General features: G+C 61.1%; 56 protein-coding genes and 3 pseudogenes (2 of these 59 only partly in view). 15 read left to right on the forward strand and 44 right to left on the reverse strand.

Going from position 1 to position 55,384, the window contains the following annotated elements; translation table 11 throughout:
- Together GGI60_RS20700 and GGI60_RS20705 are read left to right on the forward strand one after the other, a co-directional pair.
- A protein-coding gene (locus GGI60_RS20700; protein ID WP_183918513.1) for a carbohydrate ABC transporter permease crosses the window boundary here: on the forward strand, positions 1–677 show its 3' portion. 151 nt of this gene lie to the left of the window's left edge; 677 of the gene's 828 nt are visible here — the last part of the coding sequence; its start codon lies off the left edge, out of view; its stop codon occupies positions 675–677.
- Between the two features lie 4 nt (positions 678–681).
- Positions 682–1,659 (forward strand): ABC transporter ATP-binding protein, encoded by a 978-nt coding sequence (locus GGI60_RS20705; protein WP_183918512.1) that lies wholly within the window; start codon positions 682–684, stop codon positions 1,657–1,659.
- A gap of 386 nt (positions 1,660–2,045) precedes the next feature.
- Here GGI60_RS20705 and GGI60_RS20710 read toward each other — a convergent pair whose 3' ends face one another.
- From GGI60_RS20710 to GGI60_RS20780, 15 genes are all read right to left on the reverse strand, one after another.
- Positions 2,046–2,297 (reverse strand): type II toxin-antitoxin system ParD family antitoxin, encoded by a 252-nt coding sequence (locus tag GGI60_RS20710; protein WP_183918569.1) that lies wholly within the window; start codon positions 2,295–2,297, stop codon positions 2,046–2,048.
- Between the two features lie 101 nt (positions 2,298–2,398).
- On the reverse strand, positions 2,399–3,199 hold the full coding sequence (locus GGI60_RS20715) for a phosphate/phosphite/phosphonate ABC transporter substrate-binding protein (protein ID WP_183918511.1): 801 nt from the start codon (positions 3,197–3,199) through the stop codon (positions 2,399–2,401).
- A 45-nt stretch (positions 3,200–3,244) separates the two neighbouring features.
- The gene (locus GGI60_RS20720; protein ID WP_183918510.1) at positions 3,245–4,699 is read right to left on the reverse strand and encodes an NAD-dependent succinate-semialdehyde dehydrogenase; all 1,455 of its coding nucleotides are present in this window, start codon (positions 4,697–4,699) and stop codon (positions 3,245–3,247) included.
- Positions 4,700–4,709: 10 nt separating this feature from the next.
- On the reverse strand, positions 4,710–5,789 hold the full coding sequence (locus GGI60_RS20725) for an ABC transporter ATP-binding protein (RefSeq protein ID WP_183918509.1): 1,080 nt from the start codon (positions 5,787–5,789) through the stop codon (positions 4,710–4,712).
- On the reverse strand, positions 5,786–6,586 hold the full coding sequence (locus GGI60_RS20730) for an ABC transporter permease (protein ID WP_183918508.1): 801 nt from the start codon (positions 6,584–6,586) through the stop codon (positions 5,786–5,788). The genes GGI60_RS20725 and GGI60_RS20730 overlap by 4 nt, the downstream gene beginning before the upstream one ends.
- 1 nt (position 6,587) lies before the next feature.
- Positions 6,588–7,460 (reverse strand): ABC transporter permease, encoded by an 873-nt coding sequence (locus GGI60_RS20735; protein WP_183918507.1) that lies wholly within the window; start codon positions 7,458–7,460, stop codon positions 6,588–6,590.
- 112 nt (positions 7,461–7,572) lie between these two features.
- Entirely contained in the window at positions 7,573–8,583 is a 1,011-nt protein-coding gene (locus GGI60_RS20740) for an ABC transporter substrate-binding protein (protein WP_183918506.1), read from the reverse strand.
- 48 nt (positions 8,584–8,631) lie between these two features.
- Positions 8,632–8,955, reverse strand: coding sequence for an NIPSNAP family protein (locus GGI60_RS20745; protein WP_183918505.1), 324 nt, complete (start codon positions 8,953–8,955; stop codon positions 8,632–8,634).
- Positions 8,956–8,959: 4 nt separating this feature from the next.
- Positions 8,960–10,423 (reverse strand): aldehyde dehydrogenase, encoded by a 1,464-nt coding sequence (locus GGI60_RS20750; protein ID WP_183918504.1) that lies wholly within the window; start codon positions 10,421–10,423, stop codon positions 8,960–8,962.
- Positions 10,424–10,427: 4 nt separating this feature from the next.
- A complete protein-coding gene (locus GGI60_RS20755; protein ID WP_183918503.1) occupies positions 10,428–11,468 on the reverse strand; it encodes an LLM class flavin-dependent oxidoreductase in 1,041 nt (346 codons plus the stop codon).
- Positions 11,465–12,400 carry a flavin reductase family protein gene (locus tag GGI60_RS20760; protein ID WP_183918502.1) on the reverse strand — a complete coding sequence of 312 codons (936 nt, stop codon included), beginning with the start codon at positions 12,398–12,400 and terminating at the stop codon, positions 11,465–11,467. The genes GGI60_RS20755 and GGI60_RS20760 overlap by 4 nt, the downstream gene beginning before the upstream one ends.
- Positions 12,397–13,242 carry an alpha/beta fold hydrolase gene (locus tag GGI60_RS20765; protein ID WP_183918501.1) on the reverse strand — a complete coding sequence of 282 codons (846 nt, stop codon included), beginning with the start codon at positions 13,240–13,242 and terminating at the stop codon, positions 12,397–12,399. Before GGI60_RS20765 ends, GGI60_RS20760 begins: the two co-directional genes overlap by 4 nt.
- Positions 13,243–13,258: 16 nt before the next feature.
- A complete protein-coding gene (locus tag GGI60_RS20770) occupies positions 13,259–13,861 on the reverse strand; it encodes an amino acid synthesis family protein (protein WP_183918500.1) in 603 nt (200 codons plus the stop codon).
- A gap of 421 nt (positions 13,862–14,282) precedes the next feature.
- Positions 14,283–14,978, reverse strand: a complete 696-nt coding sequence (locus tag GGI60_RS20775; RefSeq protein ID WP_183918499.1) for a GntR family transcriptional regulator — start codon at positions 14,976–14,978, stop codon at positions 14,283–14,285.
- Positions 14,979–15,120: 142 nt separating this feature from the next.
- Positions 15,121–16,491, reverse strand: coding sequence for an FAD/NAD(P)-binding protein (locus tag GGI60_RS20780; protein ID WP_183918498.1), 1,371 nt, complete (start codon positions 16,489–16,491; stop codon positions 15,121–15,123).
- A 202-nt stretch (positions 16,492–16,693) separates the two neighbouring features.
- Between GGI60_RS20780 and tauA the strand changes: the two genes are divergently transcribed.
- From tauA to GGI60_RS20795, 3 genes are read left to right on the forward strand one after another with little or no spacing between them, the layout of a single operon-like run.
- Complete coding sequence (tauA, locus tag GGI60_RS20785; RefSeq protein WP_183918497.1) at positions 16,694–17,707, forward strand: taurine ABC transporter substrate-binding protein; 1,014 nt, start codon at positions 16,694–16,696, stop codon at positions 17,705–17,707.
- Between the two features lie 57 nt (positions 17,708–17,764).
- A complete protein-coding gene (locus tag GGI60_RS20790) occupies positions 17,765–18,553 on the forward strand; it encodes a taurine ABC transporter ATP-binding protein (protein WP_183918496.1) in 789 nt (262 codons plus the stop codon).
- Complete coding sequence (locus GGI60_RS20795) at positions 18,550–19,404, forward strand: ABC transporter permease subunit (RefSeq protein WP_183918495.1); 855 nt, start codon at positions 18,550–18,552, stop codon at positions 19,402–19,404. Before GGI60_RS20790 ends, GGI60_RS20795 begins: the two co-directional genes overlap by 4 nt.
- A gap of 54 nt (positions 19,405–19,458) precedes the next feature.
- On the opposite strand, the gene GGI60_RS20800 is transcribed toward GGI60_RS20795, so the two are convergent.
- From GGI60_RS20800 to GGI60_RS20875, 16 genes and pseudogenes are all read right to left on the reverse strand, one after another.
- Positions 19,459–20,175 carry a gamma-glutamylcyclotransferase gene (locus tag GGI60_RS20800; RefSeq protein ID WP_183918494.1) on the reverse strand — a complete coding sequence of 239 codons (717 nt, stop codon included), beginning with the start codon at positions 20,173–20,175 and terminating at the stop codon, positions 19,459–19,461.
- A gap of 57 nt (positions 20,176–20,232) precedes the next feature.
- Positions 20,233–20,540: pseudogene (locus GGI60_RS20805) on the reverse strand (hypothetical protein).
- 11 nt (positions 20,541–20,551) lie between these two features.
- Positions 20,552–21,133 (reverse strand): alpha/beta hydrolase, encoded by a 582-nt coding sequence (locus GGI60_RS20810; RefSeq protein WP_183918493.1) that lies wholly within the window; start codon positions 21,131–21,133, stop codon positions 20,552–20,554.
- Entirely contained in the window at positions 21,130–21,282 is a 153-nt protein-coding gene (locus GGI60_RS20815; RefSeq protein WP_183744554.1) for a hypothetical protein, read from the reverse strand. Before GGI60_RS20815 ends, GGI60_RS20810 begins: the two co-directional genes overlap by 4 nt.
- Before the next feature lie 12 nt (positions 21,283–21,294).
- Positions 21,295–21,462 (reverse strand): hypothetical protein, encoded by a 168-nt coding sequence (locus tag GGI60_RS20820; RefSeq protein ID WP_183918492.1) that lies wholly within the window; start codon positions 21,460–21,462, stop codon positions 21,295–21,297.
- 35 nt (positions 21,463–21,497) lie between these two features.
- Complete coding sequence (locus GGI60_RS20825; RefSeq protein WP_183918491.1) at positions 21,498–21,695, reverse strand: hypothetical protein; 198 nt, start codon at positions 21,693–21,695, stop codon at positions 21,498–21,500.
- A gap of 11 nt (positions 21,696–21,706) precedes the next feature.
- Positions 21,707–22,267 (reverse strand): FMN reductase, encoded by a 561-nt coding sequence (gene msuE, locus GGI60_RS20830; RefSeq protein WP_183918490.1) that lies wholly within the window; start codon positions 22,265–22,267, stop codon positions 21,707–21,709.
- Positions 22,268–22,375: 108 nt separating this feature from the next.
- Positions 22,376–22,972, reverse strand: a complete 597-nt coding sequence (locus GGI60_RS20835) for a 2-hydroxychromene-2-carboxylate isomerase (protein WP_183918489.1) — start codon at positions 22,970–22,972, stop codon at positions 22,376–22,378.
- Positions 22,973–23,031: 59 nt separating this feature from the next.
- Complete coding sequence (locus GGI60_RS20840) at positions 23,032–24,066, reverse strand: LLM class flavin-dependent oxidoreductase (RefSeq protein ID WP_183918488.1); 1,035 nt, start codon at positions 24,064–24,066, stop codon at positions 23,032–23,034.
- Between the two features lie 17 nt (positions 24,067–24,083).
- Entirely contained in the window at positions 24,084–25,022 is a 939-nt protein-coding gene (locus tag GGI60_RS20845) for an ABC transporter substrate-binding protein (RefSeq protein WP_183918487.1), read from the reverse strand.
- A 71-nt stretch (positions 25,023–25,093) separates the two neighbouring features.
- Positions 25,094–26,038, reverse strand: coding sequence for an ABC transporter substrate-binding protein (locus tag GGI60_RS20850; RefSeq protein ID WP_183918486.1), 945 nt, complete (start codon positions 26,036–26,038; stop codon positions 25,094–25,096).
- 92 nt (positions 26,039–26,130) lie between these two features.
- Positions 26,131–27,906: an amino acid ABC transporter permease/ATP-binding protein gene (locus GGI60_RS32505; protein ID WP_183918485.1), complete on the reverse strand. Its 1,776-nt coding sequence runs from the start codon at positions 27,904–27,906 to the stop codon at positions 26,131–26,133.
- A gap of 36 nt (positions 27,907–27,942) precedes the next feature.
- The gene (locus GGI60_RS20860; protein ID WP_183918484.1) at positions 27,943–28,494 is read right to left on the reverse strand and encodes a GNAT family N-acetyltransferase; all 552 of its coding nucleotides are present in this window, start codon (positions 28,492–28,494) and stop codon (positions 27,943–27,945) included.
- A gap of 4 nt (positions 28,495–28,498) precedes the next feature.
- Positions 28,499–29,698: a M20 aminoacylase family protein gene (locus GGI60_RS20865; RefSeq protein WP_183918483.1), complete on the reverse strand. Its 1,200-nt coding sequence runs from the start codon at positions 29,696–29,698 to the stop codon at positions 28,499–28,501.
- 16 nt (positions 29,699–29,714) lie between these two features.
- Positions 29,715–31,064, reverse strand: coding sequence for an LLM class flavin-dependent oxidoreductase (locus GGI60_RS20870; protein ID WP_183918482.1), 1,350 nt, complete (start codon positions 31,062–31,064; stop codon positions 29,715–29,717).
- Between the two features lie 23 nt (positions 31,065–31,087).
- Complete coding sequence (locus tag GGI60_RS20875) at positions 31,088–32,080, reverse strand: LLM class flavin-dependent oxidoreductase (RefSeq protein WP_183918481.1); 993 nt, start codon at positions 32,078–32,080, stop codon at positions 31,088–31,090.
- A 124-nt stretch (positions 32,081–32,204) separates the two neighbouring features.
- On the opposite strand from GGI60_RS20875, the pseudogene GGI60_RS20880 reads away from it, so the two are divergent.
- Positions 32,205–32,357 (forward strand): annotated as a pseudogene (locus GGI60_RS20880) (prevent-host-death protein); the annotation flags it as partial.
- Positions 32,357–32,678: pseudogene (locus GGI60_RS32115) on the forward strand (type II toxin-antitoxin system RelE/ParE family toxin). The pseudogenes GGI60_RS20880 and GGI60_RS32115, both read left to right, overlap by 1 nt.
- 80 nt (positions 32,679–32,758) lie before the next feature.
- Here the strand turns inward: GGI60_RS32115 and repC are convergent.
- The 5 genes from repC to GGI60_RS20905 form a co-directional block, all read right to left on the reverse strand.
- The gene (gene repC, locus GGI60_RS20885; protein ID WP_183918480.1) at positions 32,759–34,063 is read right to left on the reverse strand and encodes a plasmid replication protein RepC; all 1,305 of its coding nucleotides are present in this window, start codon (positions 34,061–34,063) and stop codon (positions 32,759–32,761) included.
- Positions 34,064–34,262: 199 nt separating this feature from the next.
- Entirely contained in the window at positions 34,263–35,252 is a 990-nt protein-coding gene (gene repB, locus GGI60_RS20890) for a plasmid partitioning protein RepB (RefSeq protein ID WP_183918479.1), read from the reverse strand.
- On the reverse strand, positions 35,249–36,466 hold the full coding sequence (repA, locus tag GGI60_RS20895; protein WP_183918478.1) for a plasmid partitioning protein RepA: 1,218 nt from the start codon (positions 36,464–36,466) through the stop codon (positions 35,249–35,251). The genes repB and repA overlap by 4 nt, the downstream gene beginning before the upstream one ends.
- A 280-nt stretch (positions 36,467–36,746) precedes the next feature.
- Positions 36,747–36,923, reverse strand: coding sequence for a hypothetical protein (locus GGI60_RS20900; RefSeq protein WP_183918477.1), 177 nt, complete (start codon positions 36,921–36,923; stop codon positions 36,747–36,749).
- A 405-nt stretch (positions 36,924–37,328) separates the two neighbouring features.
- Positions 37,329–38,414 carry an ROK family protein gene (locus GGI60_RS20905; RefSeq protein WP_183918568.1) on the reverse strand — a complete coding sequence of 362 codons (1,086 nt, stop codon included), beginning with the start codon at positions 38,412–38,414 and terminating at the stop codon, positions 37,329–37,331.
- A 173-nt stretch (positions 38,415–38,587) separates the two neighbouring features.
- Between GGI60_RS20905 and otsB the strand changes: the two genes are divergently transcribed.
- The 7 genes from otsB (at position 38,588) to GGI60_RS20940 (ending at position 45,372) form a co-directional block, all read left to right on the forward strand.
- Entirely contained in the window at positions 38,588–39,319 is a 732-nt protein-coding gene (otsB, locus tag GGI60_RS20910; protein ID WP_183918567.1) for a trehalose-phosphatase, read from the forward strand.
- A 184-nt stretch (positions 39,320–39,503) separates the two neighbouring features.
- Positions 39,504–40,388, forward strand: coding sequence for an AraC family transcriptional regulator (locus GGI60_RS20915; protein ID WP_183918476.1), 885 nt, complete (start codon positions 39,504–39,506; stop codon positions 40,386–40,388).
- Between the two features lie 210 nt (positions 40,389–40,598).
- A complete protein-coding gene (locus tag GGI60_RS20920; protein WP_183918475.1) occupies positions 40,599–41,669 on the forward strand; it encodes a sugar ABC transporter substrate-binding protein in 1,071 nt (356 codons plus the stop codon).
- Positions 41,670–41,736: 67 nt separating this feature from the next.
- Positions 41,737–42,555: an ATP-binding cassette domain-containing protein gene (locus tag GGI60_RS20925; RefSeq protein WP_183918474.1), complete on the forward strand. Its 819-nt coding sequence runs from the start codon at positions 41,737–41,739 to the stop codon at positions 42,553–42,555.
- Positions 42,555–43,811 carry a sugar ABC transporter permease gene (locus GGI60_RS20930; RefSeq protein ID WP_183918566.1) on the forward strand — a complete coding sequence of 419 codons (1,257 nt, stop codon included), beginning with the start codon at positions 42,555–42,557 and terminating at the stop codon, positions 43,809–43,811. The genes GGI60_RS20925 and GGI60_RS20930 overlap by 1 nt, the downstream gene beginning before the upstream one ends.
- Before the next feature lie 25 nt (positions 43,812–43,836).
- A complete protein-coding gene (locus tag GGI60_RS20935) occupies positions 43,837–44,565 on the forward strand; it encodes an SDR family oxidoreductase (protein WP_183918565.1) in 729 nt (242 codons plus the stop codon).
- A 42-nt stretch (positions 44,566–44,607) separates the two neighbouring features.
- A complete protein-coding gene (locus GGI60_RS20940) occupies positions 44,608–45,372 on the forward strand; it encodes an SDR family NAD(P)-dependent oxidoreductase (RefSeq protein WP_183918473.1) in 765 nt (254 codons plus the stop codon).
- A gap of 109 nt (positions 45,373–45,481) precedes the next feature.
- Here the strand turns inward: GGI60_RS20940 and GGI60_RS20945 are convergent, their stop codons facing one another.
- The 5 genes from GGI60_RS20945 to GGI60_RS20965 all read right to left on the reverse strand — a co-directional run bounded on the left by GGI60_RS20945 (position 45,482) and on the right by GGI60_RS20965 (position 51,261).
- On the reverse strand, positions 45,482–47,371 hold the full coding sequence (locus tag GGI60_RS20945) for a bifunctional sugar phosphate isomerase/epimerase/4-hydroxyphenylpyruvate dioxygenase family protein (protein ID WP_183918472.1): 1,890 nt from the start codon (positions 47,369–47,371) through the stop codon (positions 45,482–45,484).
- 22 nt (positions 47,372–47,393) lie between these two features.
- On the reverse strand, positions 47,394–48,254 hold the full coding sequence (locus GGI60_RS20950; protein ID WP_183918471.1) for a shikimate dehydrogenase: 861 nt from the start codon (positions 48,252–48,254) through the stop codon (positions 47,394–47,396).
- 64 nt (positions 48,255–48,318) lie between these two features.
- Positions 48,319–49,335, reverse strand: coding sequence for a TRAP transporter substrate-binding protein (locus GGI60_RS20955; RefSeq protein WP_183918470.1), 1,017 nt, complete (start codon positions 49,333–49,335; stop codon positions 48,319–48,321).
- Between the two features lie 71 nt (positions 49,336–49,406).
- Positions 49,407–50,687: a TRAP transporter large permease subunit gene (locus GGI60_RS20960; RefSeq protein WP_183918469.1), complete on the reverse strand. Its 1,281-nt coding sequence runs from the start codon at positions 50,685–50,687 to the stop codon at positions 49,407–49,409.
- Positions 50,688–50,697: 10 nt separating this feature from the next.
- A complete protein-coding gene (locus GGI60_RS20965; protein WP_183918468.1) occupies positions 50,698–51,261 on the reverse strand; it encodes a TRAP transporter small permease in 564 nt (187 codons plus the stop codon).
- Positions 51,262–51,540: 279 nt separating this feature from the next.
- Here GGI60_RS20965 and GGI60_RS20970 point away from each other — a divergent pair, with 279 nt between their 5' ends.
- Positions 51,541–52,179 (forward strand): TetR family transcriptional regulator, encoded by a 639-nt coding sequence (locus tag GGI60_RS20970; RefSeq protein WP_183918467.1) that lies wholly within the window; start codon positions 51,541–51,543, stop codon positions 52,177–52,179.
- A 16-nt stretch (positions 52,180–52,195) separates the two neighbouring features.
- Here the strand turns inward: GGI60_RS20970 and GGI60_RS20975 are convergent, their stop codons facing one another.
- The 3 genes in view from GGI60_RS20975 to GGI60_RS20985 are tightly spaced (at most 47 nt apart) and all read right to left on the reverse strand, a layout consistent with a single transcriptional unit that may run on beyond the window.
- Positions 52,196–53,218 (reverse strand): sensor histidine kinase KdpD, encoded by a 1,023-nt coding sequence (locus GGI60_RS20975; protein WP_183918466.1) that lies wholly within the window; start codon positions 53,216–53,218, stop codon positions 52,196–52,198.
- On the reverse strand, positions 53,218–53,922 hold the full coding sequence (locus tag GGI60_RS20980) for a response regulator (protein ID WP_183918465.1): 705 nt from the start codon (positions 53,920–53,922) through the stop codon (positions 53,218–53,220). Before GGI60_RS20980 ends, GGI60_RS20975 begins: the two co-directional genes overlap by 1 nt.
- A gap of 47 nt (positions 53,923–53,969) precedes the next feature.
- Positions 53,970–55,384, reverse strand: the 3' portion of a protein-coding gene (locus GGI60_RS20985; protein WP_183918464.1) for a DUF4173 domain-containing protein. The gene runs 82 nt beyond the window's last position; the window shows 1,415 of its 1,497 coding nt (coding positions 83–1,497); its start codon lies beyond the right edge, outside the window; it ends in the stop codon at positions 53,970–53,972.

A 55,384-nucleotide genomic window follows, 5' to 3' on the forward strand; every position in this document is an offset into this window, starting at 1 on the left:
TGTTCTGGGACAATCTCGTCGCCGTCTTCAAGGCGCGCGACTATCAACTCGTGCTTGCCTATTTCAATTCGACGCTGATCACGGTCGTTTCCGTCACGATCCTGATCCTGCTGTCGGCGATGGTCGGATATGTAATGCAGCGCCGCAAGACGGCGTGGAACCGCGTGGCTTTCGCTGCGCTGTTCATGGGCCTGATGATGCCGCCGGCCGTTGTTCCCACCATCGGCCTTTTGCAGGACATCGGCCTCTTCAAGACCATGACGGGAATGATCCTGATCCAGGTTGCCTATAATCTCTCCTTTTCGGTCCTGCTTTATCGGTCGTTCATTTCGACCATCCCGCGCGATCTCGACGAGGCGGCGCTGATCGACGGCGCCAAGCCCCGGCAGATCTTCTTCCGGGTGGTCCTGCCGCTGCTGAAGCCGGTGACCGTGACCAATATCGTCGTCCAGTCGATCGCGATCTTCAACGATTTCACCAATCCGCTCTATTACTTGCCGGGCAAGGAGAACGTGACGGTGCAGCTGACGCTCTATAATTTCCAGAGCATGTATTCGAGCCAGTACAATCTGCTTTTCATGAACATCCTCCTCGTAACGATTCCGCCGCTGATCGTCTTCATCTTCTTCAACCGCCAGATCGTCGCAGGCATGACATCAGGCGCAGTCAAAGGGTAGCAGAATGGCTGAGCTCACTCTCAAACAGGTTCGCAAGAGCTTCGGCGCACTCGAAGTCATCAAAGGTATCGATCTTGAGGTTGCCTCCGGCGAATTCGTCGTCTTCGTCGGCCCGTCGGGATGCGGGAAGTCGACGCTGCTGCGCATCATCGCCGGTCTGGAAGAGACGACTTCAGGTAGGCTGACCATCGGCGGCAAGGACGTGACCTATGCCGAACCTTCGGAGCGGGGCATCGCCATGGTGTTCCAGAGCTACGCGCTCTACCCGCATATGACGGTTGCCGAGAATATCGGCTTCGGCCTTTCACTCGCCCGCCGTCCAAAGGCGGAAATTGCCGCTAAGGTCGCGGCGACTGCGGAAACGCTGCAACTCACCCAGTTGCTGGAGCGAAAGCCGAAAGCGCTCTCCGGCGGCCAGAGACAGCGTGTCGCCATAGGCCGGGCGATCGTCCGCGATCCCAAGGTTTTCCTGTTCGACGAGCCGCTTTCCAATCTCGACGCGTCGCTCAGAGCCCAGATGCGGCTTGAGATCGCCGATCTCCACACTCGGCTGAATTCGACGATGATCTATGTCACCCACGACCAGGTCGAAGCCATGACGATGGCCGACAAGATCGTCGTGCTGAACGGTGGCGCCGTCGAGCAGATCGGCAGCCCGATGGAGCTCTACCGCAATCCCGCCACACCCTTCGTCGCCGGCTTCATCGGTAGCCCGAAGATGAACCTCTATGGCGGCGAGACGGCACGGCGAATGAACTGCACGACCTACGGCATCCGTCCGGAACATATCAGGCTTTCGGAAGGCCCTGGCCAGTGGCAGGGCAGAATCCGCCACGTGGAACGGCTCGGCGCCGATGCGATCCTCTATCTCGATGTCACCGACCTCGGCGAAATGGTCGTGCGCGCCGAAGGCGAAACGGCTTTTGCGCCTGGCATGAAGGTCTGGGCAGATCCGGTGGAGGGAGCGGAACACCGGTTCTGAGTTTCGGTTAACCCCCTCCTCGAGAGCAATCCTACCGACTGAAGATCCCGCCCCTCACGGTTGTTTTGTTTGAGAGTGCCGCCAAATCCTTTTTGGGCCGGAGCGGCAGATTCATCCGTTCGTGAACAATGCCCGTGATACCAAGATCGCCGTTATTAAGCTCGCGAAATAACACTGATAGTAACGACCGAAATAGGCTAACCGCTTGATGTCTGCCGGAACTGCCAGACGTTGCAGAACCGATCCCCACACAAACGCTGCAAATAGGCGTGCAGCCCGAGAATGTAGATGTGCGCCTTTGTTTCTCCCCAAGCTTCGCAGGTATCACGCCAAATCCTGTCCTTGCGAGGCGGTAGCACGCAGATAAAATCGATAAGAGCGCATCGCTATCGGCGCTTGTTGCGGCCTATGACGTCTTCAGCCGAAAGGGCGACAAACTCGCTGTCGTCGGCCCGCATCGCAGGCGCAAGCTCCTTCTGCAGCATATCCCAGGTCTCATCACGGGTCTGCAAGTCGCGGCGAATAAGGGCGCGAATATATTCGCTGGCATTTTCATAGAGGCCGTGGTCACCGATCTGCTGCTGGATATGATCCTGCAACTGCCCACTGACCTTCACATGAATGCTATCCGACGCCACTGGCATACCCCATCGTTCCTTTTATCATCGGTAGCGTCGCATATAGTGTCAACATTCATCACATCGCTTCTGGCGACCTGACGAGGTGCTTAAAGAAAAACTCAGGCTCTCAACTGCGGCAAAGCATTGCCGGCCATTGACAGGAGCGGCTCGTAATCCGCTTCGGAGAGCAGCGCGATATCGACCAGTCCGAGCGTCGCGCGCATGGCCGCCAAGGACGGCTCTCTAATGGCGGCATGCAACGCACCTCGAAGGAGGAGGATTGTTTGGCTCGATGTGTCGCCTGATGTGATGAACGGGAGACCGGGAGCCTTGGGTGTTTCGGCGATGATCCGGATGTCCTCGACCAGGGCGGTATCGAAACGGCGGATATTCTCAAGAGCGATACAATCGATGGCCGCGCTTTCCGCCCTGCCCTCGACAACGGCGGCAATGCTGCCGCCGTGGCTGCCTGTTTCGATGATCCGGCCAAAGAAACGGCCGCTGCGCGCAAGCGGAGCGACGGCGGCGCGAAAGAGATTGCTGCCGGAGTTGCTGTCAGGGCTGTTGATCGCAGCTGTCGTGCCGCGCAGATCCTCCAGCACGCGAAGGAAAGAATTCTTCCGGACGATGATGAAGCTGCGCATCAACGGCCCATCGCAGCCTGGATGGCTATATACGGGCGTGGCCACCAGCCGCACCCGGCCGCGCAGGCTCGTGGCAAAAGGATAGCCGCATGCCTGCGACAGAAGCAGGTCCGGCCTCAGCCAGGCTTCGTCATAGGCAACCGTCTGGTCGAGCGTTTCAGGCACCCCCGTGAGCCCGGAGTGCAGGAGGTCATGCCGGAGAAACGACCAGAGTTCGGCCGTCGCCTCCGCGAGCGGCCGGGACGTCAGGTACATGGCAATGCTGACGAGATGCATGCCGATCTTTCATTACAGGCGGCGCTGGAACGCAAAGGTCGAGGATCAGGCAATGCCGCCCAGGCATACATATTTGAGCTCGGTATATTCGTCCAATCCGTGCCTGGAGCCTTCGCGGCCGAGGCCCGACATCTTGACGCCGCCGAACGGCGCCTCGGCGGTGGAGACGAGACCGGTATTGACCCCGACCATTCCATATTCGAGCGCTTCGGCCACGCGGAAGACCCGCGACAGATCGCGCGCATAAAAATAGGAGGCAAGTCCGAACTCGGTGTCATTTGCCTGCTCGATGACGTCCTGCTCGTCGCGGAACCGGAAAAGCGGGGCAAGAGGCCCAAAGGTTTCCTCACGCGCCACCTGCATGCCGGCAGCAACGTCACGCAGAATGGTCGGCTCGAAGAAATGGCCGCCAAGCGCGTGGCGCTTGCCACCCGTTACGATCCCGGCGCCTTTTGCAACGGCATCCCGGATATGGCTTTCGACTTTGGCAACGGCATTGTCGTCGATGAGTGGGCCAAGCACGACGTCACGCTCCAGACCGTTGCCGACCTTCAACTTCGAAACTGCCTCGGCGAGCTTGGCTGCAAATGCCTCGTAGACGCCATCCTGGACGTAAAGCCGGTTGGCGCAGACACAGGTCTGGCCGTTGTTGCGGAATTTGGCGATGATGGCGCCTTCGACCGCCGCATCGAGATCGGCGTCGTCGAATACGATGAAGGGTGCATTGCCGCCGAGCTCGAGACCGAGCTTCTTGATCGTCGGCGCGCATTGCCGGTAAAGCAGCTCGCCCGTCCGGGTGGAGCCGGTGAAGGTCAGGACCCGGACGTCGCGGCTGGCGGTCAGCGCTCCGCCGATTGCGGCGGCGTCACCGGTGACAACGTTGAGGAGGCCCGGCGGCAGGCCGGCTCGCTCTGCGAGGACGGCGATCGCGATCGCGGAGAACGGCGTCTGCAGCGCCGGCTTGAGAACGACGGCGCAGCCGGCGGCAAGCGCGGGGCCGATCTTGCGCGTGATCATCGCGTTCGGAAAGTTCCAGGGCGTGATCGCCGCCACGACGCCGGCCGGCTGGCGCAGCACAAGGATGCGCTTGTCCGGCTGATGCCCCGGTACGATCTCGCCGTTGATGCGTCGTGCCTCCTCGGCGAACCATTCGATGAAGCTCGCACCATAGGTGATTTCCCCCTTGGCTTCAGCCAAGGGTTTTCCCTGCTCCAGCGTCAGGATCATCGCCAGATCGTCACTGTTTTCGATCATCAGGCGATGCCAAGTCTTGAGAACGGCGGCGCGCTCCCCGGCGGTCTTCTTCGCCCAAAGCTTCTGGGCGATGACGGCGGCCCGAATGGCATCTTCGGTTTCCGTTGCACCGAAATCGGGGACCGCACCCAGCAGCTCACCTGTCGCCGGATTGCGGACCATGGCCGACGCGCGACCTTCCGCTTCGACCCAGCGATCGGCGATGGGGCATGCCTGGCGGAACAGCGAGGGATCATTGAGTTTCATGGGACAACTTTCAACAGAATACGTGAGCGGCGCCGGGATCGAAATCGAGATGGACTATATCTCCACGATTGAGCCCCGCAATAGCCTCATGCCCGAACGGCAAGCGAACCGAAAGCGCCTCGCCTGTCGCCGTCTCCGTGGAGACGTGGATATTGTTGCCGAGAAAGGTAATGTCGCTGACCGTCGCGGCAAGACCTGCGCCGGCGGCTCTCGCGCGCGACAGCCGAATGCGCTCCGGCCTCAGCATCAGCGCCGCCCTTGCGCCGGAGGTCCCTTTTCCATGCACGGGAATCTGGTTGAAGATGGTTCCCCCTCCGAGCGCTATGGTGGCCTGTCCGCCGGAAGACGACACCAGGTCACAGGAAATGAAGTCGCTGTCGCCGATGAATTCGGCGACGAAACGGGTCTTGGGATTGGCGTAGAGCTCCGGGCCGGTCCCGATCTGGTCGATGACGCCCTTGGAGAATACGGCGATGCGGTCAGAGAGCCGCAGCGCCTCTTCCTGATCGTGCGTGACGTAGAGGATTGTCACTTCGGTCTGCTGGTGGATGCGGCGGATCTCATGCTGGATTTCCTCGCGCAGCTTCTTGTCGAGCGCCGACAGTGGCTCGTCCATCAGAAGCACCGGCGGATCATAGGCAAGGGCCCTGGCAAGGGCGACACGCTGCTGCTGACCGCCGGACATCTGCGCCGGCTTGCGATCCTCGAAGCCTTCGAGCCGGACGAGGCGCAGCATCTCCTTCACCTTGCTGTCAATCTCGGCCTTCGACTTGCGCCGGACCTTCAGCGGAAAGGCGATGTTTTCGCCGACTGTCAGATGCGGAAACAAGGTGTAGCGCTGGAACACCATGCCGATATTGCGCTTGTGCGATGGCGTGGCGAGCAGGGTCTTGCCCTCGAGCGTAATGTCGCCTTTGGTCGGGTTTTCAAAGCCGGCCAGAATGTAGAGCGTCGTGCTCTTGCCGGATCCGGACGGTCCAAGGAAAGTCAGGAATTCACCGCGCCGGACATCGAGATTGACGTCGTGCACGGCGACGACCGGGCCGTATTCCTTGCGTATTCCGCGGATCTGAAGGAATGGTTCGTTCATTGTTTCAGTACCTTACGCATGACGGCAACCAGCGCCATCAAGATGATCGTCAAAAGGATGAGAAGGGTCGAGGCGGCAGCGACGACAGGTGTCAGGTCTTGCCTGAGCGTCGCCCATACCTTCACCGGCAGCGTCTGCAGGGTCGGGCTCGACATGAAGATCGCCACCACCACCTCGTCCCAGGATGTCAGGAACGAGAAGACGGCGGCCGAAAACAGCCCGTGGCTGATCGCAGGAAGCGTGACCCTGATCTTCGCTTCCAGGGGCGAGGCGCCGCAAAGCACTGCCGCGTCCTCGATCGACTTGTCGAAGCCTTCCAGCGCACTTGATATGGATAGGATCGAGAACGGGAGCGCAAGCACGAGGTGCGAAATGACAAAGCCGATCAAGGTGCCGCCAAGGCCGATCCTGAGAAAGAAAGCGTAGAGGGCAACTGCGAGAACCACGACCGGCAGGATCATCGGCGTCAGAAAGAGCGCCTTCAGCGCATCGCGGAACATGAACGAACCGCGCACCAGGCCGAAAGACGTGACGAGCCCGAGCAGCACCGACAGAACCGTGACGATGACGGCGATCTTGAAGCTCGTCAAAGCCGATTCCAGCCAGCGCGGGTCGGCGAAGAGTTCGCTGTACCACTGGAAGGTCCAGCCCGGCGGCGGAAAGATCAGCCATTGCGAGGAGCCGAAGGACAGGGCCGCGATGAAGACGATCGGCAGCAGCAGGAAGGCTGCAGTCAGAAGCGTGATCGCGAGCAGGACGTATTTCCACCAGCCGAGACGGTCGAAATTGAGCAGCATATCAACGTCCTCCCGGATTCTGATTGCCGAAGAAACGCAGCTGCACGGCATAAAGCGAGAGCGTCACGACCAGGAGAACCAGCGCCGCTGCACCGCCCATTCCCCAGTTGACCAGCGATTGCACGAACTGTGCGATCAGTTCTGCCAGCATCATGTTGGCAGTGCCGCCGAGAAGCGAGGGCGTGACGAAATAGCCGAGCGACATCACGAAGACCATCAGGGCGCCAGCCGCCATGCCGGGCATCGCCAGCGGCAGCAGAACCCGCGTCAGGCACTGCCAGCGGTTGGCGCCGCAAAGGGCTGCCGCCTGCAGGGTCGACGGGTCGATCTTCCTGATCACGCCGTAGAGCGGCAGGATGATGAAAGGCAGCATGATATAGGTCATGCCGATCGTGACACCGGTCAGATTGTTGACGAGCGCCAGCGGCCGGTCGATCAGACCCATTCCCATCAGCATCTTGTTGATGAGTCCGGTGCGTTGCAGCAGCACCATCCAGGCATAGGTGCGAGCCAGCAGGTTGGTCCACATCGAGAGCAGCAGGATCGCAAAGATCACCGTGCTCAGCCGACCCGGCATGATCGCCAGCGCCCAGGCGACGGGAAAACCGATCAAAAGCGAAATCACGGTGACGAGGCCTGAGACGATGAAGGTATTGGCGAAAATCTTGAGATAGGTCGCAGAGCCGATCAGCTGGGCATAATTTCCAAGGCCGGGAACGGGCTCCAGGACGCTGCGCAGCAGCAGTATCGCCACTGGTGCGACAAAAAAAATGCCCACAAAGGCAAGAGCCGGAACGACCCCGCCAAAACCTGTTGCCCTGCGTATCTTTGGCAAAGGCTCAATTGCGCCGGAGGCGTCGCTTAACGTCGACATGACAGTCCTTCCCACCCGTCAATTTCCGCGGGCGGCGAGGTCCGATGGACGGGTACCGCCGCTGCAGGAGGCACGGCGATTTTCGCCGTGCCCATTCATCTCCAGTTTCGGACTATTTCGCCTGCCAAGCGTACCACTTCTCGCCGATGGCATCGCGATTATCAGCCCAGTAGTTCATATCGGCATTGACTTGGCTTGCGGTCTGCTGGTCCGGCAGCGTCTTGGCGATTTCCGGGTCCATCAGCTTGGCCGAGTCAAGATTGATCGGCGCATATCCCGTAGCCTTTGCAAGGGCAGCCTGCGGTTCGGCCGAGGTTGCCAGCGCGATGAACTTCATCGCGGCCTCGGCATTCGGCGCGCCCTTCGGCACGACAAGCGCATCGGCAGCGGTGATGTTCTGCTCCCAGGAGGTTTCAACCTTGATGCCGGTCGCCGCAAGCGCCGTCATGCGGCCGTTCCAGACGCTGCCGAAGGGCGCCTCGGCAGAGGCCAGCAGCTGCTGCGACTGGGCGCCGCCCGACCACCAGATGATATCCGACTTGATCGTATCGAGCTTCTTGAAGGCGCGGTCGAGATCGAGCGGATAAAGCTTGTCGGCCGGCACGCCGTCGGCGAGCAGCGCCGCTTCGATCACGCCTGGAGCCGACCACTTGTAGAATGTGCGCTTGCCGGGAAACTTCGTCGTGTCGAACAGGTCGGCCCATGTCTTCGGGCAGGCTTTGACGGCATCGGCATTGCAGCCGATGACGAAGGAATAATAGAAGCTGCCGACCGAATAGTCGGTGACGAAGCGCGGATCGAGCTTCGATTTATCGATGACGGAAAAGTCGAGCTTCTCGAGCTGGCCGTTCTTGCCGGCTTGGGCGGCATAGTCGCCTTCGACGTCGACGACATCCCAGTTGACTTCACCGGCCTCGACCATGGCCTTGAGCTTGCCGTAGTCGGTCGGGCCGTCTTGCACGACGGTGATGCCGGTCTTCTCTGCGAAGGGGCTTGCCCATGCGGCCTTCTGCGCATCCTGGGTCGTTCCGCCCCAGCTCGAGAAGACCATGCTGTCGGCATGCGCCGGCGCGGAGACCGCCACGAATGCGGCAACCGCCGCGAAAGCAAATGTCGTTTTCATGTTCCCTTATCCCTGTTGTGGTTTGTCCTACGGGTATGCCTTATGCCGTCAGCGCGCCCCGCTCCCGGGAGAGAAGCTTGCCGGCTTCATAATCTTGTTTTCCGCCACCTCGATCAGGTCGCGAATCTTGGGCAGGAAGGCCTGCCATTGCGGATCGGCCATAAGCCGCTGGCGTCTCGCCTCCCGATCGTCCAGGCTCGTAAAGGCCCAGATGTGGACGATCTCGTTGATCGTGCCGATCTCCGAAAAGAAGTAGCCGACGAGCGTGCCGAGATGGCTCTTCTGGATCTCGATCCCCTCTTCCCCGACGACCTTGAGATATTGCGGGATCGCGCCGTTCCTCAGCCGATAAGTCCGGATTTCGTAGAACATGGCGCTACCTCATCACGAAAGGATCGGGGATCGGATCGTCCGACGTTCTCAGCCAGATCGTCTTGGTGCGGGTATAGTCGAGCGCCGCGGCCATGCCGCCTTCCCTGCCGTGGCCGGAGAGGCCGAACCCGCCAAACGGCGCGATCGGCGATACGGCCCGATAGGTATTGACCCAGACGATGCCAGCGCGGATGCCCTTCATCAGCCGGTGCGCCCGGGTCAGGTTCTGGGTGAAGATGCCGGAGGCCAGGCCATAGCGGGTGTCGTTGGCCAGCTTCAGCGCTTCAGCCTCCGTCTCGAACGACACGACCGACAGGACCGGCCCGAAGAATTCCTCGATCAGCGAGGGCGAGGCTACATTGTCGCAATCGAGGATCGTCGGTGGGAAGTAAAAGCCTTTGCCGTCGATCTTGCGCCCGCCGATGACGAGACGGGCGCCGCTTTCGATCGACCGCTCGACGAGAGCGCCGATATTGTCCTGCTGGCGCTTGGTAGCAAGCGGACCGACCTCGGTTGCCATGTCGAGCGGCGCGCCGATCCGGATAGCCGTAGCCTTTTCCCGCAGCAGAGCGACGAATTTGTCCTTGACGCCGCGCTCGACGATCAGGCGCGAGCCGGCAACGCAGCTCTGCCCTGTCGCCGCGAAGATGCCCGCGACCTGGGCATTGGCAGCACTTTCGAGGTCGGCATCGGCAAAGACGATGAAGGGCGACTTGCCGCCGAGTTCAAGCGAGGTGGAGGCGAGGTTTTCGGCCGAATTGCGAACGACATGGCGCGCGGTTTCCGGGCCGCCGGTGAAGGCGACGTGCGCAACTTTCGGGTGACTGCCAAGCGCCGCGCCGCAGGAGGCGCCGAAGCCGGTGATAATATTGACGACGCCCGCGGGAAAGCCCGCCTCATGCACGAGACGCGCAAATTCGAGAAGCGGCGCCGGCCCGTCTTCCGAGGCCTTTACCACCATCGTGCAGCCGGCGGCGAGCGCCGGGCCGATCTTGACCGCCGACAGGAACAGCTGGCTGTTCCATGGCACGACCATGGCGACGACGCCGATCGGCTCGCGGCGAAGCCAGACATCCATGTCGGGCTTGTCGATCGGCAGGTAGGAGCCTTCGATCTTATCGGCGATGCCGGCATAATAGCGGTAATATTCCGCGACGTAGGCGATCTGCGCGTATGTCTCACGGATGATCTTGCCGGTGTCGCGCGTCTCCAGCTCAGCCAGAATCGGGGCGTTGGCGGCAACCAGATCGGCGAGCTTGTAAAGTAGCTTGCCGCGTTGGGTAGCCGCCATCTTCGCCCACGGGCCGTCGTAGAGCGCCTTTTCGGCAGCGTTCACAGCTCGATCAACATCACCCTCGCGCGCTTCCGGCATCTCCGCCCAGACCTTGCCGGAAGCCGGATCGATGCTCGGATAGGAAGCTTCGCCGTCCGAGAATTCGCCGTCGATGTAATGCTGGAAACGCCGCATGGCCTTACTCCTGAAATGCCGGCATGACCTCGGCGATGAAGCGCTCGAGCGACGCCTTCTTGCGCTCGAAACTCATGCCGGTGTCGATCCAGAAGGAATATTCGTCATAGCCCAGGGCTTCATAAACCTTGAGCCGATCGATGACGGTCTGCACGTTGCCAACGACATTGTTGGTGCGCATGACCTCGTCCGACAGCATGGCGTTCGCTCTGATCTGCTCGTCCGGAATCCGCTCGATCAGGCCTTGGCTGACCGGCTTCTCATTCTTGAACCAGGCGAAGAAGTAGTTGTAGTAAACGCTGAGTTCATGAGCCGCCTGGGCGACGTCTTCTTCCGACGAGCCGACATAGGTGTGGCGCAGCAGCATGATCTTCGGCCGCTCGACATCGGGGTTCTTGGCGCAGGCAGCATTGAAGCGGTCCATCAGCGACTGGACCTCGTCATCACCCTGCCAGAGCGGCGTCACCTGAACGTTGCAGCCGTTGGCGACGGCAAATTCATGCGAATTCGGATCGCGCGCAGCAACCCAGATCGGCGGGTTCGGCTGCTGCAGCGGCTTCGGGGCAGACGTCGTCGCGGGGAACTTGAAGAACTCCCCGTCATGGGCGTAGTCGCCCTTCCATATGCCCTTGACCGCCGGAATGAGCTCGCGCATGCGCTGGCCCGCACCCCAGGCATCGAGACCCGGCAGCAGCCGCTCGTATTCGAAGGAATAGGCCCCACGCGCAATGCCGATATCGAGCCTGCCGTCGCAGATGATATCGGTCATGGCAGCTTCTCCGGCAAGCTTGATCGGATGCCAGAAGGGGGCAATCACCGTCCCCGTCCCGAGCCTTGCCCGCGATGTGCGGCGGGCGAGATCGGCGATGGTCACGAACGGATTGGGGGCAATGGTGAAATCCATGCCGTGATGCTCGCCCGTCCAGATCGCATGCATACCGCCCTTGTCGGCGATCTCGCAAAGCGCGACGAATTCCTCATAGAGGCTCTTATGGCTCTGGCTGGCGTCGAGCCGCTCCATATGGACGAAGAGGGAGAACTTCATGCTATTGCGCCCTTGGCTGGAATGGGATGGATTTTGCCGCCAGTCTCGTCGCCGAAATAGACGCCGAAATTGCCGATCGAGCTTTCCATCGCGAAGCGGTTGACGATATCGGCGGTGGAGCTGGTCTTGAATTTTGCCGCAGCCAAGGCGTCGGGCTTGATGAACCTGCCGCCGGCAGGCTCGCCGTCGCCGGCAACGGCGTGATAGACGATGTGCTGCTTGCCGTCGCTCTTGCCCTCATAGACCGAATAGAGGAAGCCGACGCTGATTTTCAGCCGGGTGAGCGTCTCCAGATATTCCTGCAAAGCATCGGTCGGGTTGCCGCCATGGGCGTCGATGTTCGGCAGGGAGAGCACGTCCTCGCCCAGCAGCAGAACTTCTCCGCGGCGCTCGACGACGGCCGCAAGTTCGATACTGCCCTCAGCTGCCGCAGACACCGCCTTGCTTGCGAGCGTCGGCGTGAAATAGCCGCCGCGGGCATAGCCGAGACCGTTGCGGCCGCTATTGTCGAAAGCCTCGATGCGGCCCATCAGGATGACATGGTCGCCGGCCTCAATGACCTCTTCCATGGCGCATTCGAACCAGGCCGCGACATTCGAGAAGATGGGGCAGCCCGCCGATCCCTTGGCCCATTCGACCGCCGCAAATCGGTCTTCGACAGGACGCGCGAAAGTATTCGATACGTCCTTCTGCGTTTCCGACAGCACATTGATCGCAAAATGCGGCGCTCCGGTCATGGTGGCGAAATTACGCGAGGTCTTGGCAAGGCACACGAGCAGCAATGGCGGGTTGAGGGAAACGGATGTGAAGGAATTCGCGGTGAAGCCGATCGGGTTCCCCTCCCCGTCACAGGCGGTAACGACGGTCACGCCGGTCGGAAAAGCTCCGAACGCATCTCGCAATGCTCTTGGGTCGACAGACTGGATTGTCATCGTTCATCCTCCCCGAACGACAGCCACTCGGCGAGCAGCGAATTGACGATATCAGGCGCGGTCAGGTTCACCATATGACGATGGCCTTCGACGATGCGGACCCAAGCCTTCGGCGCCAGCGCCGCCATCTGCTCTGCCATCAGCGGCGTCGAATTGGGATCGTCGGACCCCGTCAGGAACAGGGCCGGCCCCGCCACGTCTTTCCAGCGGTCGGCATAAGTCTCATCTCCTCCGGCAAAAGCGGCGTAAGCGACCGCATAGCCTTCGGGATCGACGCGGCTCAGCCATTCTCGCGTCAATTCCCGCGCAACGAGGCTATCGGGATCATCGCCGAACCAGCGAGCCAGGGGACCTTCCTTATCCACACCCGTCACCGGAATGGCCGCGGCCCGTGCAAGCACGGCAGCTTTCGCCTTGGGGTCGCGCCTGTAGACGCCGTTGAGATAAGCGACACGGCTGATCCGTTCGCCGAATGTCGCCGCCGCCCCTCCCGATACCAGCGCCCCCATTGAGTGGCCGGCAACATTCACCCTTTCGATCGCCATCTCGTCGAGAAAGCGCCCGAACCAGGCGACGAATTCCTCGAGGCGGCTGCCCGCCGGCAGCTTTGCGCTCTCGCCATGTCCCGGCATGTCGACGGCGATGACGCGATGGCCCGCCGACAGAAAGGCGATCTGCGGCGCCCAGGCCTCGAGCCGCATGCCGACGCCATGAATGAGAACCAGCGGCTCGCCGCTGCCCGTCTCGTAATAGGCCGTCCCGCCTGGCGTCTCCTTTCGAGGCAAATCACCGGCGGCGCCTTTTGCTGCAGCGGCGCCCGAGATCGATCCGGCTGTCAGCATCTCAGCGCCCACCCTTTCAAACGCCCGCGGGGTTGGCGACGCCCTGCCCAAGGTCCTTCAGATCCTGATAGCGGTCGCCGATGCGGTGATGAGGGCGCCCGCCCACCGAAGCGCCAAGAGCCACGACGATCTCGTCGGCGGCAGGCGCGTCGGGGATCGAGGTCTGGATGGTCAGATAGTGCGAACGGCGGCCTTCATCGTTCTTGTCCATCAGCGGGATCATGATCGGTGCATTGGCAGGACCGCGCGTATTGCAAAAGGCGAGATAGGATTTGGCGCCAACGGCCTGGCGATAGAAATTGCCGAAGCGCAGCGTGTGGATGAGCGCGGAGGCATGTTCGATCTCACCGTCCAGGCCGACCACGGCGGCCTTGCCGTAGGCTTCTACGGCATCGCCGGAACCGACCGCATCGATGATCATCTTGGTCAGCAACTCGCCGAGAACCGGCGCGCCGGCGTGGATTTCGGGCTTGAGGTCTTCGACAAAGCCGCGGCCAGCCCAGGGGTTCTTCACGACCGCGAAAGCCGAAAACAGCTTCAGCGGGACCGCCGCGGCCTTGCCGCCTTCGATCAGCGTCGTTTCGATCTGCAATCCCGTCTTGCGAATTTGAATGGCCATGGGACACCTTATCTCTATTTCGTATTATGGTATACCATAATATAGTGCTGTCAAGCTCCTCTGGATTGCCGGCGCGGCATAGCCGGGTTTCGGAAGAATCGTTTTGTAGCAGTCTGTTATGTCTGGTCATTTTGGGTTCGTGCCGCCCGCGAGCAAAAGGCTGCCAATGATGCACGACATCTCAAAGCTCCGACGAGAGTCCCAGTTGTCAGCTGACAAGTCATTTGAGGCGGCCAAGGCAAGCGAACCCAGCCGGATGAATCGGCCATGTAAGCGCCTCATATTATGGCATACCATCACACTGAGCAAAGTCGGGAGTCAAGTGTGGAGTGCATGACCTCTAAGTCCTGCGCACCAAGATTGAACATACTGATGGATCACAGGTGGATGCCCCTGGCGTCAGAGGCAGAGGCGTCAGCGTCTATTCGGAGGTCTTCTTTGCGGAGAGCACAGCTTCGGCAATCGCACTGGCTGCGGCCACGTGGTCCATCGCTGCCCGATAGGCCCCCTCGCCGTCGCCGCGGCGGATAGCGTCGACGATCTTCGACATCTGTGCCGGCCCCTCGATGCCACGCCTCTCCGTCTTGATGGTCATCGAGCGCAAATGGTTTATACGCACGGTTAGGAGATTGACGACGCCCCAGGCAACATGCCTGTCGACCATGGTGAACAGCGTTTGATAGAAGGAAGAGGTATTGGCCAGCACACCCGCCATATCCTGGTCGCGATAGCTGTCGCGAATTGCGGTCAGAGATTCCTCGAGCGCGGCGACGATCTCGGGGTTTCCACGTTCGGCGCATAACCGCGCCGCCATGCCTTCGAGCGCACCGCGGATTTCATAGATCTGTTTGGCTTCGTCGATATCCAGCTGGGCGACGATCGGTCCCTTGTTCGGCAGATTGGCGACCAGCCCTTCCGATTCCAGATGTCTCAGAACCTCGCGCACCACCGTTCGGCTGACGCCGAGCTGGGCGCAGAGGTCACGCTCGACAAGCCGGTCTCCGGGACGGAAGTATCCGTTGACGATCGCCTCGCGGACCTTGTCGAGCGCCAGTTCCCGCAAGGTCTTCGCAGGACGCTCGACTCTGATTGCTGCGTCCTTCAGAGCACCGCTCATGCTGTACCTCAGTGTTGGATTGACTTCCCAGGCTCGAACTTTGCTGCAGCAGCCACCAGGAATCGTATTATGGCCTACCAAATACTGTAGCTGTCGGCGGCCAGCAATTCAACAACACCGTGCCGATCCCAAGTTTGTCAGCCTACGCGTCGGAGGCGGGCCTCACTTTGACGATCTCTTCGGCCACAGCCTTCGCCTGCACCCGGATATCGGGGACGGCGGTGATCTCCCAGAATTGCCCGGCCGTCAAGGCGCCGACGGCAAACAGCCGCGCGGGCGAGATCCGGGACGGAGCCGTCACTTCGGAAGCCGCATTCACCTGGATGCCGAGGCCGAGCGGATCGGGAACGATCAGCTGAAAGCGGCTCATTTCCTTCAGAAGCGGCGAATGGCTGATCCCGGCGCGCTCCATACCCGTGCAGTTGACCAGCCAGCCCGCCCTGATCTCGGCGATCTCGCGCTTGGCTCTGACCCTGTATCCGGCGACCAGCATGTCATCTTCGGCCTCGAGCGATTTCAGAAAGCCCGCGTGAAAGCGAACGGTTCCGTCTAAGACCAGTTTCTCGAAGCCGGCGAATACGTCGGGCGCTACCCGGTGGCGATGGATGTTCCACCAGGGAAGCGCGTGCCGCAGGAAGCGCGCTCGCTCCTCGTTCGAAAGCCGTTGCCAGAGAGCCTGCGTGACGGGCCTCAGGCCGTCCATCACGCTCCGCCAGTCGGCGACCGACCTGCTCTTTTCCCGCAAGATCTTCAACACGCCGCTGATCGTAGCGGGAAGCGTGTGATCCTCGATCGGCAGCGGCGCGGGCGGCGTCCTCGCATGACCGAGCGGCGCCAGGCCGCGTCGCGAAAGCACGTCGATCTTGCCTCTGTGGCCATGGGCGCGAAGTGCGAGAACCTGATCGATCATCGTCAGGCCGGAGCCGAGAATACAGACCGCATCGGAGGGCGCGACGCGCCTCAGCCAGGAGAGCCGCCACGGGTTCTCGACGATCCGCGATCGCAGCGAAAACGAAACGCCAGTCGGTTCGACCGGAAGGTCGGCGTTTCCGACGCCGAGGCAAAGCACCACATTCTTCCCGGCGACCTCGTCGCCATTGCCGAGGTGAAAGGCGAGCGTGTTTGTGTAGCGCTCCACGCATCCGGCTGCTTTGGCCTTGATGAAATCGACCCGGCAACGGCCATCCCGCTTTCGAAGCAGGCGCGCAAGCGTATCCCTGACATAAAGGCCGTAATCGCCGCGCGAGGCGAAATCGCCGGCCTGCATGGGGCGTTCATGAGCCTTCAGCCAATCGACGAAATCGTCGGGGTGATGGGGCAGCAGGCTCATGCGGCCGGCCGGCACGTTAAGGCGATGGAGATAGAGCTCCGTCCTATATGCCGTCCCGCGTCCGAAACCGGCATCGTCGCCGACGACGGCAATCTTCGCCGAAGCGGGAAGCAGCTCGATGAGATTGCAGGTCACAGCGATCGCTGAAAAACCGGAACCGACGACGATCACATCGTATGTCAACGCATTCTCCCTGAAGCTCGGTAACGCCGCTTCTTGTCACTCACCACCACGCGGATGGCTCAAGCGGCAGAATCACGGAAACAATTATCTCCATAGTCTATAAATATAGTTTGTTATTCCTCCCGCCAGCCCCTTATCAACCGTTACCCTTTTGCAGGTGAGATGAAGGGGCCGGGTGGCCCTTGAAACAAAGGGGCTCAGGATGAATTTCAGAAATTTGCTTGTCGCAATCGCCGTCGGCGTCGGCATTCTCGCAACGGCGCTCGCCACTGAGGCGGCGGACAAGAAGGTCGTCGTCGGCTATCAAACCGACGCATTGCCGTCTTCAGTGGCAATCGCCAACGGCGAATTCGCCAAGAAAACGGGATACGATATCGACTTCCGCAGGTTCAATTCCGGCGCCGAAATCTTCGCAGCCATTGCCTCGGGCGATGTTCAGGTCGGCTATGTCGGCTCCAGTCCGTTTGCGGCTGCGGTCTCGCGCGGGCTCGAGGTCAAGGCCTTCTACCTCGCCTCTATCTCGGGCATCGACGAAGCTCTTGTCGTCCGCAACGGCTCGGGCATTGAAAGCCTGAACGATCTGAAGGGCAAGAAGCTTGCCGCCGCGCCCGTCTCCACGGACCACTATCAGCTTCTGGCGCTGATCAAATCGCTTGGTCTAACCGAGAAAGACGTCCAGGTCTTCGCAATCCCCCAGCCTGAGATCGTTGCGAGCTATAACCGCGGCGATATTGATGGCGGTTTTGTGTGGGATCCGGCGCTCACCGAACTCAAGAAGAACGGCAAGGTTCTGGTGACCTCCAGGGATGTGGCGGACAAGGGCGCGCCGACATTCTCGGCCTGGGTTGCAACCTCGAAATTTGCCGGCGACAATCCGGAATTCCTGAAGGGCTTTGCCTCAGTCGTCACCAAATACTACGCTTCCTTCGCATCGGACAAAGCCGCCTGGGGTCCCGACAGCGATAACGCCAAGTCGCTCGCCAGGCTTCTCGGCGGAACGGCCGAGCAGCAGGCCTCGGCGCTGAAGAACCTGACGCTGCTCACCCCCGAGGTCCAGGCGTCGGACGCCTGGCTCGGCGGCGGCGAAAAGGCGGGCGCCGGCAAGATCCTGAAGGACACGGCATCGTTTCTGAAAGAACAGGGCAAGGTCTCCGACGTGCTGGCGAATTATGGCGCCTTCGTCACCGCCGACGCGCTTACCAGCGCCAGCAACTGATCCTCCCGATGCCGGCGCGACCATCCTCGCGCCGGCGTCGAACTTGTGAGTGGCACCATGCTTAAAGTCGATCACGCCAGCGTTTTCTTTGCAGCCCGGGACGGGCGGACCGTCCACGCGCTCGATCGCGTTTCCTTCGATATTCCCGAACGGAGTTTCGTCGTCGCGCTCGGCGCCTCGGGATGCGGCAAATCAACCCTTCTCAACGCGATCGCCGGTTTCCTTCCACTGTCAGATGGCCGGATCACGCTCGATGGCCGCGCCGTCGAACGGCCGGGTGCTGATCGCGGCGTCGTCTTTCAGAAAGATGCGCTGCTGCCCTGGAAATCGGTGGCCGACAATGTCGCGCTTGGCCTGAAATTTGCCGGCGTCAACCGCAAGGAGCGGCAAGCGCGCGCGCTCGAACTGCTGCGGCTCGTCGGTCTTGACGAATTCGCCGGCGCCTTTCCCTACGAGCTGTCGGGCGGCATGCGCCAGCGTGTCGGCATCGCCCGGGCGCTTGCGACCAATCCCGATATCCTGCTGATGGACGAGCCTTTCGGCGCGCTCGACAGCCTGACCCGCGAGCAGATGCAGGAACTGCTGGTTTCCATCTGGAACAAGACGGCGAAGAAGGTTTTCTTCATCACCCATTCGATCGAAGAGGCGCTGTTTCTCGGCACGCAGGTGCTCGTCATGTCGCCTCGGCCGGGGCGCGTCGTTGCGCGCTTCGATCTCGATTTTATCAGACGCTTCGCCGAAACCGGCGACGGACGATCGATCAAGGCCTCGCCGCAATTTGCCGAGTTGCGTGAGGAGATCCGCGCCATTCTCCACAGCAGCGAAGATTTGAGGAGCGCCGCATGAGCGATGTAATGCAGGCCTCGCCGGTTGCGGCGCAGAGAGAGAACCGCCAGGTCAAGCTGGTGAAAATGGCCGGCTTCGGCGCCGGCGAGAGATCAACGGTCGCCATCAGTGTTGCCACCGCCCTGGCAATCCTGCTGCTGTGGTGGCTCGTCGCTGCCCTTGGCATCGTCCCGCACCTTTTCCTGCCGCGTCCCGATGAGGTGCTGACGCAGATCGGCGTCATCTATCGCGATGGTTACGCCGGTGCATCGCTTTCTGAACACGTCGCTGCAAGTCTGTTCCGCATCGTTGTCGCAGCGCTGATCGCCATCTCCGCCGGCATTCCGCTAGGATTGCTCATGGGCCTGAACCGATGGGCCAAAGGGGTGCTCGATGCGCCGATCGAGTTCTACTGGCCGCTTCCGCCGCTCTCCTACTTGCCGCTGATGATCATCTGGCTCGGGATCGGCGAAACCTCGAAGATCACGCTGCTGGTGCTGGCGATGTTTGCGCCGATCTGCCTTTCGGCCCAGGCCGGCGTTCGTTCGCTGCCGATCGAGCGCGTCAATGCCGCCCGTTCGCTGGGTGCCAGCCGGCTGCAGCTCTTCATCGACATCGTCCTGCCGTCGGCCCTGCCCGAAATCCTCACCGGCATTCGCATTGCGCTCGGCGTCGGCTGGAGCACGCTGGTCGCCGCCGAATTGATCGCCTCGACGCGCGGGATCGGTTTCATGATCATGTCGGCCTCGCAGTTCCTGGCAACCGATGTTGTCTTCGTCGGCATCGCCATCATTGCAGCCTGCGCCTTCACCTTCTCGGCCGCCATCCGTTTCCTGGAGACCTACCTCGTGCCCTGGAAAGGCAAGCTCTGAGGGATTGCATTCAAGATGTCAAAGCGCTGCGGGTCTGAAAAAAGCGCACGGCGCTTAGCGGCTTTGCGTGACCTCGTTCAGGCCATGGATCGACAGGAGTTCGGCTGCGACGAGCTCCTGGAGGCGCCATAAATTGCGATCACGAATGCCGCGTTCTTCCAGATGATTCACCGTCAGATAGAGATATTCGGCGCAGGAGCCCATATGTCCGCAGGCCCTGGCAAGCACGCGCGCCACCGTCTCCAACGGCAATCTGCGGGAAACGCGCTCCCCCTTCGGGCCGGCCCAAAAGACCAACGCGCGCACATAGCCCTGTGCAGTCTTAACAGGAATCCAGCGAACCGTCGCTGCATCTTCGATCGTGCCGACCTCACGGCGGATCAAGCGTCGAATCTGGCCGAGGCGATCGTCATCGGCAAGCCTGAAGAGGATGCCGTTGCATCGTCCGCCGCGATCAAGTGCCATCATGAGGCCGGGCTGCGCCCGGCTTCCCCGCCAGCGTGTCATCTTCAGACAGAAGGATCGATGCCAACCCCTTGCTGCGCCACGCTGCCACTCGACCGCATCGAAGTCCGGCTTCCATATCAATGATCCATAAGCGAAGACCCAGAGCGGCGCGCCGTCGGATTCCTGAAGCAGCCGCCTGGCGAACATCTCCACCTCCATCTCGCTCAGCGGTGTCCGGTGCTGCTCGGGGCCGGGATCGAGCTCGGGGCGAAGGCTGAGCGAGACGAGCTCATTCGTGAGAGCCATACTGGTTGCACCGAGCATCTGAACCTCGCTTCGCCGCATCTCAGCCTGCCTTTGCTCGGTGATATCCCTCACCTTTCAATGCACCGTAAATCTGGCCGCATCAGCCCGGCGCCGCGCAGGCTGTGGATCAGCATCGCGGCCTCCCCGACGATTGCCGCAAATGACGTATCGTCGGCCTCGGCGATCCTGCCGGTCATGTCGTGGAAGCTCGTCGTCAAATGGATGATCGAATGGCGATCTTGCGCCTCTTCCGGCCCAATTTCGGCATCGGCCATGGCAAGCAGCGCCTGCACTAGGCGCTCCATGGTTTGCCGGCGCCTGCTCCTCGGGTCGGCATTCGGATCTTCGCTGAGGCGCAGGAGATCGTCGATGATATCGGACATTCCGCTTCCATTCACATCGCAAGCGCCGGCCGCGCGAAAACGCTGCGCCTTCGATTGCCGGCGCGCATCTTCAAGGCATCCAGCAGCCGGTAGCCCGTTCGCCAGCGGCCAAAACCGCTGGCGATATTGATGTGGCCGGCAAGGCCTATATTCCTGGTCTCGGCTTTCCACAGGCGACCAAACAAGGTCAGCCTATCGACTGTCATGTAGGCGTCGTTCATGCTGCCGACGACGATGCTCGGAAATGGCAGAGGCGCCGTCGGCATGCCGCCGAAGGCGATATGCCCGGCATGCAGATTTTCCGTGGCCGGCAGATCGCAGGGCGCAACGAGCAATGCTCCCTTTACACGGCGGGCAGCGCTTCGTCCGGCCAGCCGGGCAGCGAGCAGGCATCCGAGACTATGGGCAACTAGATAGGCTTCGCCAGCCTCTTCAAGCGCTTCTTCCAATCGCGGCAGCCAGCTGTCGAGGGTGGGATGATCCCAATCCTCCTGAGCGACATAACGGCTGCCCGGCTGATCCTGCAGCCAGTGCTGTTGCCAATGCCCCTCTCCCGAGCCGAACAATCCGGGAAGAATGAGGACTTCGCTCATTGGATCAGCCCGATTACCAGCGCGAAGAGGAAGGTGAAGGAACCGACGACCGTGCATATTCCGGCCGCATGCCTGAGCGGCGATATGAGGCTTCCTGTTGCTCTTCTGGTGTCGTGCCGACGGACGCCGGTCTCGACGACGATTGCCATCTCACCCCCTCCTCAATACCAAAGTCCGGGCATCGCGCCCCAATAATGGAGTTCGTATTCGCGGGCTGACCGGTCCTGCTCCTCTTCGCCGGCAACCAGTCCGTTTACAGGCTCCCGCGCCTTGCTCCGGAGGAAGCAGCCGACTGCACGTTTCAGCCAAAAGTAGAAGTCAAGCTTCATGCGAGCCTCCCGTCAGGGACAGATATTTTCGGCGGTTAGGAAATCAGCGAATGGCGTCGCGCATTGGCAAGCAGATCGCGAAGCGATGCGGTCGGTCCGTAAAGCATCAACAGACGGTTCTCTTCTCGTTTGGCGAGGCGATATCGTCGGGCGAATTCAAAGACGCTCCACAATTGCTCGCCCGATCCCGGCCGTTCCGCATCGTCCACCGCTGCCTTCAGAGATCGAACCATAAAGACGTCCTCTATTCGGCCGCCGCTATTGCAGGGCTTGCCTCAGGAAAGAAAGCTGCCAATTCGCCGACCACTTCACCGATGCGGCTCGAAAGCGTATCGGATGAGATCGTGTAATCCGCAAAATCGCGGTCGGACGCATAAACGGCGGTCGGCAGCGTATGGGCCATAAAGAAACCGAACAGCGGCCGAAGCTGATGCTCGACCATCAAGGCATGCCGGTCGCCGCCACCGGTCGCCGTAATGATGATGGGTTTCCCGCGAAGCTCCTGCGGATCGATCAGATCGATCAGGTGCTTGAAAAGGCCGGGATACGAGCCCTTGTAAGTCGGCGAACCAATAATCAGCACATCGGCCCTTACGATCTCGTCGACGACTCGCCTGGCCTGCTCGTCGAGGTCCTTGCGCCACAAGGCGCCGCCCAGTGACGGACCGACATCGTGCAGATCATAGGTTTTGCTCGAAAAGCCGTATCTGATGCTGGCGCGTTCGGCGACATGCCGGACGAGCGCCAATGTCTTCGATGGGCGGTTGAAGCTGCCGGCAATGCCGACGAGTTTGAAACCTGACATGGTTTTTCCTCTCTGTGGTTACCTCAAATATTGTCTATAAAATTACTGGATTAAAGGAATGTGCATCTCTCCTTCGGCGCTCGATTGAAAAAAGATTCGCCTTGAAGTTTACGGTCTGTCACCGCGCAGATGACGCTCGAGGAAGGGCAGGTTGTCCTGGCCCCAATAAAGCTCGCCGTCATAGACATAGCTGGGAAAACCGAAGACGCCGCTGTCGCGCGCATGCACGCGGTCTGCCGACCATTTGTTCTGGACGTCGTCGTCGGCTTGGCGCCTGAGAAGCGCTGCGCCATCGAAACCTGCTGATGTAACGATCGCCTCGCGTATATCTGATTTGCCGATATCCCTCGCCTCGCTCCAGAAAGCATGCTGCAGGGCGCGGACGACGCCAATCCAGTCCTGCCCGTCGAGATAGGCGGCGATCACGAAGAGGGAGGCCGGCGCCGGATCGCTGAGCTCCGGCCGATGTTCGAGCCGCAATTCCTTGCCACGCACGCGCGCCCAGCGTTTGAGGTCCCGCGTCCAATAGGCGCGGCGAATCTCCGGGCGGTTGCGTGAGAAGATGCCGCCATTCTCCTCGACCACCGTCGTCAGATAAGGCGTGACGACGACGTCGTTCTTCGCCGCCAGCTCGGTAAAGGCATCGAAGCCGATGTAGGACCAGGGCGAGCCGATCGAAAAGAAATATTCCACCGATTTGGTCACTGACGGATGTCCCTCTTAAAATGGTTGTTTGGTGCCGAATGGGCGCGGTCGACGGCCCTTCAGGAAGCGGCCCGAATTTCGGGCCGCGCTTTCCATCCGAGTTCAGGGGCGATCTTTGTCACGAAGTCGTGGAGGATCTGGCGAGATTCCTCGTGCTCGAACTCGTAAGGGAGCTCCAACCTCAACTCGCTGATCTCAGGCAGGATCGGATCGGCGAAAAGCCGCTCCAAAATTTTCTCCGACGTGCCAACAATATCACGGGCGAACAGGGTGCGCCGCTCACCCTGCGGCGAAAGCGTCCGTTGATGGCGGCCATCCGCATAATCGCGATAGCGGCGGCGCGTTGGCGCATCGGCGCTGTCGAAAGGCGCGATGACGCGGCCGAGCGCGACGCGGCGCTGCGTTCCAGAGTCGCGATAAGTTTTAATCAGCCTGGATTGGGCGACGAAGAAATCGTCGGTCCCCTCCCCCGTTATCACATTCCCCGTCAACAAGTTGAAGCCGTTGCGGCCGGCCCAGCCAGCCGAGTGCTGCGACCCGCCGCCATACCAGATCCGTTCGATCAGTCCCTTGGCATAGGGCTGCAGACGCGGCCGCTGTGGGCCGAAGGGCGTCTTGATGAAGGTCTCGTCATCTCCGAAATAGGTGCCGCGCAGATTGTCGGCAAAGCGCAACACGCGATCATGCGGGAAATCGTAACGCGTCCAGTCGCCGTCAAAGGCGAGCGGGCCGATCAGCTCGGCATGCAGCGGCCGGCCGGCGCTGACGCCGATATTCAGCCGCCCGCGCGAGAGGACATCGACCGTCGCGAGGTCTTCGGCTAGCCGATACGGGCTTTCATAACCGATCGGGATGACCGCCGTTCCGAGCTCGATCCGGCTGGTGCGCTGGGTGGCCGCCGCCAGAAAGGCGCTGGCGGACGAGATCCCCGGCTCCAGGTGCCTCTGGCGGACCCAGGCGCTGTCAAAGCCAAGCGCCTCGCCATAATGCAGTTGCTGGAGCGTCTGTTCCAATCCCGACAAGGGATCGTCATCGGGATAGTTGCCGGGAGTGAGGAAGCCGATATGACTGATGAATATTTTGCGCCCGCTCATGTCATGACTTCCGACGATCAATATTTCGGCAGGCCGGGAGGATTGGTCTCGGACGCGGGCAAGGCTTCCTCGGAAAGATGCCAATGATCGAGTATCCCCGCATAGGTGCCGCCCTTGATCAGACCATTGGTGGCGATGGTCAGCGCATCGGCGAGCCCGCTTCCCTTGCGGGTAGCGATCGCGACGTCGGAACGATCCGGCCAGCCGGCGCTCAGCGTGCCCACCCGCTTGATGTTCTTGTCACGCGCCGCGATGAAAACGAGCTGCGCGTGCGGCTGGACGATGACGTCGGCGCGACCCGAACGCAGCGCGAGAAGACTCGCCGCCTCGTCGTCGTAATATTGCAGTTCGATCGGCTTCAGGCCCGCGGCAACATCCTCTTCGCTCCACTCGACCAGGATACGCTCCTGATTGGTGCCGGCGCCGACGATGATCCTCAGGCCTGCCGCATCCTTCGGCTCCTTGATCGAGGTTTTGGGACTATCGGATTTCACGAAGAAACCGTGCAGGCCCTGCCGGTAGGTGGAGAAATCGAACTTCTCCTTGCGCTGCTCAGTGACGCCGACATTGGAGATGACGGCATCATACTTGCCCGCGGTTAAGCCGAGCGGCCAGTCGATCCAGGCGACCGGCACGATCTCCAGCGCCAGGCCGAGGCTGTCGGCGATGGCATAGGCGTAATCGGGATCGGCGCCGACCACGGTCTTGGCGTCGGTGGCATAGGTCGCAAGCGGCGGGCCGCCGGGGCTGACGGCGATGGTGAATTTACCCGGCGTGACGAACTTGAAATCCTTCGGGATCGCGGCGATCGCCGCATCGTTCCTGGCGGCATGAAGCCTGCCCGGCTGCTGCGGGCTCAAGTCAAAATCATCTGCCGCATGGGCTGCACTGAGGCCCGTCAAGACTGCCGTCAGCGCCGCGAAGAAAAAGGTGCGGATATCAAGAAAATTCGCCACGTTCGATATATCTCCGTTTGCGGTGAAAGGCAGGGACGGACCGGCACGAACGGCCGGCCGTCCCATAAACATTACGAACCGCTCTTCGGCAGGCCAGGCGGATTGGTCTGAGCCTTGTCAATCGCTTCCGATCCGAGATTCCAGGTATCGAGGATCTTCTTGTAGGCACCGCTGGCAATCAGATCGTTGACGACGCCGGTCAAGGGAGCGGCCAGGCCGCTGCCTTTGCGTGTGGTGACTGCGATCTCGGCGGTGATCGGCCAACCGCCGCTGACGGTACCCACAAGCTTTGTCTCGCCGTTGATGCCCGCCGCATAGGCTTGGGTGGCGTTGACGCTGAAGACGGCATCGGCCCTGCCGGACCGGACGGCAAGATCCTTGACCGCATCGTCGTCGTAATATTGCACTTCGATTGGCTTCAGGCCGGCAGCGACATTGCGGCGGTCCCATTCGAGCAGGATCTTTTCCTGGTTGGTACCGGCATCGGTAATGACTTTCAGGCCGGCAATATCCTTCGGCTCCTTGATCGATGCGATCGGGCTGTCGGCCTTGACATAGAAGCCGAGCTCATCCTTGCGGTAGGTCGAGAAATCGAACTTTTCCTTGCGCTCTTCCGTCACGGTCACGTTGGAGATCACCGCGTCGAACTTGCCGGATACCAGCCCCAGCGGCCAATCGGCCCAGGCGACGGAAACGAGATTGAGCTTTAGGCCGAGGCTGTCGGCAATCGCCTGCGCCAGGTCGACGTCATAACCGATGACCGTTTTGGAATCGGAGGCATAGTCGTGCAGCGGCAGATTGCCGCTGGAGCTGATGCCGACGGTGAAAACACCGTTCTCGACGAACTTGAAGTTCTTAATTTCTGCGATGCGCTTCTCGTTCTTTTCCACCCGCAGCCGGTTCGACTGTTCTGGGCTGAGATCGAATTTCTGCTGCGCCTGAGCGGAGCCGAAACCGATTGAGCTAATGGCGATGGCTCCCGCTATGAGAAGCCTTACTCTATCTGTGAATGCCATACCGCTTCTCCATTTCGTCTTGAGATTGTAACCGTTGTTATTCGACCGGAGCAGCCCGTCGCGGCCCGGCATTTCGCCAGCGCTATCAAGCGCTAGAGAACTTTGGCGAGGAATTCGCGGGTTCGCGGATGCTCAGCTTGCGTGAAGATCCGGGCCGGCGGACCGGCCTCCAGAATGCGGCCGCTTTCCATGAAGACGACGGTGTCGGCGACTTCGCGGGCAAATCCGATTTCATGGGTGACGATGACGAGCGTCGTTCCGGTGCGGGCCAATTCCTTGATCACGTCGAGCACCTCGCCGACGAGTTCTGGATCGAGCGCGGAAGTCGGCTCGTCGAAGAGCAGAACCTTGGGGCGGAGTGCCAGCGCCCGGGCGATCGCGACGCGCTGCTGCTGGCCGCCGGAGAGTTGACGAGGATAGGCATTGATCTTGTCGCTGAGACCGACGCGTGCCAGCAGCTCCTGCGCCAGTTGCACGGCTTCCTCGCGGCCAACGCCGCGAACCTCGATCGGCGCCTCTATGAGGTTTTCGAGCACGGTCAGATGCGGGAAGAGATTGAAGCTTTGGAAAACCATGCCGATATCGGCGCGGCGTTTGAGGATATCCTTCTCCTTGAGCTCATAGAGCGTGTCGCCCTTCCTGCTATAGCCGACGAAATCGCCGTCGATGGAGATGAAGCCGCCGTCAACACGCTCCAGATGATTGATTGACCGCAGCAGTGTCGACTTACCCGAACCGGAGGGCCCAAGAATGGCGGTCACGCTGCCGGCCGGCAGGTTGAGCTCGACGTCGTCAAGTACCTTCAGCGAGCCGAAGCTCTTCGAGATGCCGTGGATGCGCACCGTGCCGCCCGCCCGCAGAGCCGTCGCATCATGGAAATCAAGATTGCGCTCTTTATCAGTCGCGCCATCGAAAACCGGTAGCGGGCTGCGGAAGCGTTCGAAAAATGCCTGGAAAGGCAGCGGTGTCGGATTGCGAACGGCACCCTTGGAGAAATAGCGCTCGATATAGTGCTGGGCGACCGACAGCACGGTCATGATGATCAGATACCAGACGGTCGCAACCATCAGCAGCGGAATGACTTCGAGATTGCGACGGTAGATCACCTGGACGGTGTAGAACAGCTCCGGGAGCGCCAATACGTAGACGACGGACGTGCTTTTCGCCAATCCGATGAGCTCGTTGAAACCGGTCGGCAGGATGGAGCGCATGGCCTGCGGCAGCACGATACGAAAGGCCTGGCGGCGGCGCGGCAGACCGAGCGCGGCGGCTGCTTCCAGCTGCCCATGATCAACTGACAGAATGCCGCCGCGGACGATCTCGGCGAAGAAGGCCGACTGATTGAGCGTGAGGCCAAGGTAGGCAGCAGCGAAGGGCGTCAGCAACTGTACGGTCGGATAGTCGAACAAGACCGTGTTGGTGAACGGGACGCCGATTCTAATTGTTTGGTAGAGATAGCCGAGATTGTTCAATATCAGCAGCAGCACGATCATGGGAATCGAGCGCAGGAGCCAGATATAGCCCCAGGAAAGGCCCGAGAGCAGCGGCGACTTGGAGACCCGGGCGAGCGCGAGGGCCGTTCCGAGGATGGAGCCCGATATGGCGGCGAGCACTGTCAGGAGCAATGTCCTGCCAAGGCCGACGAGCACCGGCTCGGCGAAGAACCATTCGGCGAAGACGTTCCAACCCCAGCGCGGATTGGTGAAGGTGGAATAAAGCACGGCCACGATAACGACGGCCGCGAATATCGTGCCTGCCCGCCGCTCGGGATGGCGCGCCGGAACGATGCGGTAACGGGAATAGTCCTGCCGGGGTTCTGCCGTTCTGGTGGCGGGCTCAATACCCGCGAAATCCGTCGTCAGTGCCATTCTTGCTTCCCTTTTATGATTATCGTCTTGTCGCTTTCAGAGATGTGCGCCGGCCACGTGCAGGCGCGATTCGGCCGCCTCGGTTGCGAAGACCGGCGGAACGAGATGGGTGATGTCCTTTTCGAAGGGCAGGCTCTTGTAGATTTCGGGATCGGCCGCCGTGTCGAAGAGAGCGGTGTAGCCATAGTTCAGATAGAGGCCGACGGCCTCCGGCTGGCGGAAACCGGTCGTCAGATAGATCCGGGTATATCCCTGGCGGGCCGCCTGAGTTTCCAGCTCCACCAACACTTTGCGGGCAAGGCCTTGGCGGCGCAGGTCCGAGCGTGTCCAGATGCGTTTGAACTCGGCGGTGCGATCATCGTAATGCTTGAAGGCGCCGCCGCCGATGGTCTGGCCAGTGCGGATCAGCAGAAGAAAATTGCCGAGAGGCGGCGCGAAAGCTTCTGGGGGATAGCGGTTCAATTCGGCTGCAGCGCCTTCGGCATTGAAATAGGTGCCGTAGCGGCTGTCATATTCGTGGATCAGCTCATCGATCAACGGCTTGGCACGGGGATCGAGAGGGGTCGTATAGAGAAACGTATCGCTCATATCGTCACCCATCGTCTTCAGTGAGGAATGTTTCCGCGAGCCGGACCCAGTAGCGGGCGGCCGGCGCGATGATCGCGTCGTTGAAATCGTAATGGGCGCTGTGGAGAGGCGCGCTGTCGCCGTTGCCGACGAAGAGATAGCTGCCTGGATTGGCCTGCAGCATGAAGGCGAAATCCTCGCTTGCGGTCCGCGGCCGGAAATCTTTCTCGATCGCTGCAAGACCGAGCGCATCATAGGCGACATCCCGGGCAAAGGCGGTTTCCTTGAGGTGATTGACCAGCGCCGGAAAACCGAGGCGGTAGTTCACATCCGCCGATGCGCCGAAGCTTTCGGCCTGTGCACGGGCGAGGGCTGGAATACGCTCCTGCAGCAGCTGGCGAACCGTCTCGCTGAAGGCCCGCATGGTGAGCTTCATCTCCACGCTCTCGGGGATGACATTCGAGGCCGAACCGGCATGGATCGAGCCGACGGTGGCGACCGCCATGTCCTGCGGATCGACATTGCGCGAGACGACGCTTTGCAGCGCGGTGATGAAGGAGGCGGAAGCCAGCACCGGATCGACGGCGCGGTGCGGCTCGGCTCCGTGGCCGCCCTTGCCGACGATTTTGATCACCGCCTGATCGACTGAGGCCATGGCCGGGCCGGTGACGAAACCGAACTGCCCCGTCGGCACACCCGGCCAGTTGTGCAAACCGAAGACCGCATCGACGGGAAACCGTTCGAACAGCCCTTCCGAGATCATCTTGCGGGCACCGGCGCCGATTTCCTCGGCGGGCTGGAAGATCAGCCTCAACGTGCCGCTGAAATTGCCGCTCTCGGCGAGATAGCGGGCAGCCGCCAGCAGGATGGAAGTATGACCGTCATGGCCGCAGGCATGCATGACGCCGGGATTGCTGCTGGCATAGGCAAGTCCGGTCGCCTCCTCGACCGGCAGTGCGTCCATGTCGGCGCGAATGCCGATCCGTTTCCGGCCTTCGCCGCGTCTGAGGGTGGCGACGATGCCGGTGCCGGCAATGCCGGTCGCCACCTCATAGCCCCAGGAGGAAAGGCGGGATGCCACGAGCTTGCTGGTCCTGAGCTCCTGAAAGGCAAGCTCGGGATATTGATGCAGGTCGCGGCGAAGCGCTATGATCTCGTTGAGAAAGGCGGCGATGCCCTTCTCGACCGGATCGTTGCTGGGTGAGTTCTGAGCGATAGTGTCCATGGCGTTCACCGGCGCCTCAGGCGCCGATAGCCCTCCCCTGCTCAACGTGATCAGCGCCGGTCGCATACCGGCTTTCCCGGAAGGGCAGGCCCAGGTGGTCGCGCAGAGTCTCGCCCTTCAGGACCGGATCGAAATAGCCGCGCTCCGTCAGGATCGGCAGGACGTGCGCGGCGAAGTCGTCAAAGCCTTCGGCGATGACGGGGAAGCCAAGGATGAAGCCGTCGGCGGCCCCGTGATCCACCCAGCGGATGATCTCGTCGGCGATATGCTCGGCGGTGCCGATAAAGGCAGTGCGCGGGGTGGCGGAATCGAGCGCGACCTGGCGGAGCGTCAGCCCTTTCTCGCGCGCCGTTCTTTTGATGCGGTCGGTGGTGGCGCGGAAATTGTTCCTGCCGATATCACCGAGCTCAGGGAACGGCTCATCGAGCGGGTAGACACTGAAATCGTGATGATCGAAAAACCTGCCGAGATAGAGGAGCGCCTCCTCGATCGTGACGAGATCGCGGATCGCCTGATACTTGGCCTCCGCCTCCCCGGCTGTTCTGCCGACGATAGGGCCGATGCCGGGATAGACGCCGACTTCCGCGCCGGGCCGTCCATGCGCGATGACGCTATCCTTGAGCTGACGATAAAAGCCTCGCGCCTCCTCGAACGGCCCGCCATTGGTGAAGACGGCGTCGGCATGCTTGCCGGCAAGCCTGATGCCGGAATCCGAAGCCCCCGCCTGGAAGACGACGGGCTGGCCCTGTTTTGAACGGCCGATATTGAGCGGGCCTTCGATGCGGAAGAAACGGCCCTTGTGGTTAAGGCAATGCATTTTCGCCTTGTCGACAAAGACGCCGGTCTCGCGATCGCGTACAAAAGCGTCATCCTCCCAGGAATCCCAGAGACCCTTGATCGCATCGATGTAATCCTCGGCGATCTCGTAGCGCAGCTCGTGCTCCGGATGTTCACGGCTGTAATTTCTGCCTGAACCCTCTAGCGGCGAGGTCACCGCATTCCACCCTGCCCTGCCGCCGCTGATGAGATCGATCGAGGCAAACTGGCGGGCAATAGTGAAGGGGTCGCTGTAAGAAGTCGAGACCGTGCCGACGAGGCCGATCTTGGAAGTGGAGGCCGCCAGCGCCGAGAGAATGGCGATCGGCTCGAACCGGTTGAGGAAATGCGGGATCGACTGCTCGTTGATATAGAGCCCGTCGGCGACGAAGGCGAAAGCGATGCCGGCCGCCTCCGCCTTGCGCGCCGTCCTCACGAAGAAATCGAAATTGACGCTGGCATCGGCCGGACCGCTGGGATGTTTCCAGGCATTCATATGGCCGCCGGGACCCTGCAGCATGATGCCGAACGTGACGTGTTTCTGAACCATGGATCAATCTCCTTGAAAAACGGTCAGGCGACGAGTGAAAGCCGCTCGGCGGCGAGCAGCTCGATGGAGGCAAGGCGGTCAGCGGTCGAAAGCGCCGGCGTGTCGAGCACGAATTCATTGACGCCGTAGCGGCGATGGAGCTCGTCCAGTTCGTTGCGGATCTGCTTTGCCGTGCCGTGCAGCACACTCGGCACCTTCTCCTCGATGCGGTAATCGGTGAGGCCGGCCTGCCGGGCAAATTCCGCCGCCTGCTCTTCGCTGCCGACATTGACGGTCTGGCCGTCCGGCAGGAACAGCTTGACGATCCTGAGCTTACCGACACGCTCGCGAGCATATTCCTCGCTTTCGGCAGCGAAGGCCGCGAGCGCCAGGATGGGACGCTTGCCGCCCGATGCCCGCTCATAGGCCTCGAAGGTCCTGCGCAGATTGTCGGAGTCGCCGTTCAGATGGCCGGCAAAGACCAGTTCCCAGCCTTTCTCGGCAGCGAGCTCGGCGCTCTCGACGCTGGCGCCGAGCAGGAAACGCTCCGGAGCCGTCGGCGGGAAAGGAGTCGCCTGCGCACCTTGGTGACTGGGGTCGGCGGCGAGATAGGTGTTGAGATCGGAAAGCTGGCTTGCGAAATCTGGCTTCCTGGCCGGATCGACGGCAAGCTGCAGGGCGCGCGTTGCGAGCGGAAAACCGCCCGGCGCCTTACCGACGCCGAGATCGACGCGGCCGGGCGCAAGCGATGCCAAAAGATTGAAGGTCTCGGCAACCTTATAGGCGCTGTAGTGCTGCAGCATGACGCCGCCGGAACCGATGCGGATCCTCGAGGTCCTGGCGAGAAGGTAGGCGATCAGCGCCTCCGGCGCCGAACTCGCCAGATTGGACATGCCGTGATGTTCGGCGACCCAGAAACGGTGATAACCAAGTTCCTCGGCCCGGGCGGCAATCTTGACCGTCGCCCGCAGCGCATCCGCTGCAGTGAGGCCCTGCTCGATCGGGCTTTTGTCAAGAAGGCTGAGGAGGTAGGTCATGGCGCCATAATCCGCTCAGAGGTTGCAATAATTACTCTATAAAATCAGTAGACAAACGTCATTATAAGAAATGACATTCTCTTTCGCGGACATTGAGAGAAAAAAGCAGCCGCAGCTGAGACGGAAGGATGTCGACCAATATGAAGAAACGCAGGAGACGCTGGCGCTGCTGAAGGTGCTGGCGCTCACCAATCGACAGGTCGAGGAAGGCAGGCTGCGTCCTCAATCGGAATCCTTCGCGCGCATCCGCAAACGCCTGGCCGACAACCAGTCCTGATGCATTACCGTGTTCTTCTTGCCTAGGACGCGGAACGCGACGTCGAGTATCTCTATCGTTTCATTGCCGCCCGCGACGGCGCCGAGACGGCAGAGCGCATCCTGACGGAGATCGAACGCGCCTGCGCCGACTTCCACAAATTCCGGCCCGCGGAAATATTCGGAAGGAACTGGCCAGTATCGGTATCTCCGAATACCGCGAACTGCACCACAAGCCTGGCGTATGATTTCCCGTATCATCGGCACCGACGTCGTCGTCTACTGCGTGGCGGACGGACGTCGCGACTTGCATGCCTTCCGGGAACGAAGGCTTATCCGCTAACATCCTGCATACCCCCTCTCCGGTTTCGGCATCGTCGCCGGCGATCATCCGAGCATGGATGACCCAGACGAGCGGAAAACCTATCCCGCCTTTCGGCCGGCCGGCGCATTTGCCCGCAGGAGCGCCATCAACATCGGGCCGATTGCGAATTCCCCCTTTTCGCTTCGCCGCGTCAGGTCGCGAAGATAGCCGCCGGCTGAATTGATATGGCCGCCCCGCTCCAGGATGCATGCCATCACCGTCGCGGCATTTTCCGGTCCCATTGCGTTTGCAGCCTCCTCGTAGGCTGACGGACTGACGCCGAGCATCGATCGCACCGTCACAGCCGCGGTCATCAAATCACGCCAGTTGCGGACGTCGCCATTCGGCCCGTAGGCAAGGATTTCAGGGCAGGCCTGCAGAACCAAGCCTAGCGGAAAGGATTTCAATCCGGCGGCGGCGTCTCGGCGGTCGGGTTGTCCACCCTGCTGTCCGGGCCGATTGTCCGAACGGATCGCCTCGCTTCTCTCCTCTTCCAGCGTCCCGTGGCCTCGCCCGCTGTCTTGCTTCGGCGTCGCGCCCTGCTTCGTTTCGAAGCTTGGTTCAAGTTCAGATAGGGATTCGGAGTGTGAATTCTGTATGTGACGCTCGATATAACCGGCATTGCCGCGCTGTTTTGTCAATTTAACTCTAATTTCCAGCCGGTTAAGGATATCCCCCCTGAGCGCCGTCAATGCGTCCAGCAATTGTTCGAGCTGTGCCGTCGTCGGCGAGCGGGGCAGCCCCTCGACCAGGTCTCGAAAGTCCTGGTACAGGCCCTGCCAATCCCCCTCAACGTCTTCATCGGCAGCCGCTTCGATCAGCTTGGCGATATCACGGCGGCAAAGCGTGATGCGTTCGCGCAGACGCTGAACATGCAGCCGCTCGGCCATGACCTCGGCGGCCAGTTGCTCGATCTCTTCGGCGCGGGCCAGCAGCGGCGCCAGCGAGAAGCCGAAAGCATCGTTTACCTCCCCTGCCCTATCCCGGCGGACATAACGCTTGCCGTTGGGACTATCCTTGCGCAGCAGAAGGCCCGCCTCGACGAGTGCTGCAAGATGGCGCCGCACGGTCTGCTCGGCCATGCCGTGCGTTCTGAGCGAAAGCTGGACATTCGACGGGAATACGATCAACCCGTTTCCCTGGGTCAGCTCGTTCTTTGGATAAAAGCTTAAGAGCGCATTGAGCACGGCGAGTGCGCGGTCGCTGATGCCAAGCAGCGGCTTTGCTTCGCACAGCGCACGAAACAGCTTCCACTTGTCGACCGATTGGTCAGGCCTGATTTCACCTGCCATCACCTGGCTTGCGAGCATGCCAAGCGTCATCGACCGCCGCCCGAAGGGCGTCGTTATACTTCCGGTTTCCATCTCTTCCACCTCAAAGAGGCAAAAGAAATCCGCTCGCCAAAACGACGCCAAAAACTCTTGACAGCGATTCTCGGAAGTGCGATTCTCGGAGGTGTTCAAGACTACGAGGAAAGCTTCCGTGACGGTGACGTTCGGGGGCTTTTTTCTTTTGCGCGTTATCTCCTATCCGAATTGTCAGCTGACAATCGGTCTAACTGCCTCATTTTACCTCATTTACCTCTTCGAACTCGGCGGCGAGGCCGACCAACCGCTGAGCCAGGAATTCTGAAAACTCCGCCGATTTGACGGTGATGCGAAAGGTTTTCCCGGAGCGGGTCACCGAAGCAAGTTGCCTGCCGCCTTGAGTGCGAAGCGTCTGCTCGGCTCGCTGCGGTGCGCTCTTTTCCTCGAGCGCCTTCCAGATTGCGTCGAAGCGGCTATTGCTGTCCAGAGTCTGGAACGCTGCCGCACCAACTGCGGCCCGCGCCTTCTTCTGCCCGCCAGCCTCCCTGAATTTCTCCGCAAAAGCCAACCAGCGCGGCCGTCCGACCTTGGGCGCCGGTCCGATGGCGAGAATGATCTCGGGATCGATCGTCTGCGCCACCTGCAGCAGCCTCGACGTTTCCGGCTTGTCCGTCGCCAGCGCCTGGGCAATCATGTCGCGGCTGAAGCCGTGTTCATCCATGCGCCGCGCAAACAGCGCCCGTTCGATGAAGCTTAGGTCGACGCGCGGGCCGTTTTCCTGACCCTGTGCGAGGATCAGTTCTTCGTCCGTCAGCTTGCGCACCACAGCCTTGATGGGAACCCCGATCTCCGCAGCCGCACGCAGACGCCTGTGACCATAGGCTGCCTGGTAATGCCCGGCCGTTACCGGATCCGGCCTCACCAGGATCGGAACCTGCTGTCCGCTTTCCTGGATCGATTGCTTCAACCGCTCGAATTCGGGGTCCATATCGACCGGGATGCGGTCGCGAATAAAGGACATCTCGACGGCAGCCGGATCGATCTCCAGCACTTTGTCGCCGGAGGCAAGCGATTCGCGCAGCGCCTTGGCGGCCGCCGCTTCCTCGCCTAGCCGCCCAAGCGACAGGTTCATCGCCTTGACTGCTCCCGATGGGCGATGCGGCGGCGGCGCGCCCGGCGCCTCCGGCCGTGCCGACTCCACGGCGCCGACCATGCTCTTCAGGATATCGCGACCTTTTGGGCTCATGTCCTGCTCCACGCACTGCGAATGAGTTGCTCGACCTCGGCATTGACGCTGTCGACGGATTCGACGCCGCGATCATAGGTCTGGCGATGCATCGTCTCGCGCCCCGCCTCGTAGATCGTCTGCTTGGACAGGCCCGCATCCGAAACCGCGGTGGACTTGACCATCATCGAGGTCAGCACGCGCTCGCCGAACAGGCTGCGCAGGAAGGCGACGATCTGTGCCTGCGGGCCGTCATTGGCCTCGTAGCGGGTGACGAGATAACGCATCCAGTCGTAATCAAGATTGCCGCCGGCCTCTTTGACCACGGATAGAAGGTCGGAGGTCATCGTCAGGAACTGGTTCATCGAGGCCACGTCGAGCATCTGCGGATGAACGGTAATGAGCACAGCGGTCGCGGCGCAGAGAGCAGACAGCGTCAGGAAACCGAGGGTAGGCGGGCAATCGATGATGACGACGTCATAGTTCTCTTCTAGCGAATGCAGTGCATTGCCGACCCGCATGAAGAACATGTCCTTGTCATCGCGGTTGGTATCGGCCAGCGCCTTTGGAGTATCGTGTTCGAACTCGTGCAGTTCGAGATTGCCGGGGATGAGGTCGAGACCGGGGAAATACGTCTGGCGGACAATGTCGGCGACGTCGCGGCGTGTCTCGTCATACTTGATGGCGCCGTAAAGCGTCTCATTTTCGCCGACATCGAATTCCGGCTGATAGCCGAGCATCGCCGACATCGATGCCTGCGGGTCGAGATCGACGGCAAGGACGCGATAGCCGCGGAGCGCCAGGAACTGCGCCAGATGGATGGATGTCGTCGTCTTGCCGGAACCGCCCTTGAAATTGGTGACGGCGATCACCTGGAGATGGTCGCCTGGCCGGCGCATCGGCAGATAGGAAGGCTTGGTGCGTCCGAGATGCTGGCGCATCGCATGAATTTCTTCGAGCGAGAACACCCGGCGGCCGGCGGCCGTCTTTTCGGGATTGATGCTTTCCACCTGGGCGGCGAGGTGGCGAACATAGCTGTCGGTGACGCCAAGCAGCTTGGCGGTCTCGGTGCTGCTGAACCGCCGCAGCGATTTGCGCGCATCGGGCGAAAACAACCGCTCGAACAGCACCTGCAACTGGCTGCTGAGCATCGTCGAGTCCTGCGCTATGGTCTCGTCGATCGAGACCTGACTCGCTCTCTTGGCTTTCTCGACAATCGCGGCCTTGGTCGGCATTCACGCAAATCCTGATAAATCGGGTAATTTTGCGCAAATGAGCGTGAGTCTGGTGATTCCGTCAAGCGATTTCTTGGTTAGCCAATCAATAACGAACCGGATTCGACGAAAAAATCACGTGGAATTCCGGAATCTTAGCGAAATTGTCAGCTGACAATGGCGCCGGACCGGCTCCGCCGAAGCCGGCCGAACCGCCAAACCTCGTTGCCGACTCATCGCGGGCTGGCTCCGTCGCTCGGCACGGCACGGCACGGCACGGTGCGGCCCGGCTGAGGATTTCTCACTTATAGACAGACGAGCGGTACAGGCTTTCGGCGTCCAGCCCGCGAACGGGTTCATTGCCGGAGGACTTGTCATTTGCGTCTTGGGCTTCGGGATCGCGGCGTGACGGGGCAAGGCCGAGCATTTGTTCGAGACGACCGGCATTGAGCGGAGCGCTTATTCCCTTGAAGTTCATCTTTCATCTTTCGTCTGCGTATGGGCTTGCGAGGAGCCGCAGAGATAAGCGCAATTTCAACCTGCAGAGAACCGCCCGCCGGCGTTATCACCATCTTTTGGATTCAAGGCAGAAAGGGGAGGGGAGAAGGAGCCTGCAATACCGGGAAGGATTGCCCGACAAAACAAAAGCTCCTGCTAGGCGAATCAGGCGCCGATCGATACGCTCGGCGGCAATAGACAGGCTGAATGCCATTCTCCCAGCCCAACCCATCTGGATATCCTGCGACGAACGAGCTTTCCCTAGCGGAACTTATGGCAGCTTCACTTCCGTGTGCCAAATTCCTCTTTATTTAGCGACTATTTACCATAAGCATCTGTTGCCACGACTGCGCCAGCCATGGAGCGCAGAAAGAATGTTCAGCCGCTATCGCGCCTTCATTCCCTCGCGATTGGTAAAATGAGCATTGCCCAAGCCCGTGCCGATGGTCAGCACCGCCCATCGCGACACGTCGGTCATGAAGGGGATCTGTGACAGTCCCTGCACGACAGCGTCGTTGTGCATCATCACGAAGGTGCTGTCGTCCCCGATTTCAGGAATGGCCTTCATCAGCGCGGCAGGCAGGTTGAAGCTGTCGCTCTCCCAGTTCCCCCCCGGCAGGTTCTGCCCGCCGCGTTCTATGGAGCCATCGGCTTTGATGATCCCCGGACATGCGATGCCAATAATCGGCGCCGGCTTCAGACTGGCCTTTTCGGCTTTGCCGATCAGTTCCTGCAACATAGCAGTCAAGCGCTCGATAGTTGCGGTGCGACTTGGCTCGTCATCGGCATGACGCCAGATCGTTGATTCCCAAACGCTCGCATCCGCGAAGTTCGGCACGTCGTCCTTTCCGAATTTCACGACGCCAGCGCGAACGTTGGTGCCTCCGATATCGACGGCCAGGATCGCCTCGTGACCCTTGAACATCCAGCGGGGCATAAGGTGGACCGAGCCAATCAGCCCGGCCTCATCAGGGTGATGAACGATCGGCACGATCTCGACGTCGATGCCGGCGGCCTTCAGAATAACCATGGTTCTGGCGATCGTCAGCTCGCCAAAGCGGCTATGCCGGAAGCCACCGCCGACGACGATGCGCTCCGTCTTCACCCAGCGCTTGTCCTTCAGAAATTTTCCGATCACATCGGCAAAATCCTGAGCGAAGTCCTCCACCGCCCCCATGACCAATGCCGCTGCCTCCATATCGTCGCCCTTCAGAAGGGCATCGATCTTTTTCTTGGAAAGCTTCGTCGTCGCGGTCTTGCCTATCGGGTCGTCTCCGACCTTGCGGATGCGCTTTCTCCAATCGTCGAGCTTCTGCTGAAAGGTCTTCTTGTTGGCGTTGTCGCCAATGAACCCGTTCTTGTCACGCAGTTCGTTGTTGTAATCGTCGACCGTGACCAGCGGCAAAACAGTGGCTCCGTGTGCCAAAAGAGCATTAACCTCATCACCGTGCTTGGAACTGCTTTTGGCCATCAGGGTACCTTTTTGCGGCGTGAGTGCTTGAACAAGCGGCCAGACAAAACGCAAGCCGGCCCCGGATGTTCCGGAGCCTGGCAAGTCACCTTGCCCTCGTCGACCAGCGACCTAGCTTCAATAAGTGCAGAGGTTTGGAGAACGCCGTGCAAGACGACGCCGCTACCCAGGAAATGCTTTCAATGGTGCTTGAGGAACCGGATCGCTGGGCGATGTTCCTTGACATAGACGGAACGCTCCTCAATCTCGCACCGACGCCGGATGCGATCGAGGTCCCCGAGGCTCTCCCGGGACAACTTCACCGTCTGTCGAACAAGCTCGGCGGCGCCTTGGCGCTGGTCACCGGGCGCTCGCTCGCCTATGCAGACGCGCTGTTCAAACCGTTTGCATTTCCGACAGCAGGCCTGCACGGCGCCGAAATCAGGAGCGCCGCCGGGATGCACACGCTTGAAGCGACACCCGAGTTCCAGGCGCTGAAACATGCACTGACCACCGAGGCCGAGCATTATCCGGGGGTTCTGATCGAGGATAAGGGCGCAGCCGTTGCCGCTCATTACCGGCTGGCGCCGGAATATGAAAAAGTGCTCGAAGAGCGCATGCGCCATTATGCTGAACTTGCGGGACCGAATTGGGCGCTGCAGCTCGGTAAGATGGTGTTCGAGCTCCGACCGGCACGCTCGAGCAAGGGCGATGCGCTGGAGCGGTTTTTCCAGTCAGATCCTTTCAAGAACCGCTGCCCCATCACCATCGGCGATGATTTGACCGACGAATCGATGTTTGCGATCGCCAATGCCCGCGGCGGGGTTTCTGTGCGCGTCGGGGCCATCGGGGCCCCGAGTTGCGCCACAAGTCGGCTGTCTTCAGCTGCGCTGGTCAGGAATGTCATTGCCGCCCTGGCCGCCTGAGTTAAATTTCGGACGATCTTAAAGACCGATTGTTGTCGTCTTTGCGCCGCCTGCGGAGCATCAATCATCAAAAAAGTATCGGTTTCGGCGGGGAATCGTGGTGGCGGGTATGAAGCAAGCCCGATACACTCGGTTTAATAATAAAGCCAAAAGGGAATTTGGCGGGCGGACGGAGGAGGAAACGATGGAACCTGACTTGGAAGTCGTTCAGATCAGACCGGGCGAATCCTTCGCAACGAAGGCCCATGGTTATCCCTATCATACCGTCCGATGGCATTTTCATCCGGAATACGAACTGCATCTCGTCGTGGCAACGACCGGACGCTATTTCGTCGGCGATTTCATCGGGGAGTTCGAACCCGGAAACCTGGTGCTGGCCGGCCCCAACCTGCCTCATAACTGGATAAGCGACGTCCCGAAGGGATCGAGCATTCCGCTTCGATGCCAGCTCATCCAGTTCAGCGAGAATTTTATAAGCGACACGGTGAAGGTGCTGCCCGAGCTCGGTCCCTTCGAGCCGGTCCTCGAAGCGTCCCGCCGGGGTGTGCTCTTCGGCACTGAGACCAGCCGGCAGGTGGCGCCTCTGATGAACGAGGTGCAACAGGCGCAGGGCGTACGCCGCATCGAGCTCTTCATGATGATCGTCGGGCTGCTCGCCCGGGCGCAGGACGCCCAGCTTCTCGCAAGCCCCAGCTATCTGCCCGATCCCTCGGGCTATATGTCAGCCGGCATCAACAAGGCGCTCGCCTATATCAGGGAACATCTGACGAAATCCTTCGATGAAACCGATCTCGCTGGAATAGCCGGGCAGTCCACAGGCGCCTTCTCACGCGCCTTTCGCCGCCATACCGGCATGTCGCTCGTGCAATATGTGAAACGCCTGCGCATCAATCTCGCCTGCCAGATCCTGATGAGCGACGACCATGCGTCGATCACCGACATCTGCTTCGAGGTCGGCTTCAACAATCTGTCCAACTTCAACCGCCAGTTTCTCGCGGAAAAAGGCATGACACCGTCCCGCTTCCGGCGATTGTTGGGTGACAATATCAATGTGGCGAAGGCGGCATGAGGTCCGCTGGAGACGGCAATAGGGAGGATAAGGAGGAGGAACGAAAACTGACGCAGGCTTGAACGTGAGCGCGCGAGGAGCGGCTCGCGAGAGGAGACGCTTGTCCTCAGAAACAGCAAACAGCTGGGACAGGCACAGCCACTCATTCAGCCGAACGGCACAGCCGAACACTGCAATCACGGACTACACGATTTTTTCCAATGGGAGGAGATGGAAATGATGAAATTTTCGACAAGAGCGGCAGGCGCCGCGGCACTTATGCTGTCCTTGCTCGGTGGGACTTCCGCCTTTGCACAAAGCGCCGTTACCGATGCGACGGTCGCGTTCCTCATGCCCGACCAGGGTTCAACCCGCTACGAAGAGCACGATCACCCCGGCTTCGTGGCGGAAATGAAAAAGCTCTGCGCATCATGCAAGGTCATCTATCAGAACGCCGATGCCGATATCTCCAAACAGCAGCAGCAGTTCAATTCGGCCATCACCCAGGGCGCCAAGGTCATCGTGCTGGATCCGGTGGATTCGGCGGCGGCGGCCTCTCTCGTTCAGCTTGCCCAGAGCCAGGGCGTCAAGGTCATCGCCTATGACCGGCCGATTCCGACCGGCAAGGCCGATTTTTATGTCTCCTTCGACAACAAGGCGATCGGCAAGGCGATCGCGGAATCACTCGTCCAGCATTTGAAAGCGAAGAACGTGCCGACAGAGGGCGGTGGCATCCTGCAGATCAACGGTTCACCGACCGATGCGGCTGCCGGGCTGATCAAAGACGGCATTCACGAGGGACTGGCAAGTGGCGGATACAAGACGCTTGCGGAATTCGACACGCCGAACTGGCAGCCGGCGAATGCCCAGCAATGGGCCGCCGGACAGATCACCCGCTTCGGCAAGCAGATCGTCGGCGTCGTCGCCGCCAATGACGGCACCGGCGGCGGCGCCATCGCCGCCTTCAAGGCGGCCGGCGTCGATCCCGTGCCGCCGGTGACCGGCAATGATGCGACGATCGCCGCGCTGCAGCTCATCATATCAGGGGATCAGTACAACACGATCTCCAAGCCGAGCGAAATCGTCGCCGCTGCCGCTGCCGATGTCGCGGTCAAGCTCCTGGCGGGAGAAAAGGTCAAGGCCGAAATGACGCTCTACGATACGCCGGCACAGCTCTTCGTCCCGGCCGTCGTCACCGCCGAAAACCTCAAGGCCGAGATCATCGACAAGAAGATCAACACCGCCGAGGAACTGTGCACCGGCCGCTACGCCGAGGGCTGCAAGAAGCTCGGCATCAAGTAACTCGTAAAGGAGGCGCGGCCGGCCGCCGGCCGCGCTTCCGGTTTTCGCATTTCGGAAGGGCCAGGCGATGTCTGAAACCTCTCACATTTTTGACTCGCGCCAGCCCGTCCTCAGCCTGCGCGGAGTTTCGAAGAATTTCGGAGCGGTGTCGGCACTGACCGACATCGAACTCGACGTGCATGCCGGCGAGGTCGTGGCGCTCGTGGGCGACAATGGCGCCGGCAAATCGACGTTGGTCAAGATCCTGGCCGGCGTGCACCAGCCGAGCTCGGGCACCGTCCTGTTCGAGGGAAAGCCGGTGCATCTGTCGAGCCCAAGTGCAGCTCTCGACCTCGGCATCGCGACCGTGTTCCAGGATCTGGCGCTTTGCGAAAATCTCGACGTCGTCGCCAATATTTTCCTCGGCAAGGAGCTCAACCCTTTCCAGCTCGACGAGGTCGCTATGGAGATTCGCGCCTGGAAGCTCTTAAACGAGCTTTCGGCCCGAATCCCAAGCGTGCGCGAGCCCGTCGCTTCGCTCTCCGGCGGGCAGCGCCAGACCGTGGCGATCGCCCGGTCGCTGCTGTTGGAGCCGAAACTGATCATGCTCGACGAACCCACAGCAGCGCTTGGCGTCGCCCAGACCGCCGAAGTGCTGGACCTGATCGAGCGCGTGCGTGAACGCGGCCTCGCCGTCATCATGATCAGCCACAATATGGAGGATGTGCGTGCCGTCGCCGACCGCATCGTCGTCCTTCGGCTCGGGCGCAACAACGGCACCTTCATGCCCGATGCTTCCAACGAGGCGCTCGTCAGCGCGATTACCGGCGCATCCAACAATTCCGTCTCTCGCCGCGCCATGCGCCGCCGGGCGCAAGGCCAGCAAAACGAGGAGGGCAGGCCGTGATGAAGACGATCCCGAACGAACCGACTGCACCTCAGCTCCTCGACCGACGTGACGAAAGGGTGCGCCATGACGACAGCCTCGCCGGCTCGATCCGCGCCTTCTGGGATCGCATCCGCTCCGGCGACCTCGGCTCGCTGCCCGTCATCGTCGGCCTGGCGATCATCTGGACGGTGTTCCAGGCGCTCAATCCGGTGTTTCTCTCCAGCGCAAATCTCGTCAACATGCTGTTCGACTGCTCGACGGTCGGCGTCATCTCGCTCGGTATCGTCTGCATTCTGATGGTGGGTGAGATCGATCTTTCCGTCGGCTCGGTCAGCGGCTTCGCCTCGGCGCTGGTCGGCGTTTTCTGGGTCAATCAAGGCTGGCCGGTGGTGCTCGCAGTCCTCGCCGCGATGATCGTCGGCGCCCTGATAGGCTCGCTCTACGCCTTCCTGTTCAACCGTTTCGGCATGCCGAGCTTCGTCTCCACCCTGTCGGGCCTGCTCGCGGTTCTCGGCCTGCAGCTTTATATCCTCGGAGCGACCGGTTCGATCAATCTCCCCTACGGTTCCTGGCTCGTCAATTTCGGGCAGATCATGGTCATGCCGGACCCGGTCGCCTATCTGCTGGTGGCGATTGCCGGCATTGCCTTCTTCCTCGCGAGCTACCGCACATCGGCGCGCCGGCGGGCAGCCGGCCTGTCGTCGAAATCGACTGGCGGACTGTTGCTGCGCGCCGTCGTCATCACCGTCGCCCTGGAAGCGGTTGCTTTCTATCTCAACCAGTCCCGCGGCATCCCCTGGATGTTCGGCCTCTTCGTCGGGCTCGTTGCCGCCATGAACTATGCGCTGACGCGCACCAAATGGGGACGCTCCATGCAAGCCGTCGGCGGCAACAGAGAGGCCGCCCGCCGCTCGGGCATCAATGTGTCGCGCATCTATGCGAGCGCCTTCGTCACTTGTGCCCTGCTTGCGGCGACCGGCGGCGTGCTTTCGGCAGCGCGGCTGGCGACCGCAAGCCAGCAGGCCGGCACCGGCGACGTTAATCTCAACGCCATCGCCGCGGCAGTGATCGGCGGCACGAGCCTGTTCGGCGGGCGCGGCAGCGCTTATTCAGCCCTTCTCGGCATCATCGTCATCCAGTCGATCGCCAGCGGGCTGACGCTTCTCGATCTGTCATCGTCGCTTCGGTACATGATCACCGGCGCCGTCCTTGCCGTCGCCGTCGTCGTCGACTCGCTGGCCCGCCGATCCCGCATCTCGCACGGCCGGGCCTAAAGCACTCAGGAAACAGAGGATGAAAATGGGACAGGAACTGTCTGGAAAGGTCGCGGCCGTCACCGGAGCCGCATCGGGTATCGGCCTGGAATGCGCCAAGGCCTTGCTTGCCGCCGGCGCCCGAGTGGTGCTGGTTGACCGGAACGAAGACGCATTGAAGGAAATCTGCTCGGCGCTCGGGACCGATGCCATTCCCTTGGTCATCGATCTCACGGATCCGAAAAGCGTAGCGCGGATGATGCCTGGGATCTTGGCGAAGACAGGCCAGCTGGATATTTTCCACGCCAATGCCGGCTCCTACATCGGCGGCGAGGTGCTGACCGGAGACCCCGACGCCTGGGACCGGATGCTCAATCTGAACGTCAACGCTGCCTTCCGCTCGGTGCATGCCGTCCTACCGCACATGGTCGAGCGCAAGACCGGAGACATCATCCTGACGAGTTCCGTTGCCGGCATGGTCCCCGTCGTCTGGGAGCCGATCTACACGGCCTCGAAACATGCGGTCCAGGCCTTCGTCCACACACTGAGGCGCCAGGTCGCCAAGCACGGCTTACGCGTCGGCGCTATCGCCCCGGGACCTGTCGTCACCGCACTTCTCAGCGACTGGCCGCAGGAGAAGCTGGACGAGGCGCTCGCCGCGGGCGGCCTGATGGAGGCGAAGGAAGTGGCCGATGCGGTGCTCTTCATGCTGACGCGCCCGCGCAACATCACGATCCGCGATCTCGTCATCCTGCCGCAAAGCACGGATATCTGACGAGGGTGCGCCGGCCTTTCGCAATCATAGAAGGAAACGGACATGATCTTCGATAGGTTTCGCCTGGATGGACAGATGGCGCTGGTGACCGGCGGCACGCGCGGCATCGGGCTTGCGATCGCCGAGGCGCTCGGCGAGGCCGGCGCCATAGTCCTCATCGCGGGAAGGTCACGCAATGCGGCGGCGGCGGACCGGCTCGCCAAGGCCGGTGTCGAATACGATTTCATCGCCGTCGACCTGACGAAAGACGATGCCGCCGACGCGCTCGTTACCGAGACGCTCTCACGGACAGGCCGGCTCGACATCCTCGTCAACAATGCCGGCATTGCCATTCATGGCGACAGCGGCGAATTCTCCGATGCCGTCTGGCGCGAGATCATGACCGTCAACGTCGACGCCGTCTTCCGCGCCTGCCGCGCCGCACTCGCTCCCATGCGGCGCCAGGGCGGCGGCGTCATCCTCAATATCGGCTCGATCTCGGGCATCGTTTCCAACATTCCGCAGAACCAGGTCGCCTACAACACCTCGAAGGCGGCGGTCCATATGATGACGAAAAGCCTGGCAAGCGAAGTCGCCGCCGAGAACATCCGCATCAACGCCATCGCTCCCGGCTATATCGAGACCGATCTGTCACGCGGCGGCATCGACAATCCCGACTGGTTCCCGACCTGGCGCAGCATGACCCCGATGGGGCGCGTCGGACAGCCGGAAGAGGTGGCTGGCGCCGCCTTGTTCCTCTGCTCGGCGGCGGCAAGTTATGTCACCGGCGAAGTGCTTGTCATCGATGGCGGTTATACAACGCGATAAAAGTCGACGGGGGCCGCGGGGAGGGGCCTCTGCGTTTATGCTGAGCCGCCTTGCCCTGCCAGTCTTTCCGCGGCGAGCTTATGCAGAGAACCTCGGCCTGACAGGCGTCTCAGGCGCGGGGCAGCCCTGCCGGTCTCAGATGCTTGCGGAGCGCGGCGATCCTGAAGATGGCGTTGGCAGCGCCGTAACCGCGATAACCGCGCCGCTCGACGATCTCGAAAAACAGCCCCTCGCCATAGGTCGGGCTGTAGAGCTGGAAATATTCGCCGGCCTCGTCGCGGTCATAGAGGATGTTGTTGGCCTTGAGGCGATCGGCGAATTCGGCCTCGAGGCCGAAGCGGGCTTCGAGATCGTCGTAATAGTTCGGCGAGATCGCCAGGGAAACGAACCCGTTGGCCGCAAGCGCAGCGGCGGTCGCGAAGATGTCGTCGGTCCTGAAGGCGAGATGCTGGATGCCGGAGCCGAAAGTCTCGGCGATGAAGCGGCCGGCGAGCGTGTTGCGGTTTTCCGCGCCGTTCATGGTGATGCGCAGCGAGCCTTCTTTGTTCTCGACCACCTGGCTTCGGACGATGCCGGAGGGATCGACGATATCGACCATCGGCGTCTTCTCGGCCTCGATGAGCGAGGTGTAAAACAACAGCCAGGTTAAAAGCTCCTCGTATTTCATCGTCTGCGCCATGTGATCAATCGATTGCAGCCCGGTCGGCTGCAGCGGTGTGTCGTCGTCGATCGCATCGAATTCGATCTCCCAGATGCGGGCAAGCTCGCTCTGGCGGTCGAGGAAATAGAGAACACCGCCGCCAACGCCGCGCACGGCCGGCATCTCGATCTCGCCGGCATCGGGCGCTTGTTCGAAGCGCTCGGCCCCGAGGGCGACGGCGCGCTGCAGCGCCGCCTTGGCATCGTCGACCATCAGGCCGGCGGCATAGGCCGAGGTGCCGTGCACGGCATAGGAGGCGCTGGCAAAGCCTTTCTGTTCCGTGTTGACCACGAGATTGATCGCGCCCTGGCGAAACACCGTTACCTGCTTGCTCTTGTGCCTGGCCGCCTTACGGAAGCCGAGGCTTGAAAACAGCGCCTCGAGTGCCGCCGCCTCGTCCTCATCGGCGCTGAACTCGATGAAGGCGATGCCTTCGACCTTGGCGCGCGGCGGCATCACCGGCACCGGCAGCGCGCTCTCTGGCTGCTGGCGCTTGACCTGATCGCCGAGATAGATCAGCGAGCGGCGGCCATCCACCGCGATCGCGTTGGCAGATCCGCCGCGGAACTGGTCGTTGAAGATCTCCAGCGACAGATAGCCGTCATAACCGGTCGCAGCGACCGCCTTCATGAAGTCGAGCACCGGCAGATCACCTTCGCCGGGCATATTGCGGAAGTGCCGGCTCCAGTAGAGCAGATCCATGTCGATCAGCGGTGCGTCGGCAAGTTGGATGATGAAGATCTTCTCCTTGGGGATCGAGCGGATGGAGTTGACGTCGATCTTCCGCGACAGCGTATGAAAGCTGTCGAGGATCAAGCCGATATTCGGATGATCGGCCCGCCGGACGATCTCCCAGGCGTCGCGGTGATCGCGGATGTGGCGGCCCCAGGCCAGTGCCTCGTAGCCGACGCGCAGACCGCGCCTGGCGGCGCGCTCGCCGAGTTCGTGAAAATCGGCCGCCGCCCGGTCGAGGCCGCCAAGCGCAGCCGGCGAAACGTTCGAACAGACCAGCACCAGGTCGGTGCCCATCTCCTGCATGAGGTCGAACTTGCGTTCGGCCCGGTCGAAGGTGCGGCTGCGCAGCGGCTCCGGCATGCCTTCGAAATCGCGAAACGGCTGAAAAAGCGTGATCTCCATGCCGAGATCGCGCACCATCCGCCCGACCTCCTTCGGGCTCTCGTCGAAGATCAGGAAATCATTCTCGAAGATCTCCACCCCATCGAAGCCGGCCTTGGCGATCGCCTCCAGCTTGTCGCTGAGGTCGCCGCTCAGCGAAACGGTCGCTATCGATGTCTTCATCGCAGGGTCCCTTCCGATCGCGTTAAGTCGTCATCGTCTTGAAATGCGCGAGCATGCGGCCAGCTTCAGGTTCCCTGCCGGTGATCAGGCGAAAGGCTCCGACGGCCTGGAAGACCGCCATGCCGCCGCCGTCGAGCGTCCGGCAGCCGCGCTGCCTCGACTGCCGCAAGAGTTCGGTCTCAAGGGGAAAGTAGACGATCTCGGCGATCCAATGGCGCCTCTCCAGGAGCTCCGGCGGAAGCGGTGTGCCGGGATATTTGGCCATGCCCGTCGGCGTCGCATGGATCAGACCCGATGCGTCTTTCATTGCTGCTTCCAGGTCACCTCCGGCGGCGACCAACGCACCAGGAAAGAGTGCGGACATCGTTTGCGCCAGATCGGCGGCGCGATTTTGTTCGCGATCGAAGACCGTCAGCCTCTGAAGGCCGAGCGTCAGGATGGCATAGGCGGTCGCAACACCCGCTCCGCCGGCGCCAATCTGCACAGCGGAAGAAAGGTCTGCCTGCGGCAGCCCGCGGCGAAAACTCTCGGCAAAGCCCCACCAGTCGGTGTTGTGGCCAAAGCGCCGGCCGTCCTTCAGGACGACGGTGTTGACGGCGCCGAGCGCCCGGGCCTCCGGCGACAGCTCGTCGAGCAGGGGTATGACGAGCTGCTTGCAGGGATGAGTGATGTTGAGACCGGCAAGTCCACGCGCTTCGGCATCGCCGATCAAATGCGGAAGATCGGCCGGCGACACATTCAATTTGGCGAGATCGATCAGCTCATAATCGTAGTCCAGCCCCTGCGCCGCACCTTCTTCCATATGCATGGCAGGCGTCAGCGAGGCCTGGATGCCGGAGCCGATCAGCCCGGCCTTCAACGGTTTCAGGAGTGTCTCGGCCATGCGCCAGTTCCTGTCTTGCTCGTGATGGGAAAGGCCCGCGGCGTCGCTCGCGGGCCCGATCTGCTTACTTGCCGCGAACCGTGTCGAGCTCCTTGAAGAGCTGCGTCACGGTCTCTGCTCCGATCTGAGCCGCAAACTTGTCCACCAGCGGCTTGACGGCGTCGCGCAGCTTCTGCGTCTCTTCGGGGCTGAGTTCGGCGACTTCCATGCCGGTCTTCTTGATTTCCTCGATCGCCTTGGCATCGAACTCCCTGGAAACCTGGCGCTGATAGTCGCGGGCTTCCGTCGCGGCCGATTGGAAGACTGTCTTCTCCTCATCATTCAGGCCGTCCCAGAACTTCTTGCTGATCAGCACGATCTGCGGATTGTACTGGTGACGGGTGACCGTCATGTACTTCTGCACTTCGAAGAATTTCGCATTGATGATGTTGGCAGCCGGGTTCTCCTGGCCGTCGACGGTGCCGGTCTCGAGCGCGGTATAGAGCTCGGTGTAGGGGAGGGGCACCGCGTTGGCGCCGAGACTGTTGAAGAGTTCGATCGGGATCGGCGACTGGATCGTGCGGATCTTCAAGCCCTTGATATCCTCGAGCTTGGTGACGGGATGACGATTGTTGGTGAGGTTGCGGAAACCGAGCTCCCAATAGGCGAGGCCGACGAGACCTGTATCCGGCAGGAGCTTCATCAGGCTCGTGCCGAACGCGCCGTCCATCACCTTGTCGGCCTCTTCGCCGCTGTTGAAGAGGAAGGGCAGGTCGACGGCGCCGAATTGCTTGACATTGCTTGCGAGAATGCCGGCGTTGAGCACGGTCATCTCGATGACACCGCCCTGCAGGGCCGACACCGTCTGCACGTCGCCGCCGAGCACGCCGCCCGGAAACAGCTTGACCTCAATCTTGCCGCCGCTCTTTTCCTTCACCAGCTCGGCGAACTTCTCCATGCCCATGACTTGGGGATGGCCCTTATTATTGGCGGCGGCGAATTTGAGGCTGTGTTCGCGGATCTCGGCCACAGCGGGGCCGCTTGCCAAGAGAGCAATGGGCAGAGCCAGTCCCAGCGCCAGTTTCGTCAATCTATTCAGCATGTTTTCCTCCCAGGATAGAGCCGGCATCTCCCTCCGGCCGCGTTGAAATTGCATCGCCGTCACTGGCGACATCAGTGTCCGAACCAGGCGACCGGTGCGGTCACCAGCTGCGGGAAAAGGACGAGCAGAAACAGAACGACCAGCTCGGCGATCATGAAGGGGATCACGCCCTTCATCAGTTCTTCCATCGACAGCTTCGAAACCCCGCAAATGACGTTGAGCACCGTGCCGACCGGCGGCGTGATCAGCCCGATCGAATTGTTGATGATGAACAGCACGCCGAAATAGACCGGGTCGATCCCCGCCTGCTTGATGATCGGCATCAGCACCGGTGTCATCACCAGGATTGTCGGCGTCATGTCCATGGCAGTGCCGACGACGACGATGAGCACCATGATGGCAAGCAGCAGCAGCGTCTGATTGGTCATCAGCGGCTCGACGAGGCCGGCGAGTTCGCCGGGCACATTGGCGACGGTGATCAGCCAGGCGGAAACGGCAGCGCAGGCCACCAGGAACATCACCACCGAGGTGATCTTCGCGGCCGCGACGAAAACCTCGAACAGCCGTGACGGTGGCAGCTCACGATAGACGACCATCGACACGAAGAGCGAATAGACCGCCGCGACGACGCCGGCTTCGGTCGGCGTGAACACGCCGAATTTCAGGCCGACGATGATGATGACGGGAAGCATCAGCGCCCAGATGCTCTCGACAAAAGCCTTCATCCTGATCGCGCCGCTTTGTTTCGGCGGCAGGGCGAACTGTTCCTTGCGCGCCACGATCAACCAGGTGATGCAAAGGGCGGCGCCGATCATCAGGCCGGGGAAGATGCCGGCCAGAAACAGCTTGGTGATCGAGACCCCGCCGATGACGCCGTAGAGAATGAAGCCGATCGACGGCGGGATGATCGGGCCGATGATCGAGGCCGAGGCGAGCAGGCCGCCGGCCCGGGCCGGATCATGGCCAGACTTCAGCATCATCGGAAAGAGCAGGGCGCCGAGTGCGGCGGCATCGGCGACGGCCGAGCCCGAAAGGCTGGATAGCACGCAGGCCGCGAAGATCGCCACGAAGCCGAGGCCGCCCCTGATATGGCCGACCAGGGCCATGGCAAGATTGACGATACGACGCGAAAGGCCGCCGGTATTCATCACCTCGCCCGCGAGCAGGAAAAAGGGCACGGCCATCAGCGGAAAGCTGTCGGCGCCGTTCAGCACATTCTGGGCTACGATCTGCGCATCGAACATGCCGAGATACATCATCAGCGCCACACCTGTGATGATGAGGGCAAATGCGATCGGCACGCCGAGCGCCATCGGACCGAGAAGAGCGCCGAGGAAGATGGTGACGGTCATGACGCGCTCCTCAGTGCTTCGGCGTCAGAACCGGAAACGCGGTCTGCGCGGGATCTTCGAGGGCCGCCTGTTCCTCGCTGTCACGCACAAGTGCGGCAGTCGTCACATCGATGCGGTCGGTCGCGATCGCGAAGGCATCCCAGAGCAGGATGAATAAGGCCGGCACGCCGAAGGCGAGCCCGGCGCCGTAGAAGACGCCCATCGAAATGCCGGTCGCCGGGGCTGATACGTGAAGGTTGATCACCGTCTGGGCCCAGCTTCCACTGATCATCAGCCACGTGGCGATCAGCATCATGCCGTAGCCGAGGAGCACGGCGAGCTTGGCGATCGGTTTCGGCAGGCGGGTGATCAGGGAGTCGACGCCGAGATGGGCGTGTTCGCGCATTGCGACGACGGCGCCGAGGAAGGTCAGCCAGATGAAAAAAATGCGCGACAGCTCCTCGGAGGAGGTAATTCCCTGGTTGAACGCGTAGCGAAGCACGACATTGCCGAAGACGAGGACTACCATGCCCGCCAGCAGCAGGGCGATCGTAACCTTCAGCGCGAAGAAATAAAAATCGATGATACGAATCATTCGCTCCTCCCAAGCGTGGCCTTGCCCTGTCGGCCGACCGTCGTCAGACCCGTCAGAGCGCGTCTTGACCGAAATATTGCCGTCGCGATCAAGTCCTCCACTGGTCGCCCTTCCAAAATGTACTAACTAGTTCGTATGTCAAGCGGCAACTATTGAAACATGTCGTCAACCTGAATAAGACTGACGGGCCTCGGAAACAGAAAACGCATGCTTAACCGAAGCCGAAAACCGAAATTCGAAATATAATACAATAGATTAGAAAGTGCGGTGGCGAGGTCCATGGCGGAACGGAGCGAAAACGGCCGGAAGAATGATCCGGAGCAGACGAAGGAAGACATCCTCCTCGTCGCAACTCAGGAATTCTCGACCCATGGCCTCGCCGGCGCCCGGGTCGACTCGATTGCCGAGAAGACGCGCACCTCGAAACGGATGATTTATTATTATTTCGGCAGCAAGGAGGGGCTCTATCTTGCCGTCCTGGAGCAGTCCTATCGCAAGATCCGCTCGCTGGAATCCGATCTGCATCTGTCCAATCTCGAACCGGAAGAGGCGCTGCGGACGCTGATCTCGACGACCTTCGATCACGACGAGGCCAATCCCGATTTCGTCCGCCTGGTCAGTATCGAAAACATCCATCACGCCGCGCATATGCTTCGTTCGGAGGCGATCCGCGATCTCAACGTTTCGGTTATCGAAACCATCGCCGGCATATTGGAGCGCGGCTTCGACCACGGCATCTTCCGGCGTAAGGCCGACCCGATCGACATCCATATGATGATCAGCGCCTTCTGCTTCTTTCGCGTGTCGAACCGCTATACGTTTGGGACGATCTTCAGGCGCAATCTCTCGGATGGCGATACTATCGAACGCCATCGCGGCATGATTGCCGACGCTGTCGTCAGCTATCTGAAAAGCTGAGAGCAGGAGACTCACCTCAACTGCGCGACGATGGCACGGGCAGGGTGATTTCGAACTCGGCGCCGGTGCCAACCGTCGGCCGAAGGTGGATCGTGCCACCATGGGAACTCAGCATGGCGCGGATAATGCCGAGGCCCATGCCTGTGCCGCCCTGTTCGCGGCGGGTCGAGAAGAACGGTTGAAAGATGCGTTCGCGATTAGCCTCGGAAATACCGCTGCCGTCGTCACGGACGAGAAAGACGGCCTTGCGGCCGTTGGCCGAGATGACGAATTCCAATAGCGAGGCGCCGTGCTGTAGCGCGTTTTCGGCGAGGTTGGCAAAGACAATGACGGCTGCTTCGTGCGGGAGCGCGATCGAGGTTTCCGCATCTCCGGCAGCCGAAACTTCAAGGGCGGGGAAACGCGAGCGCAGTGAAGCTATGATGCTGGCGACGTTGCTTCCGCCCTCGCTCACAGGCGTCTCCGCCTGCGCGAGCTCTCGCAACCGCTGCAGTAACGCATCGAGCCGGACAGCGTCCGCGACGATATTGTCGAGAAAATGCAAGCGCTGTGCTGTCGTCATCGGCTTCTCGGCATCGTCATCGCGCAGAAGTTCCGCCGCGCCCCGGATGGCCGTCAGCGGTGATTTCAGCTCGTGCGAAACATGGGCGGCAAACGAGCGGACATAGTCCGTGCGGTCGACCAGTTTTCCGGCAAGATCGAGGAAGCTTTGCGACAGCACCGCGATCTCCCGCGTTCCATGGCTGTCGAGCGGACGGATCGCCGCCTTGCCGCCGCGGGCAATCTCTTCCGTGCGGGCGATCAGGGCGTCGATGGGCCCGGTGATGGTGCGCGTCAGCACATAGGCAATGCCGAGCGTCAGTATCGCGACAATGGCAAGCGCCCCGATTTCCGCCGGCGCCATCCGGCTCGAATTCGCCTCGACGGCACGAAACCAGACGACGATCAAGATCGGCAGAGCCATGACGGCCAGCAGCACACCATAGACGATCAGCGCCAGCCTCGGCCGCCATTTCACCCTGACTTTCAGCGCCGGCATCAAGCCTTCCTCCCGAGTTCAACGCTAAGCTTGAAGCCGATGCCGTGAACGGTCGCGATGATCCCGGAGCCGCCGACCGCGGTGAATTTGGCTCTGATGTTGCGGATATGGCTGTCGATTGTCCGGTCGGCGACGTAGGTGCCAGCGCCGTAAGCGGCTTGCATCAATTGTTCGCGGCTGAAGACCATACCGGGACGCGACAGCAATGCTTCCAGGATTGCGAATTCCAGCGCCGTCATCGCGAGGGCGCTGTCGCCGAACATGACCGTCCGGCCGTGGCGATCCAGGCTGATCTCGCCGGCGACAAGGGCGGCATGGCGTCTGTCGGGCGCCGCCTCGTTGCCGCTTCGCTTCAATATCGCCTTGACCCTGGCGATGAGTTCGCGCGGGCTGAAAGGCTTGGTGACATAATCGTCGCCGCCGATTTCGAGCCCCAGGACCCTGTCGATCTCCTCGTCGCGGGCGGACAGAAACAGGATCGGCAAGCCCGATGTCTTGCGGATCTGCCGGCAGACCTCCAGACCATCCATATCGGGCATGCCGATATCGAGAATGATCAGATCGATGTTGCCGCGGCGGAAGGCCGCCATCGCCTCGATGCCGCCGCGAACGGCCGTCGATATCAAGCCAGCGCGTTCAAGAGCGAAGCAGATCACATCGCGGATGTGAGGTTCGTCATCGACGACGAGAATGCGGGGCGCCATCACCGGTCCTGTGTTGGTTTGTCGTGCCTGTTGTCATCGTTCTCGTTCTATCTTGCAATGGCAGCAGGAGACAGAAGATAGCTCTCCAGTCGCGCGGATCGGAAGGTCCAGTTCCGCCAGTCACGCCGACGTATCTGAAAATTCCTGGAGAGATCGTAGCGAACCGTCACCGCTTCGCTCTTCTTGTCGATCAGGTGGTCCGGCAGCATCTGGAGATAGCGATCGAGCGCCGGAATGACGGAAGGGCCGAGCGAGGAGAGATAGTCGAGATCGAGCGGCGGGCCTTCCTGACTGATCTCCTGGCTGTGGGCGATATTGAAGCGGGCGATGAAAGCCGGAAAATCGATGAAGGAGCTGATGTAGAGAATCATAAGGAGGGAGGCGAGGTTTGCGGTGATCAGCCATGCGTTGGATCGGTTGAACAGAATGCGCAGGAGGATCAGGACAAGACCGATGGCGACGATCCCCATCCAGAGACCGGCGGCGACACGCAGCTCCGTCAGCGAATAGACCTCGACGTAAAGCCCGAGCCGCAGCATCGAGGACAGGCAAAGCAGGACATTCTGGCCGATCCAGGCGTGGACGAGGCCGCGGATCAGCGCGCTATGATCGCCGGGGCCGCCGCGCCGCATGGCGACGAGGACGAAGCCGGCGGCGAGAAGTGCTGTGGCAATCAGCGGATAGGCGCCGCGATGGGCGTATTCGGCGTGGCTCATGTGCTCGGGCAGATCGGCGCCCCCCCAGAGATAGACAAGATCGAGAAGCGTCTGCACGGCAAAAATTGCGTTGAACAAGACCAGCGATCGCAACAGCGAAGCATGGCCAAGCGGCGCATTCCTGGTGGGCACGATCATGAACGATCTGCCGGCTTGCGATCTTGCAGCGCGACGCTTCAGGCGCGGCCGCAGCATCGCCCAGACGACAACAGCGATCATCATCCAGAAGCCGATCCGCCACAGATCGAGGAACTGCAGCAAAACGGCAAAATCGATGCTGCGCAGCGCGATCTCGATCAACGGATTGGCCGCAGCAAAGAGAGATACGAAGATCGCTGCCAGAATGACCGGCATGATCCAGAGGCCAGCGCCTTGTCGGACCACAGCAAAAGAAAACCGTTTGGCCGGCGTCGCAAGATATTTCCGGATACTCTCGCCAAGCCGCAAGGGAATGACGAGAGCGAAGCGGAAGAACACCAGAGGCAGAGCGGTAAGGCGGCGAGGCATCAGCCTGGCGCTGACCAGAGCAACCCACATCAGTGCGCCGAAACAAAGGGCAAGGCCCGTGAGCGAGGGCATTTCCACAAGGGGCGCCGACGCCAGGACCAAAAAACCGAGCAGGAAAGCCGCCATCGGAAACTGAGGCCTCTTCCTGGCCGAAAACAAAATGCCGACGCAGACGGCGAGCGCAAAAAGGAAGAGGTTTATCCCCAGCGCCCGGCCAAAGATCAGAAAATCCGCAAGCG

This window comes from Rhizobium lentis, assembly GCF_014200175.1.
Lineage (GTDB): Bacteria > Pseudomonadota > Alphaproteobacteria > Rhizobiales > Rhizobiaceae > Rhizobium > Rhizobium mulingense.

What these genes read in the sequence shown, in the direction of transcription:
- GGI60_RS20940 (WP_183918473.1), top strand. Translation starts at nt 44,608, where the DNA reads ATGATCTTCGATAGGTTTCGCCTGGATGGACAGATGGCGCTGGTGACC.
- GGI60_RS32505 (WP_183918485.1), bottom strand. Translation starts at nt 27,906, where the DNA reads ATGGCACTGACGACGGATTTCGCGGGTATTGAGCCCGCCACCAGAACG.
- GGI60_RS20755 (WP_183918503.1), bottom strand. Translation starts at nt 11,468, where the DNA reads ATGAAGTTCTCCCTCTTCGTCCATATGGAGCGGCTCGACGCCAGCCAG.
- GGI60_RS20765 (WP_183918501.1), bottom strand. Translation starts at nt 13,242, where the DNA reads ATGCTGACAGCCGGATCGATCTCGGGCGCCGCTGCAGCAAAAGGCGCC.
- GGI60_RS20730 (WP_183918508.1), bottom strand. Translation starts at nt 6,586, where the DNA reads ATGCTGCTCAATTTCGACCGTCTCGGCTGGTGGAAATACGTCCTGCTC.
- GGI60_RS20725 (WP_183918509.1), bottom strand. Translation starts at nt 5,789, where the DNA reads ATGAACGAACCATTCCTTCAGATCCGCGGAATACGCAAGGAATACGGC.
- GGI60_RS20865 (WP_183918483.1), bottom strand. Translation starts at nt 29,698, where the DNA reads ATGGACACTATCGCTCAGAACTCACCCAGCAACGATCCGGTCGAGAAG.
- GGI60_RS20950 (WP_183918471.1), bottom strand. Translation starts at nt 48,254, where the DNA reads ATGGCCGAGACACTCCTGAAACCGTTGAAGGCCGGGCTGATCGGCTCC.
- GGI60_RS20810 (WP_183918493.1), bottom strand. Translation starts at nt 21,133, where the DNA reads ATGAGCGAAGTCCTCATTCTTCCCGGATTGTTCGGCTCGGGAGAGGGG.
- GGI60_RS20860 (WP_183918484.1), bottom strand. Translation starts at nt 28,494, where the DNA reads ATGAGCGATACGTTTCTCTATACGACCCCTCTCGATCCCCGTGCCAAG.
- GGI60_RS20790 (WP_183918496.1), top strand. Translation starts at nt 17,765, where the DNA reads ATGCTTAAAGTCGATCACGCCAGCGTTTTCTTTGCAGCCCGGGACGGG.
- GGI60_RS20715 (WP_183918511.1), bottom strand. Translation starts at nt 3,199, where the DNA reads ATGCATCTCGTCAGCATTGCCATGTACCTGACGTCCCGGCCGCTCGCG.
- GGI60_RS20955 (WP_183918470.1), bottom strand. Translation starts at nt 49,335, where the DNA reads ATGCTGAATAGATTGACGAAACTGGCGCTGGGACTGGCTCTGCCCATT.
- GGI60_RS20965 (WP_183918468.1), bottom strand. Translation starts at nt 51,261, where the DNA reads ATGATTCGTATCATCGATTTTTATTTCTTCGCGCTGAAGGTTACGATC.
- msuE (WP_183918490.1), bottom strand. Translation starts at nt 22,267, where the DNA reads ATGTCAGGTTTCAAACTCGTCGGCATTGCCGGCAGCTTCAACCGCCCA.
- GGI60_RS20960 (WP_183918469.1), bottom strand. Translation starts at nt 50,687, where the DNA reads ATGACCGTCACCATCTTCCTCGGCGCTCTTCTCGGTCCGATGGCGCTC.
- GGI60_RS20915 (WP_183918476.1), top strand. Translation starts at nt 39,504, where the DNA reads ATGGAACCTGACTTGGAAGTCGTTCAGATCAGACCGGGCGAATCCTTC.
- GGI60_RS20770 (WP_183918500.1), bottom strand. Translation starts at nt 13,861, where the DNA reads ATGGCCATTCAAATTCGCAAGACGGGATTGCAGATCGAAACGACGCTG.
- GGI60_RS20975 (WP_183918466.1), bottom strand. Translation starts at nt 53,218, where the DNA reads ATGCCGGCGCTGAAAGTCAGGGTGAAATGGCGGCCGAGGCTGGCGCTG.
- GGI60_RS20840 (WP_183918488.1), bottom strand. Translation starts at nt 24,066, where the DNA reads ATGAGCGGGCGCAAAATATTCATCAGTCATATCGGCTTCCTCACTCCC.
- GGI60_RS20970 (WP_183918467.1), top strand. Translation starts at nt 51,541, where the DNA reads ATGGCGGAACGGAGCGAAAACGGCCGGAAGAATGATCCGGAGCAGACG.
- GGI60_RS20720 (WP_183918510.1), bottom strand. Translation starts at nt 4,699, where the DNA reads ATGAAACTCAATGATCCCTCGCTGTTCCGCCAGGCATGCCCCATCGCC.
- GGI60_RS20705 (WP_183918512.1), top strand. Translation starts at nt 682, where the DNA reads ATGGCTGAGCTCACTCTCAAACAGGTTCGCAAGAGCTTCGGCGCACTC.
- GGI60_RS20900 (WP_183918477.1), bottom strand. Translation starts at nt 36,923, where the DNA reads ATGAACTTCAAGGGAATAAGCGCTCCGCTCAATGCCGGTCGTCTCGAA.
- GGI60_RS20930 (WP_183918566.1), top strand. Translation starts at nt 42,555, where the DNA reads ATGAAGACGATCCCGAACGAACCGACTGCACCTCAGCTCCTCGACCGA.
- GGI60_RS20820 (WP_183918492.1), bottom strand. Translation starts at nt 21,462, where the DNA reads ATGAAGCTTGACTTCTACTTTTGGCTGAAACGTGCAGTCGGCTGCTTC.
- GGI60_RS20800 (WP_183918494.1), bottom strand. Translation starts at nt 20,175, where the DNA reads ATGCTCGGTGCAACCAGTATGGCTCTCACGAATGAGCTCGTCTCGCTC.
- GGI60_RS20740 (WP_183918506.1), bottom strand. Translation starts at nt 8,583, where the DNA reads ATGAAAACGACATTTGCTTTCGCGGCGGTTGCCGCATTCGTGGCGGTC.
- repB (WP_183918479.1), bottom strand. Translation starts at nt 35,252, where the DNA reads ATGAGCCCAAAAGGTCGCGATATCCTGAAGAGCATGGTCGGCGCCGTG.
- GGI60_RS20735 (WP_183918507.1), bottom strand. Translation starts at nt 7,460, where the DNA reads ATGTCGACGTTAAGCGACGCCTCCGGCGCAATTGAGCCTTTGCCAAAG.
- GGI60_RS20935 (WP_183918565.1), top strand. Translation starts at nt 43,837, where the DNA reads ATGGGACAGGAACTGTCTGGAAAGGTCGCGGCCGTCACCGGAGCCGCA.
- GGI60_RS20905 (WP_183918568.1), bottom strand. Translation starts at nt 38,414, where the DNA reads ATGGCCAAAAGCAGTTCCAAGCACGGTGATGAGGTTAATGCTCTTTTG.
- GGI60_RS20850 (WP_183918486.1), bottom strand. Translation starts at nt 26,038, where the DNA reads ATGGCATTCACAGATAGAGTAAGGCTTCTCATAGCGGGAGCCATCGCC.
- GGI60_RS20875 (WP_183918481.1), bottom strand. Translation starts at nt 32,080, where the DNA reads ATGACCTACCTCCTCAGCCTTCTTGACAAAAGCCCGATCGAGCAGGGC.
- tauA (WP_183918497.1), top strand. Translation starts at nt 16,694, where the DNA reads ATGAATTTCAGAAATTTGCTTGTCGCAATCGCCGTCGGCGTCGGCATT.
- GGI60_RS20760 (WP_183918502.1), bottom strand. Translation starts at nt 12,400, where the DNA reads ATGACAATCCAGTCTGTCGACCCAAGAGCATTGCGAGATGCGTTCGGA.
- GGI60_RS20745 (WP_183918505.1), bottom strand. Translation starts at nt 8,955, where the DNA reads ATGTTCTACGAAATCCGGACTTATCGGCTGAGGAACGGCGCGATCCCG.
- repC (WP_183918480.1), bottom strand. Translation starts at nt 34,063, where the DNA reads ATGGAAACCGGAAGTATAACGACGCCCTTCGGGCGGCGGTCGATGACG.
- GGI60_RS20980 (WP_183918465.1), bottom strand. Translation starts at nt 53,922, where the DNA reads ATGGCGCCCCGCATTCTCGTCGTCGATGACGAACCTCACATCCGCGAT.
- GGI60_RS20870 (WP_183918482.1), bottom strand. Translation starts at nt 31,064, where the DNA reads ATGGTTCAGAAACACGTCACGTTCGGCATCATGCTGCAGGGTCCCGGC.
- GGI60_RS20795 (WP_183918495.1), top strand. Translation starts at nt 18,550, where the DNA reads ATGAGCGATGTAATGCAGGCCTCGCCGGTTGCGGCGCAGAGAGAGAAC.
- GGI60_RS20945 (WP_183918472.1), bottom strand. Translation starts at nt 47,371, where the DNA reads ATGAAGACATCGATAGCGACCGTTTCGCTGAGCGGCGACCTCAGCGAC.
- otsB (WP_183918567.1), top strand. Translation starts at nt 38,588, where the DNA reads ATGCTTTCAATGGTGCTTGAGGAACCGGATCGCTGGGCGATGTTCCTT.
- GGI60_RS20925 (WP_183918474.1), top strand. Translation starts at nt 41,737, where the DNA reads ATGTCTGAAACCTCTCACATTTTTGACTCGCGCCAGCCCGTCCTCAGC.
- GGI60_RS20920 (WP_183918475.1), top strand. Translation starts at nt 40,599, where the DNA reads ATGGAAATGATGAAATTTTCGACAAGAGCGGCAGGCGCCGCGGCACTT.
- repA (WP_183918478.1), bottom strand. Translation starts at nt 36,466, where the DNA reads ATGCCGACCAAGGCCGCGATTGTCGAGAAAGCCAAGAGAGCGAGTCAG.
- GGI60_RS20775 (WP_183918499.1), bottom strand. Translation starts at nt 14,978, where the DNA reads ATGAGCGGTGCTCTGAAGGACGCAGCAATCAGAGTCGAGCGTCCTGCG.
- GGI60_RS20815 (WP_183744554.1), bottom strand. Translation starts at nt 21,282, where the DNA reads ATGGCAATCGTCGTCGAGACCGGCGTCCGTCGGCACGACACCAGAAGA.
- GGI60_RS20825 (WP_183918491.1), bottom strand. Translation starts at nt 21,695, where the DNA reads ATGGTTCGATCTCTGAAGGCAGCGGTGGACGATGCGGAACGGCCGGGA.
- GGI60_RS20750 (WP_183918504.1), bottom strand. Translation starts at nt 10,423, where the DNA reads ATGCGGCGTTTCCAGCATTACATCGACGGCGAATTCTCGGACGGCGAA.